The organism is Mycoplana sp. 10N416 (assembly GCF_056394765.1).
Window position 1 is genome coordinate 1 of sequence record NZ_JBFTIM010000014.1, and the last position, 54,483, is coordinate 54,483.

47 protein-coding genes are annotated in these 54,483 nt (G+C 64.3%); 28 read left to right on the forward strand and 19 right to left on the reverse strand.

Features of this window, described 5'->3' with window-relative positions; translation table 11 throughout:
* Positions 1 to 210: 210 nt before the first annotated feature.
* Positions 211 to 1,143 carry a LysR family transcriptional regulator gene (locus AC1DDS_RS22135; RefSeq protein WP_477480821.1) on the reverse strand — a complete coding sequence of 311 codons (933 nt, stop codon included), beginning with the start codon at positions 1,141 to 1,143 and terminating at the stop codon, positions 211 to 213.
* Positions 1,144 to 1,236: 93 nt separating this feature from the next.
* Here AC1DDS_RS22135 and speB point away from each other — a divergent pair, with 93 nt between their 5' ends.
* The 7 genes from speB to betA all read left to right on the forward strand — a co-directional run bounded on the left by speB (position 1,237) and on the right by betA (position 8,060).
* Positions 1,237 to 2,208 carry an agmatinase gene (gene speB, locus AC1DDS_RS22140; RefSeq protein WP_477480822.1) on the forward strand — a complete coding sequence of 324 codons (972 nt, stop codon included), beginning with the start codon at positions 1,237 to 1,239 and terminating at the stop codon, positions 2,206 to 2,208.
* Positions 2,209 to 2,211: 3 nt separating this feature from the next.
* Complete coding sequence (locus tag AC1DDS_RS22145) at positions 2,212 to 2,994, forward strand: SDR family NAD(P)-dependent oxidoreductase (protein WP_477480823.1); 783 nt, start codon at positions 2,212 to 2,214, stop codon at positions 2,992 to 2,994.
* On the forward strand, positions 2,991 to 3,728 hold the full coding sequence (locus AC1DDS_RS22150) for an SDR family NAD(P)-dependent oxidoreductase (protein WP_477480824.1): 738 nt from the start codon (positions 2,991 to 2,993) through the stop codon (positions 3,726 to 3,728). The genes AC1DDS_RS22145 and AC1DDS_RS22150 overlap by 4 nt, the downstream gene beginning before the upstream one ends.
* Positions 3,725 to 4,615 (forward strand): polysaccharide deacetylase family protein, encoded by an 891-nt coding sequence (locus tag AC1DDS_RS22155; RefSeq protein WP_477480825.1) that lies wholly within the window; start codon positions 3,725 to 3,727, stop codon positions 4,613 to 4,615. The genes AC1DDS_RS22150 and AC1DDS_RS22155 overlap by 4 nt, the downstream gene beginning before the upstream one ends.
* A 105-nt stretch (positions 4,616 to 4,720) precedes the next feature.
* A complete protein-coding gene (locus AC1DDS_RS22160; protein ID WP_477480826.1) occupies positions 4,721 to 4,891 on the forward strand; it encodes a hypothetical protein in 171 nt (56 codons plus the stop codon).
* A 1-nt stretch (position 4,892) separates the two neighbouring features.
* On the forward strand, positions 4,893 to 6,356 hold the full coding sequence (locus AC1DDS_RS22165; protein WP_477480827.1) for a cytosine permease: 1,464 nt from the start codon (positions 4,893 to 4,895) through the stop codon (positions 6,354 to 6,356).
* An 18-nt stretch (positions 6,357 to 6,374) separates the two neighbouring features.
* Positions 6,375 to 8,060, forward strand: coding sequence for a choline dehydrogenase (betA, locus tag AC1DDS_RS22170; RefSeq protein WP_477480828.1), 1,686 nt, complete (start codon positions 6,375 to 6,377; stop codon positions 8,058 to 8,060).
* Positions 8,061 to 8,231: 171 nt separating this feature from the next.
* Here betA and pdxR read toward each other — a convergent pair whose 3' ends face one another.
* On the reverse strand, positions 8,232 to 9,713 hold the full coding sequence (gene pdxR, locus AC1DDS_RS22175) for a MocR-like pyridoxine biosynthesis transcription factor PdxR (protein ID WP_477480829.1): 1,482 nt from the start codon (positions 9,711 to 9,713) through the stop codon (positions 8,232 to 8,234).
* A 223-nt stretch (positions 9,714 to 9,936) separates the two neighbouring features.
* On the opposite strand from pdxR, the gene AC1DDS_RS22180 reads away from it, so the two are divergent.
* The 6 genes from AC1DDS_RS22180 (at position 9,937) to AC1DDS_RS22205 (ending at position 15,728) form a co-directional block, all read left to right on the forward strand.
* Positions 9,937 to 11,043, forward strand: a complete 1,107-nt coding sequence (locus AC1DDS_RS22180) for an ABC transporter substrate-binding protein (protein ID WP_477480830.1) — start codon at positions 9,937 to 9,939, stop codon at positions 11,041 to 11,043.
* Positions 11,044 to 11,129: 86 nt separating this feature from the next.
* Complete coding sequence (locus AC1DDS_RS22185) at positions 11,130 to 12,014, forward strand: ABC transporter permease (RefSeq protein WP_477480831.1); 885 nt, start codon at positions 11,130 to 11,132, stop codon at positions 12,012 to 12,014.
* On the forward strand, positions 12,011 to 12,799 hold the full coding sequence (locus tag AC1DDS_RS22190; RefSeq protein WP_477480832.1) for an ABC transporter permease: 789 nt from the start codon (positions 12,011 to 12,013) through the stop codon (positions 12,797 to 12,799). The genes AC1DDS_RS22185 and AC1DDS_RS22190 overlap by 4 nt, the downstream gene beginning before the upstream one ends.
* Positions 12,800 to 12,802: 3 nt before the next feature.
* The gene (locus AC1DDS_RS22195) at positions 12,803 to 13,861 is read left to right on the forward strand and encodes an ABC transporter ATP-binding protein (protein ID WP_477480833.1); all 1,059 of its coding nucleotides are present in this window, start codon (positions 12,803 to 12,805) and stop codon (positions 13,859 to 13,861) included.
* A gap of 56 nt (positions 13,862 to 13,917) precedes the next feature.
* Positions 13,918 to 14,940: a sugar phosphate isomerase/epimerase family protein gene (locus AC1DDS_RS22200; protein WP_477480863.1), complete on the forward strand. Its 1,023-nt coding sequence runs from the start codon at positions 13,918 to 13,920 to the stop codon at positions 14,938 to 14,940.
* The gene (locus AC1DDS_RS22205) at positions 14,937 to 15,728 is read left to right on the forward strand and encodes an inositol monophosphatase family protein (RefSeq protein ID WP_477480834.1); all 792 of its coding nucleotides are present in this window, start codon (positions 14,937 to 14,939) and stop codon (positions 15,726 to 15,728) included. Before AC1DDS_RS22200 ends, AC1DDS_RS22205 begins: the two co-directional genes overlap by 4 nt.
* Positions 15,729 to 16,215: 487 nt before the next feature.
* Here AC1DDS_RS22205 and AC1DDS_RS22210 read toward each other — a convergent pair whose 3' ends face one another.
* From AC1DDS_RS22210 to AC1DDS_RS22260, 11 genes are all read right to left on the reverse strand, one after another.
* Positions 16,216 to 19,131: an aminotransferase gene (locus AC1DDS_RS22210; protein WP_477480835.1), complete on the reverse strand. Its 2,916-nt coding sequence runs from the start codon at positions 19,129 to 19,131 to the stop codon at positions 16,216 to 16,218.
* 29 nt (positions 19,132 to 19,160) lie between these two features.
* Positions 19,161 to 19,892, reverse strand: a complete 732-nt coding sequence (locus AC1DDS_RS22215) for a GntR family transcriptional regulator (RefSeq protein ID WP_477480836.1) — start codon at positions 19,890 to 19,892, stop codon at positions 19,161 to 19,163.
* A 195-nt stretch (positions 19,893 to 20,087) separates the two neighbouring features.
* Positions 20,088 to 20,966, reverse strand: a complete 879-nt coding sequence (locus tag AC1DDS_RS22220) for a DMT family transporter (RefSeq protein ID WP_477480837.1) — start codon at positions 20,964 to 20,966, stop codon at positions 20,088 to 20,090.
* Positions 20,956 to 21,927 (reverse strand): amino acid ABC transporter permease, encoded by a 972-nt coding sequence (locus AC1DDS_RS22225; RefSeq protein ID WP_477480838.1) that lies wholly within the window; start codon positions 21,925 to 21,927, stop codon positions 20,956 to 20,958. The genes AC1DDS_RS22220 and AC1DDS_RS22225 overlap by 11 nt, the downstream gene beginning before the upstream one ends.
* A 19-nt stretch (positions 21,928 to 21,946) precedes the next feature.
* Positions 21,947 to 23,227, reverse strand: a complete 1,281-nt coding sequence (locus AC1DDS_RS22230; protein WP_477480839.1) for an NAD(P)/FAD-dependent oxidoreductase — start codon at positions 23,225 to 23,227, stop codon at positions 21,947 to 21,949.
* A gap of 165 nt (positions 23,228 to 23,392) precedes the next feature.
* The gene (locus AC1DDS_RS22235; protein WP_310423944.1) at positions 23,393 to 24,220 is read right to left on the reverse strand and encodes a transporter substrate-binding domain-containing protein; all 828 of its coding nucleotides are present in this window, start codon (positions 24,218 to 24,220) and stop codon (positions 23,393 to 23,395) included.
* A 292-nt stretch (positions 24,221 to 24,512) separates the two neighbouring features.
* Entirely contained in the window at positions 24,513 to 25,307 is a 795-nt protein-coding gene (locus tag AC1DDS_RS22240; protein ID WP_477480840.1) for a crotonase/enoyl-CoA hydratase family protein, read from the reverse strand.
* Positions 25,304 to 26,179 (reverse strand): hydroxymethylglutaryl-CoA lyase, encoded by an 876-nt coding sequence (locus AC1DDS_RS22245; RefSeq protein WP_477480841.1) that lies wholly within the window; start codon positions 26,177 to 26,179, stop codon positions 25,304 to 25,306. Before AC1DDS_RS22245 ends, AC1DDS_RS22240 begins: the two co-directional genes overlap by 4 nt.
* Positions 26,180 to 26,528: 349 nt before the next feature.
* On the reverse strand, positions 26,529 to 27,026 hold the full coding sequence (locus AC1DDS_RS22250; RefSeq protein WP_477480842.1) for a BA14K family protein: 498 nt from the start codon (positions 27,024 to 27,026) through the stop codon (positions 26,529 to 26,531).
* Positions 27,027 to 27,116: 90 nt separating this feature from the next.
* A complete protein-coding gene (locus tag AC1DDS_RS22255; RefSeq protein WP_477480843.1) occupies positions 27,117 to 28,067 on the reverse strand; it encodes a lysylphosphatidylglycerol synthase transmembrane domain-containing protein in 951 nt (316 codons plus the stop codon).
* 392 nt (positions 28,068 to 28,459) lie between these two features.
* The gene (locus AC1DDS_RS22260; RefSeq protein WP_477480844.1) at positions 28,460 to 29,851 is read right to left on the reverse strand and encodes a dipeptidase; all 1,392 of its coding nucleotides are present in this window, start codon (positions 29,849 to 29,851) and stop codon (positions 28,460 to 28,462) included.
* Between the two features lie 488 nt (positions 29,852 to 30,339).
* Between AC1DDS_RS22260 and polA the strand changes: the two genes are divergently transcribed.
* The 9 genes from polA (at position 30,340) to AC1DDS_RS22305 (ending at position 42,043) form a co-directional block, all read left to right on the forward strand.
* On the forward strand, positions 30,340 to 33,318 hold the full coding sequence (gene polA / locus AC1DDS_RS22265) for a DNA polymerase I (RefSeq protein ID WP_477480845.1): 2,979 nt from the start codon (positions 30,340 to 30,342) through the stop codon (positions 33,316 to 33,318).
* A gap of 460 nt (positions 33,319 to 33,778) precedes the next feature.
* On the forward strand, positions 33,779 to 34,033 hold the full coding sequence (locus tag AC1DDS_RS22270) for an acyl carrier protein (RefSeq protein ID WP_477480846.1): 255 nt from the start codon (positions 33,779 to 33,781) through the stop codon (positions 34,031 to 34,033).
* A complete protein-coding gene (locus AC1DDS_RS22275; RefSeq protein ID WP_477480847.1) occupies positions 34,030 to 35,202 on the forward strand; it encodes an acyl-CoA dehydrogenase family protein in 1,173 nt (390 codons plus the stop codon). Before AC1DDS_RS22270 ends, AC1DDS_RS22275 begins: the two co-directional genes overlap by 4 nt.
* 6 nt (positions 35,203 to 35,208) lie before the next feature.
* On the forward strand, positions 35,209 to 36,120 hold the full coding sequence (locus AC1DDS_RS22280) for an amino acid--[acyl-carrier-protein] ligase (RefSeq protein ID WP_477480848.1): 912 nt from the start codon (positions 35,209 to 35,211) through the stop codon (positions 36,118 to 36,120).
* Between the two features lie 4 nt (positions 36,121 to 36,124).
* On the forward strand, positions 36,125 to 37,096 hold the full coding sequence (locus AC1DDS_RS22285; protein ID WP_477480849.1) for a DUF1839 family protein: 972 nt from the start codon (positions 36,125 to 36,127) through the stop codon (positions 37,094 to 37,096).
* A 13-nt stretch (positions 37,097 to 37,109) separates the two neighbouring features.
* Positions 37,110 to 39,575, forward strand: coding sequence for a glycosyl hydrolase 2 galactose-binding domain-containing protein (locus AC1DDS_RS22290; protein ID WP_477480850.1), 2,466 nt, complete (start codon positions 37,110 to 37,112; stop codon positions 39,573 to 39,575).
* Positions 39,576 to 39,668: 93 nt separating this feature from the next.
* A complete protein-coding gene (gene recF, locus AC1DDS_RS22295; RefSeq protein WP_477480851.1) occupies positions 39,669 to 40,796 on the forward strand; it encodes a DNA replication/repair protein RecF in 1,128 nt (375 codons plus the stop codon).
* A gap of 11 nt (positions 40,797 to 40,807) precedes the next feature.
* Positions 40,808 to 41,575 (forward strand): molybdopterin-synthase adenylyltransferase MoeB, encoded by a 768-nt coding sequence (locus AC1DDS_RS22300; RefSeq protein ID WP_477480852.1) that lies wholly within the window; start codon positions 40,808 to 40,810, stop codon positions 41,573 to 41,575.
* Positions 41,576 to 42,043: a GNAT family N-acetyltransferase gene (locus AC1DDS_RS22305; protein ID WP_477480853.1), complete on the forward strand. Its 468-nt coding sequence runs from the start codon at positions 41,576 to 41,578 to the stop codon at positions 42,041 to 42,043.
* Positions 42,044 to 42,086: 43 nt separating this feature from the next.
* Here AC1DDS_RS22305 and AC1DDS_RS22310 read toward each other — a convergent pair whose 3' ends face one another.
* Positions 42,087 to 43,091, reverse strand: a complete 1,005-nt coding sequence (locus AC1DDS_RS22310) for a 2-hydroxyacid dehydrogenase (RefSeq protein ID WP_310423899.1) — start codon at positions 43,089 to 43,091, stop codon at positions 42,087 to 42,089.
* Positions 43,092 to 43,269: 178 nt separating this feature from the next.
* On the opposite strand from AC1DDS_RS22310, the gene AC1DDS_RS22315 reads away from it, so the two are divergent.
* Positions 43,270 to 43,812 (forward strand): SH3 domain-containing protein, encoded by a 543-nt coding sequence (locus AC1DDS_RS22315; RefSeq protein ID WP_310423896.1) that lies wholly within the window; start codon positions 43,270 to 43,272, stop codon positions 43,810 to 43,812.
* A gap of 10 nt (positions 43,813 to 43,822) precedes the next feature.
* Here AC1DDS_RS22315 and AC1DDS_RS22320 read toward each other — a convergent pair whose 3' ends face one another.
* Entirely contained in the window at positions 43,823 to 44,815 is a 993-nt protein-coding gene (locus tag AC1DDS_RS22320; RefSeq protein ID WP_477480854.1) for an adenosine kinase, read from the reverse strand.
* A 108-nt stretch (positions 44,816 to 44,923) separates the two neighbouring features.
* The gene (efp, locus tag AC1DDS_RS22325) at positions 44,924 to 45,493 is read right to left on the reverse strand and encodes an elongation factor P (protein WP_310423890.1); all 570 of its coding nucleotides are present in this window, start codon (positions 45,491 to 45,493) and stop codon (positions 44,924 to 44,926) included.
* A gap of 146 nt (positions 45,494 to 45,639) precedes the next feature.
* Here efp and epmA point away from each other — a divergent pair, with 146 nt between their 5' ends.
* Positions 45,640 to 46,704 carry an EF-P lysine aminoacylase EpmA gene (gene epmA, locus AC1DDS_RS22330; protein ID WP_477480855.1) on the forward strand — a complete coding sequence of 355 codons (1,065 nt, stop codon included), beginning with the start codon at positions 45,640 to 45,642 and terminating at the stop codon, positions 46,702 to 46,704.
* The gene (locus tag AC1DDS_RS22335) at positions 46,701 to 47,762 is read left to right on the forward strand and encodes a lysine-2,3-aminomutase-like protein (RefSeq protein WP_477480856.1); all 1,062 of its coding nucleotides are present in this window, start codon (positions 46,701 to 46,703) and stop codon (positions 47,760 to 47,762) included. Before epmA ends, AC1DDS_RS22335 begins: the two co-directional genes overlap by 4 nt.
* A 42-nt stretch (positions 47,763 to 47,804) precedes the next feature.
* Here AC1DDS_RS22335 and AC1DDS_RS22340 read toward each other — a convergent pair whose 3' ends face one another.
* Positions 47,805 to 49,874, reverse strand: a complete 2,070-nt coding sequence (locus AC1DDS_RS22340; RefSeq protein ID WP_477480857.1) for a HAMP domain-containing methyl-accepting chemotaxis protein — start codon at positions 49,872 to 49,874, stop codon at positions 47,805 to 47,807.
* A gap of 156 nt (positions 49,875 to 50,030) precedes the next feature.
* Between AC1DDS_RS22340 and AC1DDS_RS22345 the strand changes: the two genes are divergently transcribed.
* Positions 50,031 to 50,744 (forward strand): sulfate transporter family protein, encoded by a 714-nt coding sequence (locus AC1DDS_RS22345; RefSeq protein ID WP_477480858.1) that lies wholly within the window; start codon positions 50,031 to 50,033, stop codon positions 50,742 to 50,744.
* Positions 50,745 to 50,779: 35 nt separating this feature from the next.
* On the opposite strand, the gene nth is transcribed toward AC1DDS_RS22345, so the two are convergent.
* Entirely contained in the window at positions 50,780 to 51,574 is a 795-nt protein-coding gene (gene nth, locus AC1DDS_RS22350) for an endonuclease III (RefSeq protein ID WP_477480859.1), read from the reverse strand.
* Between nth and AC1DDS_RS22355 the strand changes: the two genes are divergently transcribed.
* Together AC1DDS_RS22355 and AC1DDS_RS22360 are read left to right on the forward strand one after the other, a co-directional pair.
* On the forward strand, positions 51,573 to 52,073 hold the full coding sequence (locus tag AC1DDS_RS22355; RefSeq protein ID WP_477480860.1) for a DUF2244 domain-containing protein: 501 nt from the start codon (positions 51,573 to 51,575) through the stop codon (positions 52,071 to 52,073). The genes nth and AC1DDS_RS22355 overlap by 2 nt on opposite strands.
* A gap of 68 nt (positions 52,074 to 52,141) precedes the next feature.
* Positions 52,142 to 53,014: a methylated-DNA--[protein]-cysteine S-methyltransferase gene (locus AC1DDS_RS22360; protein WP_477480861.1), complete on the forward strand. Its 873-nt coding sequence runs from the start codon at positions 52,142 to 52,144 to the stop codon at positions 53,012 to 53,014.
* 122 nt (positions 53,015 to 53,136) lie between these two features.
* Here the strand turns inward: AC1DDS_RS22360 and AC1DDS_RS22365 are convergent.
* Positions 53,137 to 54,483 (reverse strand): calcium-binding protein (locus tag AC1DDS_RS22365; RefSeq protein WP_477480862.1); only part of this gene is annotated, 1,347 nt, incomplete at its 5' end.

Sequence of the window (54,483 nt, forward strand, 5' to 3'; positions counted from 1 at the left end):
TATATGGGCAAGGGTGTGGTTCTTAGAAGGTTCAACGTCGGCGTGCCCTATACGCTTGCCGTGTGGCGTCCGGCCCGAAAGGCTGGTTCAACGGTTGCGGAAAAATTCACAACGGTTCTAAAGGAAGTCGCCAACGAGATGCGGGCAACMTTGCTGTCTGCGATGGACAAAATCTAACTGGAACGGCCTTCGATATATGGTCGCCAAGCCTCAACCTAGTTTGCGCACGCTGTTGACTATGGCCTGCGCGAGTGTTTCGGCGGCGCGGGATGGTTTGGTGCGTGGATAGGCGATGTGGAACATATCCTCGAAAGTCATGCGGTCCGGGGAGAGTAGCCGCAGGCGGCCGTTGCGCACCCATTCGTCGGCATAGTGATCGGGCAGGAAGCCGATATAGGCGCCGGAGAGAAGCAGCAGTAGCGTCCCTTCCATATGCGGCGTCGCCGCCGCCCAATTGAACTTCACGCCGCAGATCGTTTCGTTCAGCATATAGGTGCGGCCGGCGAAGGATTGCGCCTCCAGGAGTTCGACGGTTAGCGCAGCGTCGGGCGTGTCGAATAGCGGATGCCCGACGGCGCAATAGAGCTTTTGCACCTCGGAAAAGGCTGGCTGGGTGCGGAAGTGCGGGCTCGTGCCGCTGACCGATGGCATGAGAACGATCTGGTAGGTCCCGTTCAGTAGGCCCTGGTGCAGAACCTGAGGCGCGGCGACGTCGATCTCAAGATGCACGCGTGGCGCCTGTCGGTGGAAGACGGCGAGTGCACCTTGAAGGTCCAGATCCCGATTGGTGATCATGGCGTCCACTGTCCCGAAGCTGAGGCTACCGGAAAGCTCGCCCTGTGCCTCGCCGATGCGGCTTTGGAATTTCTCCAGTGACCCAAAGAGTTCCAGTGTCGCCTCGTAGACGAGCCGTCCCTCATCCGAAAGCTGGAAGCCGCTGCGCCCTCGGCTGCACAGCCGCAGACCCAGGCGCTCTTCCAAGTGGCGCATATGGGTGGAGATCGTCGCTTGCGTCATCCCCAGTGCGGATTGCGCGGCGGAAAAGCCGCCATGCTGAACGACGGAGGCAAAGACACGCAGGAGCCTCAGTTCAGCGTCGCCGAGCGACAGATTCAGGATGCGGTGGCGAACCTTGTTGATCATGCATTGATTAAGGCACAACTAAACATGCGATCATAGATACTTTTAAACGTATTTGCCCTTCGCCACACTTCTCTCACCTGTGGAGGAGGTAATATGGCCAGCAATTCGTATGATTCCGGGCGTCTGAACCTGCCGTTCGTCGGCATCTGCACCTTCGGCAAATATCCCTACCAGCCGGATTGGGATGCGATCGACGCCGATGTGGCCATCCTCGGCGCGCCCTTCGACTGCGGCACGCAATGGCGGGCCGGCACCCGCTTCGGGCCGCGGGCCATCCGCGAGGCTTCGACGTTGTTCTCCTTCGGTCACGGCGGTGCCTATGACCACGAGGACGATGTCACCTATCTGCCGAGCGGCGCCGTTTCCATCGTCGATATTGGCGACGCCGACATCGTCCACACCGACACGGTGAAGAGCCATGCCAACATCGAGTTCGGCGTGCGCAAGATTTTGCAGGCCGGCGCGCTGCCCGTGGTGCTCGGCGGCGATCATTCCGTCAACATCCCCTGCGTCAATGCCTTTGCCGACGACTGCGCCAAGAATGGCCCGATCCACATCGTCCAGATCGACGCGCATCTCGATTTCGTCGACGAGCGCCATGGCGTGCGCTGCGGCCACGGCAACCCGATGCGTCGCGCCGCAGAAAAGCCCTATGTGAGCGGCCTGTCGCAACTCGGCATCCGCAACGTCTCCTCCACCGCCAGGGAAGGCTACGAGGATGCCCGCAGGATGGGCTCCGACATCCTGTCGGTGCGCCAGATCCGCGCGCTCGGCACGGAGGCGGTGGTCGGACGCGTGCCGGCCGGCGCGCGCTACTACGTCACCATCGACATCGACGGCTTCGACCCGTCGATCGCGCCGGGCACCGGCACGCCCTCGCACGGCGGCTTCATCTACTACGAGGTGCTGGAGATCCTGGCGGCTCTCGTCAAGCGCGGCAATATCGTCGGCATCGACCTTGTCGAGGTGGCGCCGGACTACGACCACACCGGCGGCACATCGATCCTCGCCGCGCAGGTGTTGATGAACCTCATCGGCCGCGTCATGCACGCCAGGAAGGGCTGAGCCATGGGGCGCATCCGCTACGATTTTTCCGGCGAGCAGGTGCTGGTCACGGGCGCGAGCCGCGGCATCGGCCGGGCGGTGGCAGAGGGTTTTGCCGCCGCCGGGGCCGAGGTGACGATCCTTTCATCCGGCCCGGGCATCCACGCGGCAGCGCGCGAGATGTCGGAGCGCTTCGGCCGCCCCATCCGGGCGATCGAATGCGACATCACCGACAGCACTGCGGTGAAGGCGGCGCTCGCGCCGCTCGGCCGCATCGACGTGCTCGTCAACAATGCCGGGCTGGAGCGCATCACGCCGCTGCTCTCCGAGGACGAGGCGGTCGAGGACACCTTCCGCCGCATCACCGACATCAACACGAACGGCACCTTCTACGTCACCCGCCATGCCGTGCCGCATATGGCCGAGGGCGGGCGCATCGTCGTCACCGCCTCGATCTGGAGCCGGGTCGCGGTGCCGGAATTTGCCGCCTACATCGCCTCCAAGCACGCCAATCTCGGCTTCACCCGCGTGATGGCGAAGGAACTGGGACCGAAGGGTATCCGCGTCAACGCCGTCTGCCCGGGCTGGGTGCACACCGAGGCGGCGATGCTGTCGCTGAAGAACATGTCGCTGCGCACTGGCCGTAGCGAAGAAGACCTGCTGGCCGAGATCGTCGGTGCGCAGGTTCTGCCCGGCCTGCTGGAGCCGGAGGATCTTGCCGCCCCATATCTCTTCCTCGCATCCGACGGGGCGAAGGATATGACGGGCCAAGCCTTGATGCTCGATCGCGGCGAGGTGATGGCATGAGCACGCGCGTCCTCATCACTGGCGCCTATCGCGGCATCGGCGCCGCATGCGCACTGGCTTTCGCGGCGACGGGTGCGCGCGTTGCGCTGGCCGACATCCGCAAGCCAGATGAAACGGCTGAGGCGGCCGCAAGGGCAGGGGCGTCGGAAACGCTGGCGCTTGCCTGCGATGTTTCCGACGAAAGCGCCGTCGCCGCCGTCGCCGCGGCGGTGCGCGAAAACTTCGGCGGGCTGGACGTGGTCGTGCATTGCGCGGGCGTCATTCACGAGGCGCCGCTGCTCGAAACGCCGGTTGCCGATTTCGACCGGGTGATCGCCATCAACCTGCGCGGCAGCTTCCTCGTCGGCAAGATGGCGCTGGAGTTGATGGAGGGCACGGCGGAGGCGCCCGCGCGGCTGATCATGATCGCCTCCGACATGGCCTATTACGGTCGCGAGACCTTTTCCCCCTATGTCGCCTCCAAGCACGGTGTGCTGGGGCTGGTGCGCTCTTGGGCAAAGGAATTCGCGCCGCGCGTGCTGGTCAACGCTATCTGCCCGGGCCCGATCGACACCGAGATGCTGGGCGCAGCCAACATGAGCGCCGAGTGGCGGGCGAAGGAACTCGCCATCCCGCTCGGCCGCTTCGGCAAGCCGGAAGAGATCGGCGAACTGGCGCTGTTCCTCGCCGGTCCGGGCGGACGCTACTTCACCGGCCAGGGTGTCGGCAGCAATGGCGGAAGCGTCATGCCATGATCAACAATCCCATTCCCTGGCCGAATGGCGCCAAATGCGCCGCCTGCATCACCTTCGACATGGATGCCGACAGCCTCATCCATATCGCCCATCCCGAGGACGGCCATAGCCGGGTTTCGGCAATCTCCATGCTGCAATACGGGCCGAAGGTGGCAATCCCGCGCATCGTCGAGAGCTATCGCCAGCTCGGCATCAAGCAGACCTTCTTCGTGCCGGCCTGGTGCATCGAGCGCTATCCGCAGGCCATCGAAGCCATCCTCGAAGGTGGCCACGAACTCGCCCATCACGGTTTCCTGCACGAGCACCCGCGCGAACTCTCCGACGAGGACGAGGCCTACTGGCTCGACCGCGGCATCGAGGTGATTTTCAAGGCAAGTGGCAGGAAGCCGCGCGGCTGGCGGGCGCCGCTCTATAACTTCTCCCATCGCTCGGCCGACCTGCTGGTGTCGCGTGGCTTCGACTACGACGCCTCGCTGATGGGCGACGACATTCCTTACCTGCTGCAATGCGAGGCCGGCAGCCTCGTCGAGCTCCCCTCGCACTGGGGCCTCGACGACTGGCCGCAATATGTCCAGTCGATGGACCTCGACTACATGATGCCGATCCGTGCGCCGGAGCAGGGTTTTGCCGCCTTCGTGCAGGAGTTCGAGGCCGCCTACCGCCACGGCGCGCTGTGGATTCCCGTCGTGCATCCCTTCGCCACCGGGCGGCTGGCGCGCTGGGAAGTGGTGCACCGCTTCCTCGAACAGGTCCTTGCACGCGGCGACGTCTGGTTCGCGCCGATGGAAGAAATCGCCGCCCATGTGCGGCGCGTCACCGACAACGGCAGCTGGTCGCCGAGGATCGACCAGCTGCCCTTCTATACCGAGCCCGTGCGGGTTCGGTGACGGCGAGGGGGCGGGTGCGCCCGCCTTCGAAGATCGGCGGCTGATGGAGCCGCATTTACTTCGCGGAAAGACGCCAAAAGGCGCGGCGCGAAAAGGGGAACGACCATGGAAAACAACGATATCGCCTGGCAGGACGAACTGAGGCGGCGTGCCCGCATCTATGAGGACATTGAAGCGGGCAACCGTTTCGAGGGCGTGTTGACCGCGCTCGACTACATGGGCATGGCCGTACTGACGCTTGCCCTCGTCACCACCTTCTGGATCTGGGGGGCCTGAGATGACCGATCATGTCGCCCATGGTGGTCTTCCGGCCGCCGAAATCGAACGCCAGGACGTCGCCCGCCATCGCGCCGCCGCCGAGCGCGGCGATGCGCCGCTCCTGCCCTCCGAGAGGCTTTGGGGCTTCTGGGAATTCACCTATGCCAATTCGGCGCTTGCCATCGCTACCTGGGCCTTCCTGATCGGCGGCGCGGTCGGCCTGTTCGTCGGGCCGAAGGAAGGCATTGCCGCCATCATCATCGGCAACATCATCGGCGTCGTGCTGACGGCGCTCGCCACCACCTGCATGTCGGGGCGCTACGGCATCGAGCAGTTCATCGGGCTGCGCAGCCAGTTCGGCTACAACGGCAGCCGTGTCGTCTATGTGCTGGCGGTGGTGCTCCTCACCATGGGCTGGCTTGCGGTGCTTGCCATGATGTTCGGCCGCTCGATCGACGGGCTGATGGCGCTCAGCTCCGGCGAGGCTGCGAACCCGACCGGCGTCAAAATGATCATAGCGGCTGTCGGTGCCATCCTGCTCACCTGGTTCATCGTCGCCAAGGGGCCGACGTCGATCAAGTTCTTCAACATGGTCGTGTCGCCGGCTCTGGTGATCCTGATGGTGGTGATGCTCTATCTCATCCTCAACCAGCGGTCCTTCAGCGAGCTTCTGACGCTGCCTGCGCTCGATCCGCCTTTCGAGGACAAGACGCTGAACTTCATCGTCGCGGTGGAGGTCAACCTTGCCGCGGGCTTCTCTTGGTGGCCCTATATCGGCAATCTGGCGCGCCTCACGAAAAACGAGCGCACCGCCTTCTGGCCGAACATCCTCGGCATCTTCGGCGCGGCCGCGCTTGGCGAGATCGTCGGGCTCCTGGCGGCCGTGGCGCTCGGCGAAAGCGATCCGACGATCTGGATGACCAAGATCGCCGGCCCGATCATCGGCATCGTCGCGCTGCTCTTCGTCGCCTTCGCCAACATGACCTCGATGGCGAACATCCTCTACACCTCCATCGTCGGTCTCCGGCAGGTGGGAACGACATCGGTACGGCGCATTCCCTGGGGCACGCTGCTCTTCCTGTTCTGCCTCATCCCGTTCGGCCTCGTGGTCTTCTATCCGCAGATGTATGACGGGTTCTTCATCTTCCTCGTCTGGACCTCGGCGCTCAATTCCGCGCTCGCCGGCATCGGCATCGTCGACTACTTCTTCCTGCGCGGCCAGAAGCTCGACATGCGCAGCCTGCACGGCCCGCAGGAAAACGGCCCCTACCGCTTCTGGGCCGGGTTCAACCCGATCGGTCTTCTCGCGCTCGCCGTCGGCTTCATCGTCTACGTCGCCATCTTCAATCCGCAGACGCTCGCCAGCCTGCCGGCCTTCAAATACCTCACCGCGTCCATCCCCGCATGTCTTGCGGCGGGTGCGGTCCACTACGTCCTGACCCGGTTGTTCGCCCGCGGGCGCGGCTGGGGCCTCTATCCGTAACCAACGGGGCATACCGTCATGACCAACACCTACGACTACATCATCATCGGCGCCGGATCGGCCGGCTGCGTGCTCGCCAATCGTCTTTCGGAAGACCCGGCCACGAAGGTCCTGGTGCTGGAATATGGCGGCAGCGACAAGTCGATCTTCATCCAGATGCCGACAGCGCTGTCCATTCCGATGAACGGCACGAAGTACAACTGGAAGTACATGACCCTGCCGGAACCGGGCCTCGACGGCCGGCAGGTCCACTGCCCGCGTGGAAAAGTCCTCGGCGGCTCGTCCTCGATCAACGGGCTCGTCTACATGCGCGGCCATGCCCGCGACTTCGACGAGTGGGAGGAGCTGGGGGCGCGCGGATGGCGCTATGCCAATTGCCTGCCCTATTTCCAGCGCGCCGAAAGCTGGCAGGACGGGGGCGACGCCTATCGCGGCGCCTCCGGTCCGCTCGCCACCAATGCCGGCAACAAGATGAAGAATCCGCTCTACCAGGCCTTCGTCGATGCCGGCCACGAAGCGGGTTACATCACCACGGAAGACCCGAACGGCCATATGCAGGAGGGCTTCGGCCCCATGCACATGACGGTGAAGGACGGCGTGCGCTGGTCGACGGCCAACGCCTACCTGAAGCCGGCAATGAGCCGGCCGAACCTCACTGTCGTCACCCATGCGATGACGCGACGCGTGCTGCTGGAGGGCAAGCGCGCCGTCGGCGTCGAATACGAGCTGGGCGGCGAACGCTTCGTGGCGATGGCCACCCGCGAGGTGCTGATCGCTTCCGGCCCGATCGGCTCGCCGCATCTGCTGCAGCGCTCCGGCATCGGCCCGGCGGCGGTGCTACGTCAGGCGGGCGTCGAGGTGCTGCATGACTTGCCGGGCGTCGGCGAGAACCTGCAGGACCATTCCGAGGTCTATATCCAGTATGCCTGCAAGGAGCCGATCACGCTGAACGGCAAGATGGGGCTCTTCAGCCGCGCCCTGATCGGCGCGGAATGGCTACTGTTCAAGAAGGGGCTTTCGGTTACCAATCATTTCGAGAGCGGCGGCTTCATCCGCTCCGACGTGTTGCTCGAATGGCCGGACATCCAGTTCCACTTCCTGCCCGCCGCCATGCGCTATGACGGCAAGAAGCCGCTCGACGGCCATGGCTTCATGGTGCTGACCGGGCCGAACAAGCCGAAGAGCCGCGGCTACGTGCGCCTGCGCTCGCCGGAGGCGCACGAGCAGCCGGACATCCTTTTCAACTATCTCGACCGCGAGGAGGACCGCGAGGGTTTCCGCCGCTGCCTGCGGCTGACTCGCGAGATCATCGCCCAGCCGGCCTTCGACCGGTTCCGCGGCGAGGAGATAGCGCCTGGCACGGATGTGCGCAGCAATGACGAGATAGACGCCTGGGTGCGCGAGACGATGGAAAGCACCTATCACCCCTGCGGCTCGTGCCGCATGGGTGAGGATGCCATGGCCGTGGTCAACAGCGACCTCAAAGTGCGCGGTCTCGCGGGGCTTCGGGTTATCGACAGTTCCGTCTTCCCCGCCGAGCCGAACGCCAACCTCAACGCGCCGACCATTATGCTGGCCGAGCGCGCCTCCGACATTGTGCGCGGCAAGCCACTGCTCGCCGCCTCCAATGCGGAAGTGGGCGTTGCGCCCGGCGTTGGCGTAACACAGCGCAGCGGTACGCCGGTGCGCCCCGTACCGTACTGAGGGGCGGGGGATGTTGCGGGGCATTGGTTACGTCATTGCGCGCCGGGATCACGACGATCCGGAGGAGCCGCGTGAATGGGCGCTCTTCATCGAGGCCTTTTTTCGCGGGCTGGTGGCCCGCTTCGACAACCGCGCCGGCCCGCGCCGGCCGCCCGCAACTCGGGAGCGGCCTCAGGGCCGGGAAAGTGCTTCGGCGAGACGGTCAAGATAGGGCTTCATCCGTTCGGCCGGAACACCGGCATAGCCGAGGATAAGCGCGCCCGGCCGGGGCGTGGCAATCGTATAGTCGGAGAGCGGATAGCATTGTAGCCCAGCCTCGAGCACGGCGCGATGGGCTGTCCGGTCCTCCCGGCCGCCGTTCAGCCAGGCGAGCGCGTTGAGCCCGCTTTCGGAACAGTCGATGCGGGCAAGGCCGGCTAGTGTCGCCCGTCCCGCTTCCATAAACGCCTCGCGGCGCTCTGCGTAAAGGCCGCGCATGCGGCGCAAATGGCTGGCGAAATGGCCGCCGCCGATGAATTCGGCAAGCGCAAGCTGGGCTTCCACCGGTACGCTGCGGTGGATCAGGCCCGAAAGGTTGCGGAAGGCGCCGACGAGTTGTGGCGACAGCACGAGATAGCCGACGCGGATGCCCGGATAGAGCGCCTTGCTGAAACTGCCCGCATAGATCACCCGGTCATGGCTGTCGATGGAACGCATGGAAGGCAGCGGCGCGCCGTCGTAGCGAAACTCGCTGTCGTAGTCGTCCTCGATGATCCAGGCATCGTTGGCCCGCGCCCATTCCAGCAGCGCCAGTCGGCGCGGCAGCGACAGCGTCACCCCGAGCGGATGATGGCGCGACGGCATGACGAAGGCGAACCGGGCGTCGGGATGGCGCGCCATGGCGCCCGCGACATCCATGCCGTCGTTATCCACGTGGGTCGGGCACAGGCGTAGCCCGAGTGTGCGGAACAGGTTGCTTGTGGTCACCGGGCCGGGATCCTCGAACCAGATCCCGTCGCCGGGATTGGCGAGCGCCAGCGCGGCGAGCGTGAAGGCGGCATGTCCGCCGGGCGTGATGACGATCTGTTCCGGGTCGCAGGGATCGCGCCGGTGCAGGGCGAGGTATTCGGCAATCCTTTGGCGCAGCACCAGCTCTCCGGCAACGTCGCCATAACCCATGGCGGCCTTGCCGCCGCGTGTTACCGCATTCCAACACTTGCGCCAGACAGCGAAGGGAAAGTGATCGAGCGCCGGCTGGTTGGGCAGGAAGGGCTTTTGCTCCATCTGGCCGATTGCGGCCGATACGTCGCGCGACAGGTCGCCGATACGCGACAGACGGGGCAACGCGCTGTCCGGCGCATCACCGCGCGCGGGTGTCAATCGCGGTTTCGCCGACGGGCGCGGCAGGGCCGCCGAGACGAAGGTGCCGGCGCCCTGCCGTGCCTCGAGGTAACCTTCCGCCTTCAGGTTCTCCAGCACCCGCACCAGGGTCTGGCGCGACAGACCAAGCTCCCCGGCAAGGATGCGGCTTGCCGGCAGGCGCGTGCCGGCGCGCAAGTGCCCGTGCAGGATCGCCGTGCGCAACTGGTCCTGCACCTGGCGGAACTTCGGCAGAGCTGCCGCCGCGTCGAGGCGAAGGAAGGGCAGGATCGGGCCTTCGAACTGTTTGGCCATCGGCGTACTCTGAAAATTGGTACAGTTGAATGCACAATAATGGACGTTTGATTGTTGTCCACTTGTTACATCCTGCCCCTACACGAAAACGCACCGATGCAGCCCCCGAGGACGCAGACAGGTGCAAGGGGAACCGGGACGGGCGGCGCGGCCGACGACCGGATGCAAGGACCAACGCAGCCATCGCCCACGAACCGTCGCTGACGGTCAACAGGAGGACTCCATGAACCGTATTGTATCGCGCGCATTCGTTTCCACGCTGGCCCTCGCGGCCGCCTTGCCGGGCCTTGCCCGCGCCGAGGCCCCGCAGGCGCTTGTGGACGCCGCCACGAAGGAAGGCATGCTGACGGTCATCGCGCTGCCGCATGACTGGTGTAACTACGGCGAGGTCATCGAAGGCTTCAAGGCCAAGTACCCCGGCATCACCGTCAACGAGTTGAACCCCGATGCGGGCACTGCCGACGAACTGGAGGCGATCCGCGCCAACAAGGGCAATACGGGACCGCAGGCGCCCGACGTCGTCGACCTCGGCCTCGCCTTTGCACCTACGGCCGCCGAAGAAGGGCTGCTGCAGCCCTACAAGGTGGCGACCTGGGACGAAATTCCGGCCAACATCAAGGACGCGAACGGCCATTGGTATGGCGACTACTACGGCGTCATGGCCTTCGGCGTAAACAGGGACTTGCTCGATACCATGCCGTCCGACTGGGCGGATCTGCTCAAGCCCGAATATTCCGGCGCCGTCGCGCTGACGGGTGATCCACGTTCCTCGGCGCAGGCGATCCTCGCGCTGATGTCGGCGGGTATTTCGCGCGGTGCAAAGCCGGGTGCTGAGTCCGGCGCCAAGGGGCTCGAACTCTTTGCAGAACTCAATAAGGCCGGCAATTTCGTGCCGGTGCTCGGTAAGGCCGGTACCATCGCCCAGGGTCAGACGCCGATCATCGCTGCCTGGGACTATAACCTGCTCGCCTGGCGCGACGGCCTGAATGGCAACCCGCCGATGGACGTGGTTGTGCCGGCAAGCGGCGTTGTAGCCGGCGTCTATGTTCAGGCGATTTCGGCCTATGCACCGCATCCGAACTCCGCCAAGCTGTGGATGGAATATCTCTATTCCGATGAAGGCCAGACCGGCTGGCTGAAGGGGTACTGCCACCCGGCGCGCTTCAACGCCATGCTGAAGGCCGGCAAGTTCCCGCAGGAGCTGCTCGATAAGCTGCCACCGGCGGAGGCTTATGAAAAGGCGGTCTTTCCGACGGTGGACGAACAGGCGGCCAACAAGACTGCCGTCGTCGAAGGCTGGGACGAGGTCGTCGGCGCCAACGTGAAATAAGACTTGCCGTTCGGTTGGGAGGCTTCATCTGCGGCGAAGCCTCCTGCCCGGTCGCCCCTTGTCGGGAGTACTTTAGGAAAAATCCGATGACGACAATCGCCGCATCCCTACCGGCCGCCCTCAGGCGGCGCCAGGTTTTCAACTGGTTCGGGGTCGCCCCCTTCTTCCTCTTCGCCCTCCTGTTCCTCATCCTGCCGACGCTCAACATCGTGCTCGGCGCCTTCCGCAATGCGGAGGGGCAGGCGACGCTGGAAAACCTCGGCAAGCTCTTCTCACCGTCCATCCGGTCGGCGTTCTGGATCTCCATCGAACTCAGCCTGCTGACCGCGGCACTCGGTTGCGTCTTCGGCTTTCTTATCGCCGCCGCGATCACGCGCGGCGACCTGCCGCGCTCCTTGCGCAACGCCATTCTCACCTTCTCCGGCGTGGCATCGAATTTCGCTGGCGTGCCGCTCGCCTTCGCCTTCATCGCCACGCTTGGCCGCCTCGGCTTCGTGACGATGCTGCTGCGCCACTGGTTTGGCATCAATCTCTACGGCTCCGGATTCAACATCGTCTCCTTCCTCGGCCTGGCGCTCACCTATCTCTATTTCCAGATCCCGCTGATGGTGTTGATCATCACGCCGGCGCTGGACGGGTTGCGGCGCGAATGGCGTGAGGCGGCTGAAAGCCTCGGTGCCAGCGGCTTCCAGTACTGGCGCATTGTGGCGCTACCGGTTCTATGGCCCTCGCTTCTCGGCACGCTGGCGCTGCTCTTCGCCAACGCCTTCGGCGCCGTCGCCACGGCCATCGCGCTCACCGGCTCGTCGCTTTCCATCGCGCCAATCGTGCTCTTTGCGCAGATCCGCGGCGACGTGCTCAACGATCCGCATCTGGGTTACGCCATCGCGTTTGCCATGATCGCGCTCACCGGCATCGCCAACGGCATCTACATCCTCCTGCGCATGCGCGCCGAAAGGTGGGTCAAATGACGGGTAGACGCTTCTGGTCCTGGCTCGCCGTCGCCCTGGGTGGGTTCTATTTTCTGCTTCCGCTGATCGGCATGTTTGATTTCTCGCTGCGCATGCAACGCGACGGCTACAGTTTCGAGGCCTATCGTATCGTGCTGGCCGACCCGCAATTCCAGCAGACCTTCGGTTACTCGGTGGCTTTGGCCTTGCTGACTATCGTGCTCGGCATTCTGATTGTGGTGCCGACGGCCTATTTCGTGCGGCTGCGCTTTCCCGGCCTGCGCCCGATCGTGGAATTCATCACGCTGCTACCGCTGGTCATTCCGCCGATCGTCATCGTCTTCGGCTATATCCGCATCTACAACACCTCTTCCATCCTGCCGCTGACGGGCAGCTGGTGGGGCACCAATGTCCTGCTGCTGTTCGGCTATGCGACACTGGCGCTGCCCTACATGTACCGTTCGGTGGACACGGGCCTGCGCGCCATCGACATTGCCAGCCTCACCGAAGCCGCACAGAGTCTCGGGGGAGGGTGGACGCGCATCCTCGCCATCGTCATCCTGCCGAACGTCTTCGTCTCGGTGCTGTCGGGCGCCTTCCTGACCTTTGCCATCGTCATCGGCGAGTACGTCTTCGCAGCCCTGCTGAACGTCAATTCCTTCGGTCCCTACATGGTCTGGATGGGTGGCAACCGCGCCTACGAGCCTTCGGCGCTGGCGGTGGTCTCCTTCGCGATCACCTGGGCCTGCATGGGGTTGATCCAGCTTTTCACTCGCTTTTCCAAATTCTCCACCGTGAGGCACTGAACCATGGCCTTCCTCGACATCCATCACCTGGAAAAGTCCTTCGGCACGCTGCGCGTCGTCAAGGACTTCAACCTCGGCATCGAGAAGGGCGAATTCGTCTCCTTCCTCGGCCCGTCCGGCTGCGGCAAGACGACGGTGCTGCGCATGGTGGGGGGCTTCGAGACGCCAACCGCCGGCGAAATCCGCATCGACGGGCGGAATATCACCGACGTGCCAGCCAACCGACGAAAGATCGGCATGGTGTTTCAGGCCTATGCGCTGTTTCCGAACCTGACCGTCGCGCAGAACATCGGCTTCGGCCTGCGTGTCGCGGGCGAGAGCAAGGCCAAGACGCGCGCGCGGGTCGACGAAATGCTGGATCTGATCGGCCTGCCGCAACTCGGCGAGCGCTATCCCTTCCAGCTGTCAGGCGGCCAGCAACAGCGCGTGGCGCTGGCTCGCGCGCTTGCGGTCCGCCCGCAGGTGCTGCTTCTTGATGAGCCGTTGTCGGCGCTCGATGCGAAGATCCGCGTCAGCCTGCGCGAGGAAATTCGCCGCATCCAGCGCGAGCTCGGCATTACTACCATTTTCGTGACGCACGATCAGGAGGAAGCACTCTCCATGTCGGATCGCGTCGTGGTGATGCATCAAGGCGTTGCCGACCAGGTCGGCACGCCGTTCGAAATCTACAACCGGCCGGCGACGCGCTTCGTGGCGCAGTTCGTCGGCACGCTGAACCTGCTGGACGCCGATTTGTTGGATGCCGCCGCTGGTCGGATCCGGCTGGGCGACGTGCCGGTAGCGTTGAACCGGACATTGCCCGGCCGCACCGGCGACCGCATCAGCCTGGCACTTCGGCCGGAATCGGTGGCACTGGGCCGCAAGGAGGAGGGCAACGTCGTCCTCTCGGGCCACATCGCGGAGGTGCATTTCCTCGGCTCGGTGATCCGCATCCGCGTCGCGTTGGCCGGCCAGATCGTCTCGCTCGACACCTTCAACCAACCCGACCGGCCGCCGCCCTCGGTCGGCACCGCGGTCGAGGTCAGCGTGGCCGATCGCGACCTACTGGTGCTTGCCGCCTGACGGACAGACCCGGAGCCAATCTGACAACTTGCGAAGGAGCCGGTGTGGTGACCGACATGCCATGGAACGCCCTGCCACGCCTGGATTGGCGGGCGACAATTGCAGGCCTCAGCGCGGCAAACCGTGCCCGGCTTGCTGCGCGGGCGCGTAGCGCGCCGCTGTTTGCCCATGCCTATGCCTTTCATCTCAACATGCGCTTCGGCGGGATGACGCCGCTGCATCTTGCCGAGTTCGCCCATGCGCAGCGTCTTTCCGGACTGAAGATCCATGTCGAGGACGGCGAACAGGCCAGCCTCGCCGGGATGTCGGACGATGCGCTACGCGCCTATGGAGAGGCGATGGAGTCGTTCGGGCTGGAACTTCATGTCGAGACCAGCAAGACGGAGGCGGCCGGGCTTTCGGATGCGGTGCGCATCGCGCTTGCCGCCGGCGCCACCTCGCTTCGCTGCTATCCGCGTTATGAGGGGCACATTTCTCAGATCATCGACTGGACGATCGCGGATCTGCGGCGCCTGAACGAATTCGACCCGCAGGGAAGGCTTCGTTTCACGCTTGAACAGCACGAGGATCTGAAATCCAACGAACTGATCCACATCCTCCAGGCCGTCGCCAATCCACGCCTCAGTCTGCTGTTCGATTTCGGCAATATGATCAACGCCTACGAACTACCGCTGCCGGCGCTGGCGGCTCAGGCGCCCCATATCACCGAGGTGCATGTGAAGGACTGTCTCATCCAATCGGACCGTGGCGGCGGGGCGCATCTCGCCTGCTTAACGGGAGAGGGGCATCTGCCGATGCAGGCGATGCTCGTGGAACTGCTGCTTCTTGGCGAGGATCGACCACAGGTCCTGGCCTTCGGGCTGGAGGAGGAGGAGGGCTATTTCGCCCCCGCCCTGCGCTTTCCGTCGGAAGGGCCGGATCCCTTCATCGCCGCCCGGACTGCCAGCTTCACGGAAATCGGGACCGGTGACCTGGATGCGCGGTTGCGGCAGGAGACCGCCGCAGCCCACCGGCAGGTCGAAACCGTTAGAAGCATGCTCGGCGATATCGCGACCGAGGCCGAAAGGACCGAAAAATGAACCCTCGAGAGGCCTGCCCGCCAGCATTTCTGGCACTCGCGACCGCCATGGCCGATGCGGCCGCCGACGTGATCCGCCCGCATTTCCGCAAGCGCGTCACGATCGATGCCAAGCCGGACGCCAGCCCCGTCACCATCGCCGACCGTGATGCGGAAGCGGCGATGCGCCGGATGATCGAAGCCCATTTCCCCGAACACGGCATCCGGGGCGAGGAATTCGGTTCCTGCCGGACCGATGCGCAATGGGTCTGGGTGCTCGACCCGATTGACGGTACGAAGTCCTTTATCTCCGGCTCACTGGCCTTCGGCACGCAGATCGCACTGGTGCATCAGGGCGTGCCAGTCCTCGGCATCATCGACCAGCCTATAACCAAAGAGCGCTGGGTTGGCCGTCGCGGATCGCCGACTCTCTTCAATGGCGCACTGGTGCGTACGAGCGACACCACCCGCCTCGATGAGGCGATCGTCTACACCTCCGCCCTGGAGCAATTCGATCACCTGGCCAGGGAACGCTTTTCAGACCTGGCGATGGAAGCCCGTTTCACGCGCATGTCGCATGACTGCTATGCCGCCGGCTTGCTCGCGCTTGGCACTGTCGACCTCTTGGTCGAGAGCAAGGTGTTCGACTACGACATCCTGCCGCAGATACCGATCATCGAGGGCGCCGGAGGGATCGTTTCGGACTGGAACGGGCGTCCGCTGGACGATTCGAGCCAATACGAAACCGTCCTGATGGCCGCGAACGAGACGCTGCACGCGGCAGCGCTCGAGCGCCTGCGGCACAAATGACCTTCGCAGGGGCGCCGGCAGATGTGGCGAGCACATCGCGGCAAAAAAGCACAAATTGTCGGCGCAGCCTGACCGGGTATCTTGAGGAGATCTTCGTTTGCGGTCACCATTGTGCAACCTGAAGCTCCAAAATCTACAAGTCTCAGTGCAATCAGGCCCCCGCAACCAACCACACCGGCAAAGCCGCCCACTCGGGACATTCGACCAAAAGCGCCTCCGCACCAGCGGCAAGGCGCCTTTTTGCGTTTCTGCTCCGTGAGCAACTCGCCGCTCAGCAAAAACTGTATCCAGCCTCGCCGGAATGTTCCGCTTCATACATGCGGCTAAATTGCATCTCGATCCTTCGGGTTCGCTTGCCACCCTTTAAGCCCATATTCCTTTGTAAGCAAACGCGTCCCACTTTCGGGAGACCCGCTTCTTGAGCGACGGGCTGTCCGTGGCAGTTACGCATCTCGATCCTTGCGATAGGGCTGAGAGGTTTGCCCGCCTACCAGCCCTCCGCCAGCACCCTTGCCAGCATGTCGGCAAAGAAATCGGCGCTTTGCCGTGACAGGCAGAGTGGTGGCTTGATCTTCAGCACGTTCAGGTGATCGCCGGTCGGCTGCATGATGACGCCGAGGTCGAGAAGCCGGTTGCAGATGGCCGCGGTTTCCGGCGTGGCCGGCTCCAGCGTTTCGCGGTCGCGAACGAACTCGAGGCCGAGATAAAGGCCCATCCCGTGCACCGCGCCGACGATCGCGAAGCGCTGGCCGAGCGCTTCCAGCCTGCTCCTGAGGTAATCGCCGACGGTGCGGGCGTTCTCCTGCAGCTTCTCGTCACGCATCGCGTCGAGCACGGCCATGCCGACGGTGCAGGATACCGGGCTGCCGCCGGCGGAGGAGAAGAAATAGCCTTCCTTCTCCAGCGAATCGGCGATCGCGCGCGAGGTGATGACCGCGCCGAGCGGATGGCCGTTGCCCATGCCCTTGGCGATGGTGATGATATCGGGCACCACGCCCTGCTCTTCGAAGCCCCAGAAATAATGGCCGAGCCGGCCATAACCGACCTGAACCTCGTCGGCGATCGTCACGCCGCCGCGTTCACGCACCAACCGGTACACCTCCTGCAGATAGCCCTTTGGCAGCGGGATGCCGCCGGCATTGCCGTAGACGCTCTCGGCGATGAAGCCGCCGAGCCTTTCGCCCCTGGCCTCGATCTTGGCGAGCGCCGCTTCGACATCGCCGATATAGCCGGCCGCCGAATCCGGGCCGCGATGCGCCCCGCGATAGGTGTTGGGCGACGTGACGGCGTGCACCCAGTCCGGCCGCGTCGTCAGGGCCTGCGGATTGTCGGCGATCGAGGTCGAGACGGCGTCGCTCGCCACCGTCCAGCCATGATAGGCCTCGAGCAGGCTGATGATGTTGCGGGCACCGGCACGCGCCCAGGCGAGTCGCAGCGCCAGGTCGTTGGCCTCGGAGCCGGAATTGACCAAGAACACCGTATCCAGCCCTTCGGGAGCGAGATCGGCGAGGCGCTTTGAGAACTCTGCGATCCCGGCGTAGTGGAAGCGCGAATTGGTGTTCAGGAGCGACCACTGTCGCCCGACGGCCGCGGAAAGCTTCTCGTGGCCGTGGCCGAGGATCGCGACGTTGTTGACCATGTCGAGATAGGCGCGGCCATTCATCGCGTACATCTGCTCGCGGTAGCCGCGCTCGATCTGCGGCGGCCGCTGGTAATAGTTCTTCTGCGGTCTGGCGAAATGCGCCTCGCGCACTTCGAGCAATGCTTCGCTTTCCAAGCCGGGAGCGTCGAAATCACCGCCGAAGAGGACCGATGGCGACGGGCAGAGGAGGGACCAGGCGCTTGCCTGATGCGGTATGACGAATGGCGGCGGAGTCAGACTCTTGTCGCGGCAGAACTGCACCTGCAGCTGGCCGGAAGCGACGACCTTGCCGATCGCGTCGCCGGCGCCGACCAACTGGCCGTCGACGATTGCGCTCTCGACGCCTTCTATCAGCAGAGAGACGTGGTCGCCGTCGATGCGCAGCCGGCCGGTTTCGCACGTGATGACGCCGGCGAACGGGGCGACCAGTCGGGAGCCGGCCGGAACCTGTGCCTCCATGCGGAGCGCATGGGTCGCGGGTGCGGTCGCCGCATGGTGCCGGGTGCGTGACAGGCGGTGTTCGCCGTAGCGGGTGACAGCCGCGCCGGTTTGCGCCGCCGCCCCCTGCAGCAATTTCTGCTCGATGCCCTCGTCGGCCCAATTGCCGCTTTCGAAGAGCGGGCTCAGCGAGTCCAGGCGTACCGTCCGGAAGGCGGGGGGCGGGACATCCGGCAGAAGCGGCTGCATCGCCGGCAACGACCGGGCAGCTTCTGCCATGCCGACCGCTTCCAGCACCGCCGCTTGCATGACCGCGATCGGCAGACCGGTCGCGACCTCGAAGATCGTCCGTTCATGCGCGATATTGCCCGCGGCGTATGCGTTGTCCGGCTCAAGCGCCAGCTGATTTTCGCCACTTGCCACCAGGACGCAGGCCCGTTGCACGACGAGCGGCCAGAGCGCCTTTAGTTCCGCCTCGTTGAGCGGATGCTCGGCATGGAAGGCGCGAACGGCGGGCAAGATAACGAAAGCATCGTCTGCGGCGTGGTGCAGCAACGCCGAACAGCAGACGGCCAGATCTGCCACCAACCAGCCGCGCGTCAGGTCGCCGAAATCGATCACCCCGCGCGGAATCGGGTTGCCGTCGGCATCGGGCGTGGCAACGACGTTGTCATCGGTAATGTCGTGATGGATCGCCTGGTTGCGCAGCCCGGAACGGAGCGGAGCGATATGGCGTTCGGCTTCTTCCAGCGCGGCAGCAATGCGCGTCACCACCCGTTTGTCGGGCACGGCGGCCAGAAGCGCGGCGGCGACAGGTCCCGCCTGCTGAAGGTCCCACTGGATCTGCCGGTCGAGGCCCTGATGATTGAAACTTTCAAGTCCTTTTGCCACCCGTCCGCACACCTGGCCAAGTGCTGCGACGGTGGCGGCAGGCAGGAATTTGCGCCTCGTCAGCGGTTCACCATCGAGGTAGTCGAGCAGGCGCACCTGGCAGGGTTGGCCGTTGATGTCGATCGACAGGATGTCGTCACCCGAGCGGGCGACGATCGTGCGCGGCACGAGGGGCATGAAGGCAGAGGCGGCAAGGTGCTGCATCGCCGCATTTTGCGCCTCGAGTTCGACGCGCCGATACTCGGCGTGGCAGATCTTCAGGACATAGCGCTCGCCGCCGGCATCAATGCGGAAATTCCGGTCCTGCTGGCTGCCGAGTTCGACGATATCGCCGGCAAGACCATAGTGCTCGCGAAAGATCACTTGCGCGTCGACGGCGGACACATTCGGCCTCGGCAGCTCTGCGCGCGCCACAGCGCCCTTTTGCAACATATCGTTTCTCCGGTGGTTTTCTCTTTCGGTCACTTGCGTGCCAGGCTGAATGCGAAGTGGCTGCCGCGGTGATAGTCGAGGGCGTGCACCACGGGTATTCCTGCGGCATTGAAGCACGTCTCACGGATCAGCAGCGCCGGTCCGAAGTCGCGCAGATCGTTGCGCTGCACCACCTCCTCCGGAAGCAGGACCGCGGAAACGGTTGCAGCCGACATGCGCGGCCTGTTTTTGTAGTCGTCGAGCAGGTCGAGGAGAGATCCGCTCCAGTCGATGTCATGGAGGCGCGCCGGGATGATGCTGCGGGGAATGTAGTTGATGCAGTAGAGTATGGGCTGATCCTCGTGTAGCCGCAACCGTTCCAGCCGGATGACCCGTTCACCTTGCTGAAGCCGCAACCGTTCGGCCGTGGTCGGGTCGGGTATTTCCTCGGCAACCGATAGCATCCTATTGACCGTGGCATAACCGTAGTGCCGGGCCATGTCGGTGACGCTCTCGAACACCGTGATCGGCCTGTCCACCTGGATGGCTGACATGGCGGAGACGAAGCGACCGCGCCCATGTTCAACATAAATGACGCCATCCTGCTCCAGAAGCTTGAGCGCCTCGCGCAATGCCGGACGGGAAATCTTGAACCGCTGCGTAAGTTGTGGCTCGCTTGGCAGCTTGTCGCCCGGTTGGAGTTTATCCTCGCGAATCAGGTCCGTGATGCAGTCGCGAACCTGGATGACCAGGGTGCGTGTATCGCGAAGGGGCTCGTCCAAATTACTCTAACCCCCGCTTGACAAAAGATGCGATGCTCTTGCCTGGCAATTTTGCCAGTGACAGGGGCAATTCATAGGCTGCAAGCAAATTATTGGACAATTTTAACACCTTGCCCCGATCGCGCAAAAGATCTCAACTAATCAAACCTATATAGTTGTCAGTCGTCCCACGACATTCCGCTCTCCCCCCTGGGATTATTTCAGGACCAACCAACCGGAGAGAATGACGACGAGTGCGCCCGCAACCATGTGAAGCTCGATGGGGGCCGCAAAGAACAAGGCACCGTACAGGCAGCCCCAGATGATCTGGGTGTATTGGAAGGGTGCGACCACCGAGGCGTCACCAGTGCGGAAGGCGCGCACGAGCAGCAGGTGTCCGCCAAGGAGAAAAAGGCCGGCAGCGGCGGCGGACACGAGATCGGACCCGCCGACTGGCCGAAAGCCGCCGGTCGACAGCAAGGCGCCCAGGGCAACCGCAGCCAGGACCACCAGAAGCGTCGAAACGAGCGCCATATCTGTTTCCAATTGTTTCGTGCGCCGGAGGAGGAGGAGCGACAGCGCGAACACCAGGGCTGAGCCTGCCGCCGCCGCATGGCCGAGATTGAGGGATACCATGGTCGGTTGCAGCGCGATGGTGATGCCGACAAAGCCGACGATCACCCCGAGCCAGGCAAGCGGCGACAGCCGTTCTCCCAGCAGCAGGAAAGCCAGCACGGCAACCAGGACCGGCGTGAGGAATGCGAGCAGATACGCTTCGGACAGCGGCAACATCGAAAATGCGTAGTGGATCAGGATGGTGTCGATGGCGAGCAGGAATGCACGCATCAGGGCAACGCCCGGATAGCGTGGCAGGAGCGAAGCAAGTGTGCCGGTCGCCCCGGCCTGGACCAGAAGCAGCACCAGTGCCGCGGTCGTCACCATGAACGTCACCTGTGGCACGGCCATACGTTCGGCCAGCAGCTTCACCAGCACGTCTGTTCCGGAAAACACAGCGAAGGCGAGCAGGCAGAAAACCGCGGCGTGCAGGTTCGGGCGCGCCGCCGGCTTCGGAACAGCCTCGGCATCAACGGACATTGAAACGCCCGAACCGGGCCTCGATCAGCGACTGCGCATATTCGAGCACGATCGACAGCATCCAGTAGATCATTGAGGCGGTGATCAACATCTCGATGTGGCGGAACTCGGTCTGCCCCATGGTGCGCGCCAGGTACATCAGCTCCCAGACGCCGACGACGGAGACGAGCGAGGAATCCTTGAGCATGGCGATGAACTGGTTGCCCGTCGGCGGGATGATGACCCGCATCGCCTGTGGCAGGATGACGAGCGCCATCGTCTGGCTCGGACTGAGGCCGAGCGCCGTCGCCCCCTCGGTCTGGCCGCGGTTGATGCTCTCGATGCCGGCGCGGAAGATCTCCGTCATGTAGGCGCCATAGCAGAGCGACAGCGCCAGGATGCCGGCCGGCACCGCGCCGATGACGTAACCGACCTGCGGCAGGCCAAGATAGATGATGTAGATCTGCATCAAGAGCGGCAGGCCGCGGAACAGCGAGGTGTAGAAGGTGGCGAGCCCGTAGATGACGCCGTTCTTCGACAGCTTGGCGATCGCACCGGCCAGCGCGATCACGGTGGCGATGATGATCGAGATCGCCGAAATATAGAGGGTCGTCACCACGCCCTGCGAGACCAGGAAGCCGACCTTCTTGGCGATGAACGCGAAGGACAGGTCGAAGGAGTAGAAGAACAGCATCAGGAGCGCGAAAAGCTCCAGCCAGACGCTGATGATCTGCTGCCGGCGCGACAGCTGACGCAGCGCCTTCCAGTTCGCCGCGGCGATCAGCGCGATCATCACCGCACCCGCCAGCCGGCCGAGCGCCGGGTTGTCGGTCAGCCACGCTTCCGTCGCCGGCACGAGATGGCCGATCCAGGCCGGGCTGACGCCGAGCTGGTAGACCACAAGCGTTATGAGCGCGAGCACGAGGAAGATTCCGGCGCGCTGCGCAGCGTCCGGATAGGAGAGTATCAGTCGGCCGATCATTCGGTGTCCCCCCGCCCGTTTAGGCAGCGCGCTCGCGCCACCAGTCCTGCGCCTGCAGTTTCCAATAGGTGAGCTGGGCGACCGCCAGTCCGGCGTAGCCGCCGGCCCAGACGAGCCCGAACGGCTTGAACAGCTTGTAACGGTCGCTTTCGCCGAGAATGGCCTCGGCAATCAGCTTGCCGCCCATCGCCGTGGTGTTGAGGCCGTGCCCGCCGAAGGCGGTGCAGTGCCAGACGCCCGGCTGCATCTGGCCGATCTGGGGCATCAGGTGGCGGGCGTAGGACATCAGGCCGGACCAGGCCAGTTCCGTCTTCAACCCCGCAAGCTGCGGGTAGGTGCCGGTCATCTCGCTGCGGAGTTCAGCGACCAGCGCGGCCGTCGAGGCGGCGCGCGTGGTGATGCGGCCGCCCCACAGCAGCCGCTTGCCGCCGTCGATGACGCGGTAGTAGTCGCCGGCGCGGCGGTTGTCGCCGATCGCGTCGGTCGTCTCGATCGCCGAGCGGATCAGATCCGGCGCCTCCTCGCTGACCATCACGTAGGTTGCGATCGGCAGGAAGGCGCGCTTCAGCCGTCCGTTCAGCCCGCCGGTGTAGCCGCCGGTGGTGAACACCACCTGCCGTGCCTTGACCCGCCCGCCGGCCGTGGCGACGATCTTTTCCGCGCCGTCGAGTTCGCAGCGTTCCGCCGCCGTCTGTTCGTAGATGCGCCCGCCGAGCCGCTCGATTTCGGCTGCGACGCCGCGCAGATAGTTGAGCGGGTGCATGTGGAAGGCGCGACCGTCGCGCAGGCCCTGGAAGTAGCGCTTCGATTTCAGCACCGAGCGGGCGCGCGCGGTGTCGAGATATTCGAGTTCGTAGCCGTAGGTCTTCGCCATCGCGTCGGCGTGCTGCTTCAGCGTGTCGCCGCCGTCATAGCGCAACATGCTGGAAATGCCCGGCTGCGGACGCGCATCCTCGATGGCAAGTTGTTGGATCGTGTCGCGGACGAAGTCGACGCCCTCGATCGACAGCCGGTGGATGCTGCGCGCCGCCTCGACGCCGGCCATGCGGGCGATGTCGTCGCCGCCGGTGGCAAAGCCGGGGCTGACGAAGCCGCCGTTGCGCCCCGAGGCGCCGAAGCCGACGCTTTCGGCCTCCAGCAGCACGACGGACCGGCCGGCGCGGCAAAGCTGCAGCGCCGTCGTCAGGCCCGCAAGTCCGCCGCCGACGATGACGGTGTCGCATTCGATCGTGCCAGCGAGCGCGGGCCGCGTCCGGGCGTCGCTCATGGTTCGCTTGTAGTAGGTGTCGGGATAGGCCATGGGGTCCGCATCACTGGTTGACGGGTGGGAGGAGGCGGTCGACGCCGCCGGTCGTCAGGTCTGATGCCAGTCCCCCGGCAGCCGCGCAGCGGCTTCGGGAGACTGGCATAGGAACAGAAAAGCAGGTCGGATGAAACCTGGTGTCACGCGACCTGCCTTGGCGCGTCAGTCGGCGGCGTAGTCCTTGCCGTACCACTTGGTGGTAAGCGCAGCCAGCGTGCCGTCCGTCTTCATCTCGGTGATGATCTCGCCGACCTTCTTCGTCCAGTCCGGATCGACCTTCTCGGCGATCACCACCAGCGGCTCGCGGAAGGCGTACTCGCCCTCGAGCGTGCGCAGCGGATAGCCATTCTTGATGGCGTTCAGCGCCGTCTGCTCCGGTGCGATGACCGCATCGAGGCGGACGCCGTTGCCGAGCCGCAGGTCGTCGAAGGGCAGCATCGAATCGGCGAAGGTGCGCACCTCGCCGGGCTCGAGCTTGTACTCGATCGGCGGCAGGCCGGGCGCGTCGATTTCGAGCCGGCGGTTGATGAAGTCTTCCGAGGTGGTGGCGGTCTCGACGCCGATCACCTTGCCGTTCAGGTCGGTGACCGACTTGGCCTCGCTGTCCTTGTGCACAACGTAGACATAGGGGCTGTAATAATAGATGCCGGCGAAGTCGATCACCTGGGCGCGCGCCTTGGTGGGCGTCACCGAGCCGACGCCGAGGTCGTAGCGGCCCTGCCAGCGGCCGCCGGTCAGCGTCGCCCAGTCGGGGGTCTCGAAGCTGACTTCGACGCCGAGGCGCTTGGCAATTTCCCTGGAGACGTCAATGTCGAAGCCGACCAGCTGGTTGCTGTCGTCGAGATAGCTCTGCGGCGGCCAGCCGCTGTTGGTGGCGACAACCAGCGCCTTCTTCTCCATGACCCGGTCGAGCGTTTCCCCGGCCTGGGCGGCGGTCACGAACGCCAGGGCGGCAACGCCGATGGCAAGCTGTGCGAGCAATTTCCTCACGAGATCCTCCTGGTTAGACCGTCAGCAAGTTCCCAATTATGTAAGATGTCTGACAACATAATTTAGAGAAGGCGGGCGATTGGGTGTCAAGCGCAGGAAGCAATACTTCCCCCATGAAACAATTTGATAAAGTCATGCGAGTTTGTGATGGCAGTCTATGCTGGGGGTGTCAGGTTAACTTGGCGAAGGACATTTTCGGCAAACGCGGAAAACGCTTCCGCGATGCGTCAAGGTGACCCGGTCCGCGCGATGGGAACCCCTCAGCCTTGGGGAAATGCAAGAGTCAGAGGACTTAACTCGCCTGCACTTTCCAGGACGGTGGCCGCTTTTCGATGAAGGACGCCAAGCCCTCGCGGGCCTCGACCGTTTCCCAGGTATCGGCAAGCCGCATCAGGGTCATTTCAATTAGCTGCTCGTCAATCGGCCGGCCGACAGCCTGGACCAGTGCCTTCGCGGCGGCGACGGCATCCGGTGCCGTGGCGAAATAGGGTTCGATCTCGGCCTCGATGGCTGCATCCAGCCCATCCGGTTCGACGACGGCGCTCACAAGACCCACCGACCGCGCTTCATCCGCGGCGAAGATCCGTGCGGAGGTAAAGTAGCGAAGCGCAGCAGCGGAGCCGATCCGGTCAATCACGTAGGGGCTGATCGTCGCCGGGATGAGGCCGAGGCGGGTCTCCGTAAGGCCGAAGCGTGCCCCGGTTGCGGCAATCGCGGCATCGCAGACGCTGATCAGGCCGACGCCTCCGCCGTAGGCCTGACCGTTCACGCGGGCGATCAGGGGCTTCGGCAGTTCGCGCAGCGCCTTCAGCATCAGCGCCAGCTTGCGCGCCTCGGCGGTCCGCTGTTCCCTGGTGGCGTCAACCTGGTCTTTCATCCATTTGAGATCGCCGCCCGCGCAGAAACTCGTGCCCGCGCCGGTGACGACGACCACCCGCACCTGCCGATCGGCCCCGAGCAGTGCGGCAGCACCCGTCAGGTCGGCAATCATCTGGCCCGAAAGAGCATTGTGCTGATCCGGCCGGGCAAGCGTCAGCACCGCCACGCCCCGTTGATCGACAGCAATCGAAATCGTCTCGAAATTCATGGTCGAAGGTCCCTTTCCGGCACTCTCACCAGATCGCGTGCATAGGCCGCGGCATCTGCCAGCATGTTCAGGTCCAGCCCGGTCGGATGCTCCATCGCCTCCAGCATCCGCGCGACGGCCAGCGTATCGACATTGCCCCGCGCCCCCGGCGCGTAGGGACATCCGCCAAGACCGCCAACCGAGGCGTCGAAGACCCGCAGCCCCATGTCGAGACTGATGCGGATGTTGTCGAGCGCGTGCCCGCCCGTGTCGTGAAAATGTCCGGCCAGTTTCTCTGCAGGGGCTCGTGCCAGAACGGCGTGCAGCATGGCGGCGATTTCTTCAGGTGTTCCGCGCCCGATCGTGTCGCCGAGGCTCACCTCGTGACAGCCGAGACCAAACAGCTTGTCGGCGACATCTGCGACGGCCGCAGGTGGGGTCGGCCCATCATAGGGGCAGGCAACGACGCAGCTGACATAGCCCCGCAACGGAATGCCGTCGGCCCGCGCCGCATCCGCGACGGGCTGCAGGCGATGCAGGCTTTCCGCAACCGAGCAGTTGATGTTCGCGCGGGAAAAGCCCTCGGAGGCAGAAACGAAGACTGCCACCTCGTCGGCGCGTGCGGCCTGCGCCGCTTCGTAGCCCTTCATGTTCGGCACCAGCACCGAAAAGCGTACACCCGGGCGGCGAATGATCCCGGCCATCACGTCGGCGCCATCGGCGAGTTGCGGCACCCATTTCGGGCTGACGAAGCTGGTCGCCTCAACCCGGCGAAAACCGCAAGCCGACAGCCGGTCGATCAGCGCGATTTTCCCGGCCGCCGGAATGATCCGTTTTTCGTTCTGCAGGCCATCGCGCGCGGCCATTTCAACGATCTCGACGAAATCGCCCATCAGCCTTCCTCTTCGCAAGGTTCAGCAACACCGTACCCTCGCTCACTTGGCCGGCGGCGGCAATGGTCATCGATGCGATCACATCCGGTTACATGGTGCGGCGACTTCGACGCAGACACAGCACCGACTGTAGCCTGAACTCTTGCATGGGTGATCGAGACGACCAAAGCATGATGACTTTCTCTCATGCTTTGGTCGGTTCAGGCATATCGATGGCATTGCCGCGGGAAGGTAGATGGTCCATCAGGTCCACGCCGACCGCCCCGGCGCCCGTCCAAGCGGGCTGTGACGATCTCTGTGCTTTCGCGCAGTCGCGGAAAGAGCGGCTCGCGGCCGCTCTTTTGTTGGATCAATAGTACGGCGACTGGCACTGCTGGCGTGGCCCGTAATACGGCTGGAACGTATTGTCGTAGGCCCGGTACGAGCGATAGCGTCCGGCGCACCAATCGAAATGCCTCGGATTGACGCCACCGTCGTAGTAGCGGGGCTGGCTGGCGATCGCGCCCCCGATCAGGGCGCCGGCCGTAAAGGCGGCGAGCGGATACCAGTAGCCGTCGTCGTAGCGGCGATAGCCCTCGCGATAGTAGGGATAGCCGCGATAGCCGCGATAATATCCGCCACCGCCGCGATAGTAGCGGTCGCCGCCGCCGCGATAGTAGCGACCGCCGCCGCTGTAGCGCGGGCCATCGCGATAACCGCGCCGGACATAGTAGTCGACGTTCTCTACGTCGGTCGGAACGGAAGCGCCGGCGCGGGGCATGGCACTTGCCTGAACCGGAACGAAAGCGGTTGCAAGCGTGGCCGCGGACAAGACAGCCGCCATCAGGCCTGTGACGATCTTTCCCATATCTTCAACTCCAAAAAGACTGACTTCTCAGCACAGCGATTAAGCAACTTATGGATTAATTGGGCTGAACGGGGGATGAACCGGCTCTGCTCACACCTGATCCTCCTCGTCGGCTCTGATCTGGCTATAGCGTGCGTGCTCGAAGACGAACACGGCACCCAGCCCCAAGACGAAGGGGATGATAAGGTAGAACACGCGGAAGACTGCGAGCGCTGCCAGCACATCTACGGCCTCTATTTCGGGGAGTGCGGCGATGAAGATAAGCTCCAGAACGCCGATGCCGCCCGGCGCGTGCGACAGCAGCGCGGCGGAGAAGGACGCGAGGAAGACGCCGAGCACGACCAGGTAGCCGGGGTTGCCGGCCGTTGGCAGCACGAAATAGATGATCGCCGCAGCAGCCAATAGCTCGACCGGAGCAATCAGCAATTGCCGAAGGGCAACGGAGGGGCGGGGATACTCCAGGTGCAGCCAGCGCGTACGGATCGGCCGAAACCCGACGAGGCTGCCGATGATGTAGAGGGCAACCAGGAAGAGGATCAGCACGCCGGTCGAGAACGCCGCTTCGATCGGCAGGAAGGTTGCGAAGCGTTCGATGATTTCCGGCTCGATGATCAGGACAAGTCCGAACAGCACCGCGGTTCCAAGCGCGAAGGTGAACGAGCAGAAGGCGACGAGCACGCCGACCTCGCTGGCCGTCAGGCCCTTCGAGGAATAGGCGCGGTAACGCACGACGGCACCGGAAAGCACGGACGCGCCGATGTTGTGCGCCAGGGCATAGGCCGTGAACGACGCAACGGTGATGAACCACAGCGAGATGCGGTGGCCCAGATGTTCCAGCGCCAAATGGTCGTAGGCGGCCAGTGCGGCATAGGCCGCGATGGTTGCCGCGGCGGCGAGCAGCCAGCCGGAGAGCGGGATCGCCAGAAGGCTGTCCCGGAAATCGTGGTACGAAAGCCCCTTGAGGTCGTGATAGAGGATCCAGACGGAGAAGACGATGGCCACCGCTCCCACGGCGGGCCAAAAGAGCTTGCCGAGTTTCATGTGACCGAAGACCGCGCGTACGTGCTGTGGCTTGCTAAAATCAGGGCTGTCTGCCGCCGCTTGTCCGTACTGCTATTGCTCATGCGGTATGTTTCCTCCCTCTCTTCTCCGCCCCCGCGGAGCCGTCCCTCACACTGATTTGTCGGCAGCGAAATTAAACCATTGTCGGCAAGCACGACAATGACGCGATTGAAAACCCGCGCAGGTTTGATCGATCGTGATCAGTCCGAGGCGAGCTTCGGCTATTGTCTTTGTGGGAACGTCTTACGCCCACCCTTCGGTGCAAGACGGCGATTTCCGGAGGCGCATCGCACGGAAGGGATGGCGCGATGCGCTTTCCGGGCGGTTGTTGCCCGGAAAGCCTTGCGTGCCGTCAGGCGGCGGGGACGGCGTTAGCGGGCGCCGAGAGCCGCCAGGATCCGGATCCAGGAGCGGATGCCCTTTTCGAACGAGCGCAGTTCGTATTTTTCGTTCGGCGAGTGGATGCGGTCGTCGGACAGTCCGAAGCCGACGAGAAGCGACTCCATGCCCAGCATCCGCTGGAAATCGCCGACGATCGGGATGGATCCGCCCATGCCGATCATGACCGCGGGCTTCGGCCATTCCTCCGACAACGCGTCCTTGGCCTTGTTGAGCAGCGGCGAATCGTAGGGGAGGTGGATCGCGGGCGAGCCGCCATGGGCGTGGAAGGTCACCGAGCAGTCGGCCGGGATCTTGGAGCGGACGTAGGCACGGAAGGTGTCGCGAATCTTGGCCGGATCCTGGTTGCCGACCAGACGGAAGGAGACCTTCGCGGTGGCTTCTGCTGCGATCACCGTCTTGAACCCCTCGCCGGTATAGCCCCCGACGATGCCGTTCACTTCGGCTGTCGGCCGCGCCCAGGTCAGTTCGAGAACCGAGCGGTCCTTTTCGCCTGACGGGATGGAGAGACCGATTTCGCCGAGGAACTTGTCGGCCGTCTGGCCGAGCTTGTCCCAGGTCGCCTTGATCTCCGCTGGCGTTTCCTCGACGCCCTCGTAGAAACCGTCGAGCGTCACGCGACCGGATGTGTCGTGCAGACCTGCAAGAACATCGCTCAGGATATGGATCGGATTTGCGGCGGCGCCCCCGAAATAACCGGAGTGCAGGTCGCGGTCGGCCGCCTTGACGACGATTTCCTCGCCGACGAGGCCGCGAAGCCCGGCCGAGATTGCCGGCGTATCGGCGTCCCACATGTTGGTGTCACAGACCAGGGCGTAGTCAGCCTTGAGCTCGGCGGCATTGGCCTCGAGGAATGGCTTCAGCGAAGGCGAGCCGGATTCCTCCTCGCCCTCGAAAAGGATCGTCACCTTGCAGGGCAGCGACCCGGCGGTCTCCTTGTAGGCGCGGCAGGCCTCGACGAAGGTCATCAACTGCCCCTTGTCGTCGGAGGTGCCGCGGCCGGTGATGATCCGGCGCCCTCCGGCAATGTCGCGCACCGCCGGCTCGAACGGATCGTTCTCCCAAAGGCTCAGCGGGTCGACCGGCTGGACGTCATAATGGCCGTAGAACAGCACATGCGGCGCGTCGGGCGTTGCCCCGTCATGGTGGGCGACCACCATCGGATGACCGGAGGTCTCGCGCACGGTCGCGTCGAAACCGAGTGAGCGAAGCTCCGCCACCAACCACTCCGCGCCCCGCATCACCTCGGTCGAGTAGGCCGGATCCGTCGATATGGATTTGATGCGCACGAGCTCGAACAGTCGCTCGAGGCTGGCGGGAACATTCGCGGCGGCGTGGTCGAGTACGGGTAGCAGATTGGTCATGGTCGAATCCTTCTTTTCGGCCGGACCTTAGCGCATGCAGATGCGGATCGGAATCGATTTCCGAGCGACTTTGCCCGGCCGAAGCGCAGAATTCGAAAAGCAATTGTGGCGCGATCAGGGGCGATCAGCGGCTCGGAAACTTGCACCGCAGGCGAGAATAGCAGTTGGACGCAAAGAAAAAGCCGCTGCGGACGGGAGGCGCGTCCGCAGCGGCTTTTGCGAATTGTGGACAAAGGCCCGGAGAGGGGGATAAGGCCTTTGTCCTATAGTCTGGCGCGGCGGGGGACAGGCCGGGATGCCAGACCACGGCTTGATCAGGTGCCGATGACCATCATTTGGGTCCCGGAATATGGCTTTTCAAGGGACTTGCGCCGTCAGGAAAATTACAAATTGGTAACGTTTGTGTGAGGCTTTCAAAGTGGTTTTGGGGAAGTTCTCGGAGGCAAACGATGATGGACGTGCGCAGCGTCGCACGCTATCCATGAGCCATGAAAAATGGTGATCATCTCTTCCTCGTCGACGGCTCGGGCTTCATCTTTCGCGCCTTCCATGCGATCCCGCCACTGAGCCGCAAGTCGGACGGCCTGCCGGTCAACGCGGTCTCCGGTTTCTGCAACATGCTGTGGAAGCTGCTCAAGGATGCGCGCAACACCGATGTCGGCGTCGCGCCCACCCATTTTGCAGTCATCTTCGACTACTCCTCGAAGACCTTTCGCAACGAACTCTATGATCAGTACAAGGCGAACCGCAGTGCGCCGCCGGAAGACCTGATCCCGCAGTTCGGGCTGATCCGCCACGCGACGAGGGCCTTCAATCTCCCCTGCATCGAAAAGGAAGGCTACGAGGCCGACGACCTGATCGCCACCTATGCGCGCCTGGCCGAGGCGGCCGGCGCCGACGTCACCATCGTCTCCTCCGACAAGGACCTCATGCAACTCGTGACACCGAAGGTGTCGATGTATGACGGCATGAAGGACAAGCAGATCTCCGTTCCGGAAGTTGTCGAGAAGTGGGGCGTCACCCCGGACAAGATGATCGATCTGCAGGCGATGACGGGCGATTCGACCGACAACATTCCCGGCATTCCCGGAATCGGGCCGAAGACGGCGGCTCAGCTCCTGGACGAATACGGGGATCTGGACACGCTCTTGGCCCGCGCCGAGGAGATCAAGCAGCAAAAGCGGCGCGAGAACATCATCGCCAACCGCGCCCAGGCGCTGCTGTCGCGCGAACTGGTGACTTTGAAGACGGACACGCCGCTCGACGTGCCGCTCGACCATCTCGTGCTTGAGCCGCAGGACGGTCCGAGGCTGATCGCCTTCCTCAAGGCGATGGAGTTCAACTCCCTCACCCGGCGTGTCGCCGAAGTCTGCGGCTGCGATGCATCCGCGATCGAGGCGGCTTTCGTTCCGGTCGAATGGGGTACGAACGCCCATGGCCCGGACCTCGACATCGTCGCCGGGCGACCGGTGACCGACGACGCGACGAGCGCGGCGCAGGCGGCTAGTACGTTGCTGCCGGACGCCTCTCCGGACGCACCGACGCCGGCGGCACTGGCAAAGGCGCGCGCCGCGCTGTTCGCGGTCCGGTCGTTCGATCGCTCAGCCTATGTGGCGATCCGCGACCTTGCGGCCCTCGACAGTTGGATCGCCGATGCGCGCGAGGGGGGCCTCGTCGGCTTTGCCACGGCGACGTCGACGCAGGATGCGATGCAGGCGGAGCTTTGCGGCTTTTCGCTGGCGATCGCCGACAACGCCAAGGGCCTGGCCGGCGCTTCCATCCGCGCCGCTTACGTTCCGCTGCAGCACAGGACTGGCGCCGGCGACCTGCTCGGTGCCGGGCTTGCGGACGGACAGGTGCCGGTCGGCGATGCGCTGGAGCGGCTGCGGACGCTGGTCGAGGATCCGTCGATCCTGAAGGTGGCGCAGAATCTCAAGTTCGACTACCTGGTCCTGAAGCGGCACGGCATCACCATGCAGAGTTTCGACGACACCATGCTGATGTCCTATGCGCTGGACGCCGGCGCCGGTGCGCACGGCAGGGATTCGCTGTCGGAGCGCTGGCTCGGCCACAAGCCGACCGCGCTGAAGGACGTGACCGGCAGCGGCAAGGGCGCGCAAAGCTTCGACCTCGTCGACATCGACCGGGCGAGCGCCTACGTGGCCGAAAATGCCGACGTGTCGCTGCGCCTGTGGCATGTGCTTAAGCCACGGCTTGCAGCAGAGGGACTGACGACGGTCTACGAGCGGCTGGAGCGGCCGCTCGTGCCTGTGCTTGCCCGCATGGAGGAGCGCGGCATCACGATCGACCGGCAGGTGCTGTCACGCCTTTCAGGTGACCTTGGTCAGGGCGCGGCCGCGCTCGAAGACGAGATCTACCAGCTTGCCGGGGAGCGCTTCACCATCGGCTCGCCCAAGCAGCTCGGCGACATCCTGTTCGGCAAGATGGGCCTGCCCGGCGGCGCCAAAACGAAGACTGGACAGTGGTCGACGTCGGCGCAGGTGCTGGAAGACCTCGCGGCCGAAGGCGTGCCGCTGCCTCGCAAGATCGTCGACTGGCGGCAGCTGACGAAGCTGAAATCCACCTATACGGACGCGCTGCCCGGCTACGTCCATCCGCAAACCCGGCGCGTGCACACCTCCTACTCGCTCGCCTCGACGACGACCGGCCGACTGTCCTCAGTCGATCCGAACCTTCAGAACATCCCGATCCGTACGAGTGAAGGGCGCAAGATCCGCGCCGCCTTCATCGCTTCGCCCGGACACAAGCTCGTCTCTGCCGACTACAGCCAGATCGAGCTGCGCGTGCTTGCCCATGTCGCCGACATCCCGCAGTTGAAGCAGGCGTTCGCCGACGGGATCGACATCCACGCGATGACGGCGTCGGAAATGTTCGGCGTGCCGGTCGAGGGCATGCCCGCGGACGTGCGCCGCCGCGCCAAGGCAATCAACTTCGGCATCATCTACGGCATCTCCGCCTTTGGCCTCGCCAACCAGCTCTCCATCGAACGCTCCGAAGCCGGGGACTACATCAAGCGCTACTTCGAGCGTTTCCCCGGCATCAAGGACTATATGGACAACACCAAGGCCTTCGCGCGCGAGCACGGCTATGTGGAAACCATCTTCGGGCGCCGCGCACACTATCCGGAGATCAAGTCGTCCAATCCTTCCGTCCGTGCCTTCAACGAGCGGGCGGCCATCAACGCGCCGATCCAGGGGTCGGCGGCCGACATCATCCGCCGCGCCATGGTGAAAATGGAGCCGGCGCTTGCCGCGGGCGGGCTCTCCGCCCGCATGCTGCTGCAGGTGCACGACGAACTGATCTTCGAGGTCGAGGATGCGGAGGCCGAACGCACGATGCCGATCATCGTCGACGTGATGGAAAACGCCGCCATGCCGGCGGTAGCAATGAAGGTGCCGCTGAAGGTCGAAGCCAGGGCGGCGCACAATTGGGATGAGGCGCACTAAACCCGGCCCGGGGGCCGTCCAGGCTACTGCGTTTCCGCGCGCCCGATTGGATGCGGCTTGCCCCATAGCAGCCGGCGGCAGACGCACGGGCTACGACGCCGATCGGTCCGTTGTTCCTGCGTGCCGGATCTCCTCGCGGCACATTAGGACGCCTTGCGAATAGGTCGGCGAAGCTTCGATTCGAGTCATGGTTAGCAACCGTTAAACCGGGCGGGCAAGCGCCTGCGAAAGGCGCGCGGTATCCAAAAGCGCTCTGAAAAAACGGCGAATTTTCGAGCGCCTGTGCTCCTGTGGGTCGGTGGCTACGGACTGACAGACGTGCGCGCACGTGCATTTCACGAAATCTTATCCATGTCTTTTCAACCGTTGTTACATCCACCCCTGTATGCCTCTGGTTGAACTTAGCCGTGGCGGGCGAACTCAATGCACCGCGCCACGAAGAACATAGGAGAAGATTGCCATGACAGAGAAAATCCGTGAACTGCTAGCTAAGCATGGTGGTCTTCCGGTGGCTGTGGACCAGATCACCGACGATGCCGATCTCTATGCGGCCGGCATGTCCTCCTTTGCATCCGTCCAGATCATGCTGGCGATCGAGGAAGCCTTCGACCTCGAATTCCCCGATACGTTGCTCAACCGCAAGTCGTTCCAGAGCATTGCCGCGATCACGCGCGCCGTCGAGGGGCTGGTCGGAAATGCGGAGGCTGCCGCATGAACATGTTCAGAGGGGCGAGTTTGGCGGCGCGTGCCGCCCGTGTCGCCGCCGTGGCCAGCAGCCACGCTGATGATGTCGACGTGAAGGGCCGCTTTCCGCGCGAGGCGGTCGCGGCCATGGCGGCCGAGCGCCTTCTGTCGATCCAGATCTCGACCGAGTTCGGTGGCGAAGGTACCAGCCTTGCCGAGATCGCCGAGGTCTGCTCGGTGCTCGGGCAGTCCTGTGCGTCGGCTGCGATGGTCTTCGCCATGCACCAGATCAAGGTGTCCAGCCTTGTGTCGCATGGAGAAGACAGCCCCTGGCACCGGGCTTTCATGGGCCGGATAGCGGTAGAGCAACTGCTGCTCGGTTCGGCGACCACCGAGGGGGGCATCGGCGGCAACCTGCGCAACAGCATCTGCGCCATCGAGGTCGAGGGCGATCGCTGCCGGCTGGAGAAGGACGCCACCGTCATCTCCTATGGCGCGGATTCCGATGCGATCCTGATCACCTCGCGCAGCCATGCGAATGCCGCGTCGACCGACCAGGTGATGACGGTCTTCACCAAGGACCAGTACACGCTGGAGCGCACCCAGGTCTGGGACACGCTCGGCATGCGCGGCACCTGCTCGGACGGCTATCTGTTCAAGGGCGAGGCGCCCGCGGAGCAGATGCTGCCGAAACCGTTTGCCGAGATCGCCGCGCAGTCGATGCTGGCGACGTCGCATCTGCTGTGGAGTGCGGTCTGGTACGGCATTGCCGTCGACGCGATGGCGCGCGCGCAGGCGTTTGTCCGGGCTGCCGCCCGCAAGTCGCCCGGCCAGACGCCGCCGGGCGCGCTACGTCTGGCGGAGGCATCGAACCTCCTGCAGCTCTTGAAATCGAATGTGGTCGCCGGCCTGAAGGAATTCGAGACGGCGAATGCCGATCCTGACCGGCTGTCGTCGATGGGCTTTGCGGTATCGATGAACAACCTGAAGATCGGCTCGTCCGAGACGATCCTGACAATCATCAACCATGCCATGCTGATCTGCGGCATCCTGGGCTACAAGAACGGTACGCCCTACAGCCTCGGCCGGCATCTGCGCGATGCGCATTCGGCACAGCTGATGATCTCCAACGACCGCATCCTCGGCAATACGTCCAATCTCCTGCTCGTTCACAAGCAGGACACCAGTCTCCTGGGGTGAAGAACCATGGATATGCAGACCTCGTTTCTCGACCGGCTGTTTGACGCCGGCCTGCTCATCGACACCGGCGTTGATGGCCTCTACGGCCGCAGCGGCCAGTTCGAGGACGTGATCATCGCCTTCGAGCGCATGATCGATCGCTTCGGCGGCGCCGACGGCGCGGAGGCCATGCGCTTTCCGCCCGGCATGAACCGCGCCTTCTTCGAACAAAGCGGTTACATGAAAAGCTTCCCGCAGCTTGCCGGCACCGTGCATTCCTTCTGCGGCAACGAGCTCGATCACATGAGCCTGTTGAAGTGCATGGAGGTTGGCGAAGAGGACTGGACGAAGGACCAGAAGGCGACCGACATCGTGCTGACGCCGGCGGCGTGCTATCCGCTCTATCCGACCGTCGCCAGGCGCGGCCGCATTTCGATGCGGGGAGCACTGTTCGACCTGCAGTCCTACTGCTTCCGCCACGAACCCTCGCAGGACCCCGCGCGCCAGCAGCTTTTCCGCATGCGCGAATATGTCTGCATGGGCACGGAACAGCACGTCACCGACTTCCGCCAGTCCTGGATGGATCGCGGCGTGCAGATGATGAAGGAAGTCGGCCTCGACGTGACAATCGATGTTGCCAACGACCCCTTCTTCGGCCGCGCGGGCAAGATGCTCGCCAACAACCAGCGCGACCAGAACCTGAAGTTCGAACTGCTGATACCGATCACCTCGGTCTCCAAGCCGACGGCCTGCATGAGCTTCAACTATCACCAGGACGCGTTCGGCGCGAAATGGGAGCTCTATCTGGAAGACGGCAGCGTTGCCCATACGGCGTGCGTCGGCTTTGGCCTTGAGCGCATCGCGCTTGCCCTGTTCCACACCCACGGGCTCGATTTCGCCGAGTGGCCAGCGAGCGTTCGCAAGGCCCTTTGGGGTTGAGATTGTGACGCAGTCGGTCTTTCCCGGGCTTGATCCCGCCACCTACCGCTCCCATGCGCTCCACGACCAGGAGCGCATGTGGCCGGAAACCAACTGCTACGTCGATCTGTGGATCGAGGTACTGAACGCGCTGGCCCTTGCACCGGAGGCCATGCTCGGCTTTACGCTGATGCAGGACTTCGAAGGCGACCAGTTCACCTTCTTCAAGGTCCCACTCGAAGACCTCGAAGCCCTGTATGGGATCCGCTGCACCGAGCTTGCTATCTACGACCGGATCGAGAGCCATGTCGCCGAGCAGATTGGCCGAGGGCGGCTGTGCCTCGTCGAGATGGACAGCTATTACATGCCGGACACCCGTGGCGTGGCTTACCGCCTGGAACACGGCAAGACGACGGTGGCGATCAACCGGATCGACCTTGAGAACCGCACGCTGGATTATTTCCACAATGCCGGGTTCTTCCGCCTGGAAGGCGAAGACTTCGACGGGCTCTTCCAGCTGGGCGAGGCAGGCGGCGCGCTGCCGTTTCTGCCCTACACGGAATTCGCCAAGTTTCCGAAGTCCTATCCGTCGGAGCCGCACCGGCGCCGTGAAGCTAGGCGCCTGTTGCGTTTCCATCTGGATCGCCGGCCGCAGGACAATCCCGTCGCGGCCTTCGCCAGCGTCTTCCCCCAGCAGGTCGAGGCGGTGGCGCAGCGTCCCTTCGGCTTCTTCCACAAATACGCGTTCAACACCTTGCGGCAACTCGGGGCCAATTTCGAGCTCGCCGCCAGTCATCTCGACTGGATTGCGCCGGACGGCACGCTGGCCGACGCAGCCATGGCTGCCCGCCGGATTTCGGAAGTCGCCAAATCGGTCCAGTTCCAGCTCGCCCGCGCGGTGACCCGCAAGCGTTTCGATGCGCTTGCGACCGTGCTCGCTCCCGCCGTCGAATCTTGGGAGGATTTGATGCGGGTGCTTGCGGATCGGGTCGATTGAAGGGGGCAAGCCCATGGGTCGTCACGGAACAGACACGCTGCCGCAGCAAGTGGACCTCCGCGAAGGTTGGCACCTGTGCCTGACGGAGGCCGGAGCCTGGTCCGATCCTTCGATGTATTCCGACGACGTCGAGGCGGTGGAAGCAACGGTGCCCGGGACTGTCGCGGGCGCCCTGGAACGGGCCGATCGCTTCGACCGCACTGATCCCCACCCTTTGAATGACCTTGATGCCTGGTACTTCCTTGACATCGCAGGCGAGAAGCCTGGGCCGGCCGCGCTTGTTTTCGAGGGGCTGGCGACGATTGCGGAAGTCTATTGGAACGGAGAGAAGCGGGCAGACGTCACTTCGATGTTCGTCGCCCACGAACTTGCGGTAACGCTGACGGGTGACGATCGGCTCGCCATCTGTTTCCGGGCGCTTGCGCCGCACCTGGACAAGCGCGGGCCACGCGCCCGCTGGCGGCCGCAGATGATCGTTCCGCAAGGCTTGCGGCTCGTGCGCACGACGCTTCTTGGCCACATGCCGGGCTGGTGTCCGCCTGTGCAGGCCGTTGGCCCCTATCGCCCCGTCCGTCTGGTTCGGCCGCGATTCGCCACGCCGCAGGATGTGCGGCTGCGAGCCACGCTCGATTCCGATGGCGTCGGACACCTCACCGTCTCATTCATGGGCGATGGCTTTGACGGCACGCCCGAACTTCGGTGCGCCGGTTTCGGTGTTGAAATGGCGTTGGCGGAGGACGGCCGGTGGAGCGCGGAGCTTTCCATCGCCAATGTCGAAGCCTGGTGGCCACACACCCACGGGCGACCGGCCTTGCACGTGGTGGAAATCCACGTCGACGGACAGAGCCATGCGATCGGCCGCACCGGCTTCAGGCGCTTGGATATCGACCGCGGCCCGGACGGCAGCGACTTCTCTCTCCGCGTGAACGGCGTGCCGGTGTTTTGTCGCGGCGCGGTCTGGACGACGGCGGACATCGTCGATCTGCCGGGCGAACGGGAGCGTTACGAACCACTGCTGCGGACCGCGGCCGAAGCCGGGATGAACATGCTGCGCATCGGCGGCACGATGACCTACGAGACGCAAGCCTTCTTCGACCTGTGCGATGAGCTCGGTATTCTCGTCTGGCAGGATTTCATGCTGGCGAATTTCGATTACCCGGCGTCCGACCCGGATTTCGCTGCCCTCGTCCACACCGAAGCCGAGCAATTTCTCCGGCGCACCGCCGCCTCGCCGTCGCTCGCTGTACTTTGCGGCGGCAGTGAAATGTTCCAGCAGGCGGCAATGCTCGGCCTGCCGCGTCCGGCCTGGAGCGGTGCGCTGACCGACAGCATCCTGCCGCAAGCGGTCGAAGCGTTGCGGCCGGACGTGCCTTTCGTGGCGAATTCGCCTTCCGGCGGCGCCATGCCGTTCTCGCCGAATGTCGGAGTGACGCACTATTACGGCGTCGGCGCCTATTGCCGCCCGCTGGAAGACGCCCGCCGCGCCCATGTGCGCTTTGCAGCCGAATCGCTTGCCTTCGCCAACGTGCCCGAACAGTCGACGCTCGACGCGCATCTGCCGGTTCCTGCCGTGCACGATCCGCGCTGGAAGGCGCGCGTGCCGCGCGACCGCAGCGCCTCGTGGGACTTCGAGGACATCCGCGACCACTATCTGGGGATGCTCTACGACTGCGACCCGGTACGGCTGCGCCGCGAGGACCCGCCCGGCTATCTCGACCTCTCCCGCGCCGTCAGCGGCGAGGTGATGGAGGCAGCCTTTTCCGAATGGCGCCGGCCGCAGTCGAGCTGCAACGGCGCGCTCGTCTGGACCTTCCAGGATCTCCTGCCGGGCGCCGGCTGGGGTATCGTCGATTCCACCGGTCTGCCGAAGCCCGCCTGGCATGCGCTACGGCGTGCCTTCCGTCCGGTGCAGGTTCTCCTGTCCGACGAGGGAACCAACGGCCTTGATGTCCACGTGCTCAACGAGAGCGATCGGCAGCGGGCGATGACCGTCGAGATCGTCTGCCTGCGTGATGGTCGCCAGCCCGTCGTCTCCGGTCGGCGTGACCTTGTTCTGGAGGCACGCGAGGCCATCACGATTGCGGCGACCGACCTCTTTGGCGCCTTCTTCGATGTGACCTACGCCTTCCGCTTCGGACCTCCGTCGCACAACGTGACGGTCGCGACGTTGCGCGAGGGAGAAATCGCCGCGCCTGTCGCGCAGGCCTTTCATTTCCCCCGCGGCCGGGCAAAGGCGCTGCAGGTGGGTAATGCCACAGCCGCTCTCGTGCAGGCGGATGGGGATTGGGTGCTTCGGATCGAGGCCGACCGGCTGTTGCAATCGGTGCACATTGATTGCCCGGGCTTCCTTCCGTCGTACAACTGGTTCCATCTCGCCCCCGGCGAGGCACGAGACATCCGTCTGACGCGAACGGATGGCGGGGAATGGCCGTCCGGAGAGGTCAATGCGCTGAACCTCGCCTCGCCGGTTTCGTTCTGAGCCCGGCCGTGCGTGGACCACCAACGGTACCCATGCGGCCTTGCTATTGCAGTCGCTTCGGCATAGCTCTCTGGCGAACGATCCGGACGCCTGATGCCCCACAAGGTCACCATATCCCGCCTGAAGCTGCACGATTTTCGCAATTATGCGTCGATCGCGTTGGGTCTTGACGGCCGCCATGTCGTGTTGACCGGAGCGAACGGCGCCGGCAAGACGAATCTGATGGAGGCCATCTCCTTTCTGTCGCCCGGCCGTGGGCTGCGGCGAGCGGCCTATGCGGATGTTGCGCGTGAAGGCGCCGAAGGCGGGTTCAGCGTCTTTGCCGCCGTCGACGGGATGCAGGGTGAAGTCGAGATCGGGACCGGCACCGAGAGAGGCGACGAGGGGCAGTCGCGCCGCCTTCGCCTGAACGGAACGCCCGTCCGCTCGGTCGACGAACTGCTGGATCACCTGCGCGTCATTTGGCTGACCCCCTCGATGGATGGGCTGTTCACCGGACCGTCCGCAGACCGGCGCCGCTTCCTCGACCGCCTTGTCCTTTCGCTCGATCCGGAACACGGCCGACGGGCAGCTGATTTCGAGAAGGCCATGCGTGGTCGCAACCGGCTTCTTGGCGAGCCGCGCCCGGATCCGCAATGGCTGAGCGCGCTCGAACGGCAGATGGCGGAGCTTGGCGTGGCGATGGCGCTGGCACGCCGCGAGCTGGTCGGACTTCTCGCCGGGATCGTCGAGGCGGCCCGTGACGAAGGGCCGTTCCCCTCGGCCGTCATGTCGCTGACCGGGTTTCTCGACCAGGATCTCGACCGACCGGCCTACGAGATCGAGGAGATATACGCCGCCCTGCTTGCCGATGGGCGCTATCGCGATGCCGCCGCCGGTCGCACGCTCGACGGCCCGCACCGCGTCGACCTCCTGATCCGCCACCGCGAGAAGGACATGGATGCGGCCCGTTGTTCCACCGGCGAACAGAAGGCACTGCTGGTCGGCCTCGTGCTGGCGCATGCCGGCCTCGTCGCCGGCATGACGGATCACGCTCCGATCCTGCTTCTTGACGAGATCTCCGCCCATCTCGACGAGAAACGCCGGGCCGCACTTTTCGATCGCGTCGATGCACTCGGCGGCCAGACCTTCATGACCGGCACGGATCGTGCCATGTTCGAGGCGTTCGGCGATCGGGCACGGTTTTTGACCGTGGCGAACGGAACGATTGCCGAGGATTGACGGAGGAGACCGTGGCAACCGCAGAACCGCTAGGCCCGGAAGAGATCGAGCGCTATCGCCGCCATATCGTGCTGGCCGAAATCGGTGGCGCCGGCCAGCAGAAGCTCAAGAACGCATCCGTGCTCGTCATCGGTGCGGGCGGCCTCGGCGCGCCCGTTCTTCAATATCTTGCCGCCGCCGGCGTCGGCCATATCGGCATCATCGATGACGACACGGTGTCGCTCTCCAACCTGCAGCGGCAGGTGATCCACGGCACCGCAACGATCGGCCATAGCAAGCTCGAAAGCGCCAGGGCAGCGATCGAAGCGCTCAACCCGCATGTGCGTGTGACATTGTTCGGCGCCCGGCTGACGCCGGACACCGCGCCACAGCTCCTGCAGGGCTTCGATCTCCTGCTGGACGGCTCGGACAATTTCGATACCCGCTATGCGGCCGCCGATGCAGCGGAGACGGCGCGGTTACCGCTTGTCACCGGCGCCGTCGGTCGCTTCGATGGTTCGCTGACGGTGTTGAAGCCTTGGGAAAGGGCCGCGGACGGCAAGCAGAATCCGGGCTACCGCGACCTCTTCCCGGAGCGGCCGCCGCCGGGCGTCGTGCCGTCCTGTGCCGAGGCTGGCATCGTCGGCGCGCTGACCGGCGTCATCGGCACCCTGATGGCCATGGAGGCGATCAAGGTGATCACCGGTGCCGGAGAGCCGCTGGTCGGGCGGCTGATGCTCTATGACGGGCTTGCCGCCCGCTTCGACGTCATGCGCTATCGCCGGCGCGAGGGTCCCTAGATGGACGTTCAGCGGCTGGGCGCGTCCTTCCGTCGGTATGACGAGTTGCTTGCGGTCATTCGATCCGCCTTTGCCTATATGGATGGCTGCATCGACCCGCCATCCTCCGCACTGCAGACGACTGCAGCCAGCCTCGAGCAAAAGGCCCTAACAGAGATTGTGTTCCTGGCTGTCGACCGCGCTGACATTGCCGGCTGCATCTTCTGCCGACCGGAGCCTGACTGCTTATACGTCGGCAAGCTCGCGGTGCTGCCCGAACACCAGGGAACTGACGTCGGCGGCGCGCTTCTTGCGGCGGCGGAGCGGGAAGCACGGACGCTCGGCCTTGCCGCCCTGCGCCTCGAAACCCGGATCGAACTCGTCGACAATCACACCCGCTTTCGCGCCTGGGGATTTGAGAAGTCGGCCGAAAAACGCCATGCAGGCTACGACCGGACGACCTCGATCGAGATGACGAAGCGCCTCTGATCCGGTTGAATCACCGCGTGCTGTCGGCGAATCGGCCGTCCGTTTAGGTTCGCCCCGGCAGGACGCGGTCGGGGGGACGGTGACCGTCGAAGAAGGTTCGGATATTGATCACCACCTTCTCGCCCATGTCGATCCGGCCTTCGAGCGTCGCCGAGCCCATGTGCGGCAGCAGCACGACCTTGCCCTCGGTTGCGAGCTTCACCAGCTTCGGATTGACGGCGGGCTCGTGCTCGAACACGTCGAGGCCGGCGCCGGCGATCTTGCCCTCGCGCAAGGATTTGATCAGTGCGGCCTCATCGATGATGCCACCGCGCGCCGTGTTGACGATGTAGCTCGACGGCTGCATCAGCGCCAGCCGCCGCGCTGACAGGAGATGGTAGGTCGCCGGCGTCGAGGGGCAATTGACCGAGACGATGTCCACGCGCGCCAGCATCTGGTCCAGGCTGTCCCAGTAGGTTGCCTCGAGCGCTTCCTCGGTCGCTGGATGGACACGGTGGCGGTTGTGGTAGTGGATCGACAAACCGAAGGCTTTCGCGCGACGCGCCACGGCGGTTCCGATCCGGCCCATGCCGACGATGCCGAGCCGCTTTCCCCAGATGCGGTGGCCGAGCATCCAGGTCGGCGACCAGCCGGCCCATTCGCCCTTGCGGTCCGTCAGGAGCTGGGCTCCTTCCGCGAGACGGCGCGGCACCGACAAAATTAGCGCCATCGTCATGTCGGCTGTGTCCTCGGTCAGGACGTTCGGCGTGTTCGTCACGGTGATTCCGCGCCGGGCGGCGGCATCCACGTCGATATGATCGACCCCGTTGGAGAAGCTGGCGATCAGCTTGAGCTGTGGCCCGGCCTGCTCGATCAGGGCGGTGTCGATTCGGTCCGTCACCGTGGGAACCAGGACATCGTAGGTCTTTACGGCGGCAACAAGCTCCGGTTGCGTCCGCGGCGCATCCTCGATGTTGAGTTCGGCGTCGAACAGTTCGCGCATGCGCGTTTCGACTACATCAGGCAGGCGACGGGTAATGTAGACCTTCGGCTTTTTCTTGTTCGTCATGGCCTGTCCGAGCGTCCTGTTGACGGGTCCTTAACCAAGATCGGTAAGACTTGGTTCATCAAGGGCATTTTCTACCAGACCCCGTCGCGAAGACAATCCGCTCCGAAGGCTAGTCCAGTGATTTGCGCGCCGGCAGGGTCCGGCTGGCAGGTGCCCAGTGGTTGAAGTGGATCCCGTCATGCGTCGCTCATATATCCGCACTTGCACCGTCGCGCTTGCCGCCCTGATTGCTTTGGCTTCCCATTCCGTTCCGGGCGCTTTCGCACAGGCCTCCAAGGGGCCGAGCGGCCTGCCTCTGCCGCGATTTGTCAGCCTGAAGGCCAAGAGTGTCAACCTGCGCGTCGGCCCGAGCGTCGACTACGCCGTCTCCTGGCGGTACATGAAGTCCGGCGTGCCGGTGGAGATCATCCAGGAGTACGACAATTGGCGCCGCATCCGTGACGCCGACGGCACCGAAGGCTGGGTCAACCAGGCGCTGCTTTCCGGCGAGCGCACGGCGATCACCGCGCCGTGGATGCGGGGCAAGGGAGCCGACGTCTACGTCAACATGCGCCGCGATCCGCAATCCGCCAGCACGGTCGTCGCCAAGCTGGAGCCCGGCGTCGTAATCAAGGTGGGCGAATGCAACGGCGATTGGTGCCATGCCGAGGTGGACCGCACGGAAGGCTGGGTGGCGCAGGGCGAAATCTGGGGTGCGTACCCCGGCGAGGCCTTCAAATAGTAAGTGCCCTTCAGGCGAGTCCTGCCTTGATGGCGGCCTCGACCAGCGAAGTCATCGGCCGCGGGCCGATCTGCTCGATCACAATTCCCGCCGCCAGGCTGCCGAGCTTGCCACAGTCCTCCAGTGTGCGCCCCTGGGTGTAGCCATGCAGGAATCCGGCCGCGTACAGATCGCCGGCGCCCGTCGTGTCCACCACCTGCTCGATCGACGAGGCGTGGACGCGGATGCGCTCGCCGCCCGTCTGGATGATCGATCCATGCTCGCTCATGGTAACGACCGCCAGGCGGCAGTCCTTGGCGATCATCGCCAGTGCGTGCTCGAAATCCTCGGTCTCATAGAGCGCCAACACCTCGGCGCGGTTGGCGAAAACGATGTCGACGGTGCCCGAACGCATCAACTCGAGAAACTCGTCGCGGTAGCGATGAACGCAGAAGCTGTCGGAGAGGGTCATCGACATTTCGCGGCCGTTGGCGTGGGCGATGCGCGCGCAGCTGCGGATCGCATCCTTGGCGCGCGGGGGGTCCCACAGATAGCCCTCGAAGTACGTAACCTTGGACGCCGCCACGACCGCTTCTTCCACGTCCTCGGGGCCGAGTTCGACGCATGCGCCGAGATAGGTGTTCATCGAGCGCTCGCCGTCTGCGGTGACGAAGATCATCGACCGCGCCGTGGGCGGAATGCGATCGAGCGGCTTGGTCGCGAAGTGGACGCCCTGGGCGTGGATGTCGTGGGTGAAGATCTCACCGAGCTGGTCCTTGGCGACCTTTCCGAAATAGGCCGCCCGCCCGCCAAAGCTCGCAATTCCTGCCGCAGTGTTGCCGGCGCTGCCGCCGGAGGCTTCGACCGCCGGCCCCATGCGCGAGTACAGCAATTCGGCCCGCTCCGCGTCGATGAGGTTCATCGCGCCCTTGATGATGCCATTGTCGGTGAGGAACTTGTCATCGCAGCGGGCGATGATGTCGACGATGGCATTGCCGACCGTCAGCACGTCGAATTGGGTCATGCGGAATTTCCGTCTCGAAGGGTGAGAGCCGGCTATCGGTCATAGCGGAATTTGGAGGGAATGTAAGGGGGCCGCCCGAGCCGGTGCCGGTCGGGCGGCGAAATGCCGTCAATCCTTGGCGCGCTCGACGTAGGAGCCGTCTTCGGTCGCAATCACGACGCGGGTGCCGGCCTGGATGTGCGGCGGTACGAGCGTGCGAAGGCCGTTGGACAGCATCGCCGGCTTGTAGGAGGACGACGCGGTCTGACCCTTGACGACCGGCTCGGTCTCGGTGATTTCGAGGATCACGTTGCGGGGCAGTTCGAGCGAGATCGCGACGCCCTCGTGCGTCTTCAGGATGACCACCATGCCTTCCTGCAGATAGGCCTTGTCATCGCCGACGTCCTCGGCCGACATGGTCAACTGGTCGTAGCTTTCCGGGTTCATGAAGTGGAAGCCATCGCCGTCTTCGTAGAGAAAGGTGTGCTCGCGGTCTTCCACGTGGGCGCGCTCGACCTGCTCGGTGGTGCGGTAGCGCTCGGACACCTTCACCCCGTCGGAGATGCGGCGCATGTCGACCTGCGTGACCGGCGTGCCCTTGCCCGGGTGAAAGTTCTGTGCCGTCAGAACCACGTAGAGCTTGCCGTCGACATCGAGCACATTGCCCTTGCGGACGGAAGAAGCGATGATCTTTGCCATAAGTCTTCCTTGTATCTGGTGCGGCCCCGTCGTAGAGGACGATTGAAGTTTCATCCCCGGACCGCGGAAAGCGGGATCGGGCCGCAACTATCCTAAATTCCGGCGAAACGCCAGTGTTTACGCCGGAATCTGATAGAAACCTTGACATGAAGCCAAGCAGTCCCGCCCCATCCCCCTGGTGGACGCCAGACGTCCACGCCGACCGCCGTCCGTTCCTGATTGCGCGAAACCGCATCCAGGCGGCGCTGCGCGCCTACTTCGCCGAGCGCGATTTCATCGAGGTCGACACCGCGACCTTGCAGGTCTCGCCCGGCAACGAGGCCCACCTCCACGCCTTCCGCACCGAGGCGATCGGCCACTCGGGCGCAATATCGCCGCTCTATCTCCACACCTCGCCCGAGTTTGCCTGCAAGAAGCTGTTGTCGGCCGGCGAGAGGCGCATCTCCTGCTTCGCCCATGTCTACCGCAACCGCGAGCGCGGGCCGCTGCATCATCCCGAGTTCACCATGCTCGAGTGGTACAGGGCCGGGCAAGGCTACGAAACGCTGATGGAGGATTGCGCCGCGCTTCTTGCGCTTGCTGCGCGAACGGTCGGCGTCGAAAAGCTGACCTACCGCGGCAAAGACTGTGATCCCTTCGCCGAACCTGAGCGTCTTACGGTCGCGGAGGCCTTTGTTCGACATGCCGACGTCGACCTGCTCGCGACGATCCACCCGGATGGCTCGACCGATCGCGACGGGTTGGCGAAGGCCATGGCGGCGAGCGGCTTGCGCGTCGCGGCCGACGACACCTGGGCCGACCTGTTCAGCCGCGTGCTGGTGGAATGCGTCGAGCCCCATCTCGGCTTCGGCAGCGCGACGATCCTTTGCGAGTATCCGGTGGCCGAGGCGGCACTCGCGCGTCCCTCGCCGCGCGACCGCCGGGTCGCCGAACGCTTCGAGCTCTATGCCTGTGGTGTCGAACTTGCCAACGCCTTTGGCGAACTGACCGACGCGGCCGAACAGCGGCGCCGCTTCGGCCTGGAGATGGCCGAGAAGCAACGTGTCTACGGCGAGACCTATCCGCTCGACGAAGATTTTCTTGCAGCGCTTAAGATCATGCCGGAGGCGAGCGGCATCGCGCTGGGCTTCGATCGGCTGGTGATGCTGGCGACCGGGGCGACTCGCATCGACCAGGTCATCTGGGCGCCGGTGGCGGAGACAGCGCCATGAGCGCCGCGCGCACGCTGCGTACGGTTTCCGAACTGGAGGAGGCCGGACTGGTGCCGGAGGGCTCCTCACAGGCCGAGGTCGCGCGCGTGGGCGAGCGATACGCCGTTGCCGTGACGCCCGCTGTCGCGGCGCTGATCGACAGCAGCGATCCGGGCGATCCCATCGCCCGGCAATTCATCCCCGATGCGGCCGAACTGACCGCGCTTGCGGAGGAGCGCGCCGATCCGATCGGCGATCTGGCGCACAGCCCGGTCGAGGGAATCGTCCATCGCTATCCGGACCGGGTCCTGTTGAAGGCCGTGCACGTCTGCCCGGTCTACTGCCGCTTCTGCTTCCGACGAGAAATGGTCGGCCCGACCGGACTCGGGACCCTGACCCCCGAGCAGTTGGATGCGGCGATCGACTATATCGCAACCCATCCGGAAATCTGGGAGGTGATCCTGACCGGCGGCGATCCGCTCGTGCTTTCGGCACGGCGGCTCGGCGAGATCATGCAGCGGCTGGCCGCGGTCGAGCATGTGAAGATCGTCCGGATCCACACCCGCGTGCCGGTGGTCGAGCCTGAACGGATCGATGCCGATCTCGTCGCGGCGCTGAAGGCATCGGGGAAGACGACCTATGTCGCCCTCCATGCCAATCACCCCCGTGAACTGACCGCGCTGGCGCGCGCGGCCTGCGCGCGGTTGGTCGATGCGGGCGTCGCGATGATCAGCCAGACGGTGCTGCTCAAGGGCGTCAACGACGATGCGGAGATACTGGCCGCGCTGATGCGCGCCTTCGTGGAGAACCGCATCCAGCCCTACTATCTGCACCATCCCGACCTTGCACCGGGAACGAGCCATTTTCGGCTGAGCCTCAGTGAGGGCCGGGCGATCGTGGAAAGGTTACGCGGGCACATCTCCGGCCTGTGCCAGCCGACCTACATCCTCGACCTTCCCGGCGGCTACGGAAAGGTGCCCGTGCTTTCGGCAGCAATGCGGGAGGAGGACGATGGTCGATTTCGGATCAGGGACTTCCGCGGCGTGGAGCATCTCTACCCGCCACAGCCGGAAGACTGATCGCAGCAACCCAGTCGAGCCCTGAGCCTGCGTCCGGGAGGGTCAGAATTCCTCCCAGTCGCCGTCCTTCTTGCCTGCGCCAAGGGCGCCGAGCAGCTTCTGCTTCAACAGGTTCGCCGGAGAGGCAACCGCCCGCGATTTCTCGCTGGCCGCCTTTACGTTCCATTGGCCAGGCGACTTGCGCGGCAGTTGGGTCACCGTGCCCTGTGATGGCGCTGCCGGTTTCGTCACCGACATCGTCCGCGGCGACGAAGCCGGGGAGGCCGGCGCAGCCTCGGATGCCTGCATCACCTGAAGGTGCGGTGCGCGCGCGGACTGGCTCTGGGCGGCGCCGACATTGAATCGGCCGATCAGCGTGTTCAGCGCCTGGACGTCGTCGGCGAGGCCGTGGCTTGCAGCCGTCGTCTCCTCGACCATCGCCGCATTCTGCTGCGTTCCCTGGTCCATGGTGCCGACCGCCGTGTTGATCTCCGAAAGCCCGCTTGCCTGTTCACGCGCCGCCACGACGATCGCCTGGACGTGGCCGTTGATCTCCTGAACCTCGGCAACGATCGTTTCGAGTGCCTTGCCGGTTTCGTCGACAAGCGCGACGCCGTCCTGGACCTGGGCACCCGAAGCCGTGATCAGCGCCTTGATTTCTCGCGCAGCCTTCGCCGAGCGTTGTGCCAGCTCGCGCACTTCCTGGGCGACGACTGCGAAGCCCTTGCCCGCTTCACCGGCACGCGCCGCCTCCACGCCGGCATTCAGCGCGAGAAGGTTCGTCTGGAAGGCAATATCGTCGATGACACCGATGATGTTGCCGATTTCTCCGGACGACTGCTCGATCTGCTGCATGGCCGAAATCGCGCGGCGGACAATCTCGCCCGACTTTTCCGCACCGCCGCGCGTGCGGGCCACCAGCGTGCCGGCTTCCTCGGCGCGGCGGGTCGAATCCTTCACCGTCGTCGTGATCTGCTCCAGCGCTGCGGCCGTCTCCTCGACGGAAGCCGCCTGATGCTCGGTACGGCGGGCCAGCGCGTCGGCGGCAGAGCGGATCTGGCGCGCACCGGCATCGATCGCCCGCGCATTGTCGCCAACTTCGCAAAGTGCCTCCTTCAGCCGCGCGACGGATGTGTTGAAATCCTGCCGCAGCCGGTCGAGCTCGCCGTCGAACGGCGTATGGATATCGCAGGTCATGTCGCCGGAGGCCAGCCGGCCCAATGCGTCGGCGAGCGAGGCGACGGCGGCCTGCACCTTGCCGCTCTCGCGATTACGCTCCGCCTCGCGCGCCATGCGCTCGCCCTCGGCAATAGCCCGGTCGGACGTTGCCTGGCGCTCGAGCCGCATGCGTTCGCCGGCATTGTCCCGGAACACGGCAACCGCACCAGCCATCTCTCCGATCTCGTCGAGACGTTCGGAGTAGGGAATTTCCTGGCCGATGTTGCCCTGCGCAACCTGCTTCATTGCGCCAGAAATGCCGTTCAGCGGCCGGACCACGCGGCGGTTGACGATGAAGATTGCCGCAATGGCGAGTCCGACGGACAGCATCAGTGCGGCGACCGTCAGCCGGTAGGCGAGCTTCTGTTCGGCCAAGGCGGCCTCGATGCCGCTCCTGGTCGTGCTCTCAGTGCTGGCGATCAGGCTGGCGAGTGCCGCCTCGATCCTGTCGGCATCCTGCTTCATGGGGCCTTGAAAGATTTCCGCGGCAACGCCCTTGGCGGCCATGGCGGAGGCCTGCTTCAGCTTTTCCGATTCCGCGAGATAGGTGGCGAGGCTGCTTTTGACGCTGTCGACCACATTTGCCGCGTCCGGATCGCCAGAGATCGCGGCCGCGTAGGTGTCGATCTGCTTGGTCAGTGCTTCGGCGTGTTCGGCGATGTTGGCCTCGATCACGGGTATTGCGTCCGGATCCCTCGTCAGCATGTGCTCGGCGTAGGCGCCTTGCAGCTTCGCGAAGTCGTGGCTGATCTGCAGGATCGCGCTCATCTGCGGCATGCGCTCGCGGCCGATACGCTCGAACTGGCCGGTAATCGTCGACAGGGACCGGAACGCGACAGCGCCCTGCAAAGCGCCGAGCGCCACCATCAAGATGAAAAGAGCGGGAAGGAGTCGACTAATCCTGATCGTGCGCATTGAGAGTCCCAGATTCTGTTGTCGCCGTTGGCGAGCCTTTTGGCGGAGAGTCTAGTTTCGGCGACTTAACGCGGACTTAATCCGCAACCGCGCGATGCTGGCTTGCGCCGCGGTTGCCCACACCCTACATCGGCCGGCGCAACAGGGAGAAAGCGGATGATCCTCGACGCGGTACGCCTGGCCCTCGCCAATCTTTTCGCGCCGGAAACACGCCGCGTGTTCTGGAAGGTGCTCGGGCTGACGATCTTCTTTCTGATCGCGCTGTGGTTCGCCCTTCGGGAGAGCTTCATCGCCTACGCGCTTCCCTATTTCGACGGCTACCTGACCGGCGTTCCGGACTGGGCTGGCTGGTTGGCCGTCTTTGCCGGCATCTTCGCGAGCGTTGGCCTGGCGCTATCGCTGGCGCTTCTGCTCGCGCCGGTCACGGCGGTGGTCGCCGGCTTCTTCCTCGATGACGTGGCCGAGGTGGTCGAGCAGCGCCACTATCCTGGCGATCCGGGCGGCAAACCGTTGCCGCTCGGCACGGCAATCGCCAGTTCCATCAAATTCTTCGGCGTGATTCTTGTCGGCAACCTGGTGGCGCTGCTGCTGCTGTTCATCCCGGGCGTCAATCTGATCGCCTTCTTTCTCGTCAACGGCTATCTGCTCGGGCGCGAGTTCTTCGAGTTCGCGGCGATGCGCTTCCGTCCGCCCGAGGAGGCGCGGCTTTTTCGCTCCAAGCACGCCACAACCGTCTTGCTGGGCGGTCTCGCCATTGCCGCCTTTCTCGCGATACCGGTCGTCAACCTGCTGACCCCGCTCTTCGCCGCCGGCCTGATGGTACATCTGCACAAGCTGCTCTCGCGTTCCGATCCGGCCTTTCGCGGCTGAGTTCTTGCGGACGGGTCGCGCGAAAGGCTCGCGAGCTAGCCCGCCGCCGCGATAGCCTGCGGCGGCAACTCCACCAGCGGAGCCGGGATGTCGCAGGTCTTCTCGGGCGATCGACAGATGTCGGCGATCACGCAGCGTTCGCATTCTGGCTTGCGCGCCTTGCAGACGTAGCGCCCGTGCAGGATCAGCCAGTGATGGGCACGGTAGAGGTATTCGTCCGGGATGATCCGCATCAACCGGTCCTCAACCTCGTCCGGCGTCTTGCCGGGGGCGAGCAGGATGCGGTTGGCAATGCGCAAGATATGGGTGTCCACGGCGATCGTCGCCTGGCCGAACGCCATCGATAGCACCACGTTCGCGGTCTTCCGGCCGACACCCGGAAGCGTCACCAGTTCCTCGCGGGTCTGCGGCACCTCGCCGCCGAATTCGTCGACGAGCTTCCGGCTCAGCGCGATCACGTTCTTCGCCTTGTTGCGGTAAAGCCCGATCGTCTTGATGTGGTCGCGCACCTTGTCTTCGCCCAGCGCCAGCATCTTTTCCGGCGTGTCAGCTGCGGCAAAGAGCGCGCGCGTCGCCTTGTTGACGCCGGCATCGGTGGCCTGCGCGGAGAGTGCAACCGCGACGACGAGGGTGAATGGATTGACGTGTTCCAGCTCGCCCTTCGGCTCCGGGCGCTGGATCGAGAAGCGGCGGAAGATCTCGTGGATCTCGTCCGGCGAATAGGCGGTCTTCTGCTTGGTGGCGCGGCGCTTCGGTGCCGCCCGGGAGCCGACGGCAACGCCTGATTTCGGTTTCGCGTTCTTCATGTTCCCTCTATAGTCGTCGGTCATGAACGATGGCAACGACGATATCAGCCTGAACGACCGGCCTGTGTTCGTCGCCGAGCTCAGGCCGCACCGGTCGCTGGGCCGAAAAGGGCACCTGATCTTCTTCCTCATCGCCGGCGCATTGACCTTCGCCCATATGGCGGTTTTTCTCCTTTCCGGGGCCTGGCCGATCGTGATGTTCTTCGGTGTCGACTTCCTCATCCTGCTCGCGGCCTTCTGGTTGAACAACCGTGCCGCCCGCGCCCGAGAATTGGTCGCCCTGTCACGCACCAACATCTCGATCCGCAAGCTTGCACCTTCGGGCCGCGAGGCCAAGCACGACTTCAACCCGTTCTGGGCGCGTTTCCATGTGTCGCGGCGCGATGAGATCGGCATCACGGACATGGCGGTCAGCGGCCAGGGACGCCGGACCGACGTCGGCAGCTTCCTGCACCTCAATGACCGCGAGCGCTTTGCGACGGCGTTCGCTGGCGCCCTTGCCCAGGTTAAGCGCGGATACTGAGCCTGGAGCAAGTTTCGGGTGGCGGGACCGCGCATGGCGTGGTTTCCTGTAGCCACAGGAGAAAAACGATGACCATTGCCGCCACGCTGAAATCCGACATCACCCCTGATGGCGCCGACTATGAAACCGTCCGACGCGTCATCGAGATGATCACCGACGACTACCGCGACCAGCCCTCGCTGGACGAAATCGCCGCCCGCCTGAAGCAGTCGCCGACGCAATTGCAGAAAACCTTCACCCATTGGGCCGGTCTTTCGCCCAAGGCCTTCCTGCAGGCCGTGACGCTGGATCACGCCAAGCGCCTGCTGCGCCAGGAATCGCTGCCCCTGCTCGAGACGAGCATCGAGGTCGGCCTGTCCGGCCCAAGCCGTCTGCATGACCTGTTCGTGACCCACGAGGCAATGTCACCGGGAGAGTGGAAGGCGCGCGGCGAAGGACTGACGCTCCGCTGGGGCTTCCATCCCTCGCCGTTCGGGCGGGCGCTGGTCATGATCACCGAGCGCGGCCTCGCAGGCCTTGCCTTCAGTGACGATGAGGACGGCAGCGCCTGCTTCGAAGACATGGCCTGCCGGTGGCCGAACGCAAAATATGTGGAGGATCGCCAGGCGACCGCCCCCTATGCCGCGCGGGTCTTCGATCCGGCCCGCTGGAACGTGGAGGAGCCGCTTCGCATCGTCCTGATCGGGTCGGATTTCCAGGTCCGCGTGTGGCAGGCGCTTCTGCGCATCCCGATGGGAAAGGCGGTGACCTATTCCGATATCGCCGGGCAACTCGGCCAGCCGAAGGCCTCGCGGGCGGTCGGCGCAGCCGTCGGCCGCAACCCGATTTCCTTCGTGGTGCCCTGTCATCGCGCGCTTGGCAAGAGCGGCGCGCTCACCGGTTATCACTGGGGGCTTACCCGCAAGCGGGCGATGCTCGGCTGGGAAGCCGGCAGGGCGTAAACGAAAGAGGGGCCCGCACGATTGCGAACCCCATCGATGTTTCATCAGCAAGCCCGCCGAGCGATCGGCGGGCTTGTCAGTGCAGTATCCCATGGGCGGTTGTGCCGCCCACGGGATCGATCTCAGAACAGCCAGATATCGTTGGCCGACAGCGTGTAGCCATTGTCGAGCTCAGCAACCTTGATCTGGCCGGCGGAACCGTTGCCATCCTTGTCGAAGTAGAGCGTATGGCTCGCCTTGTCGAAGATGAACCGGTCGTTGCTGTCGAGCGCCTTCGTGCCGAGCCGGAACGCGCTCGCGTTCAGCGCGCCCGTCGCACCGGATGTCACGTCGAAGTAGATCAGATCGCTCGAGCCGAAGTCGGTGATATGATCCGCCGTAAGACTGGCCTGCTGGAATACAAACTTGTCCGCACCACTGCCGCCGGTCAGTTTGTCGAAGCCGGAGCCTCCGGTCAGCGTGTCATTGCCGGCGCCGCCGGTCAGCGTGTCGTTTCCGGCACCACCGGTAACCGTGTCGCTTCCGGCATCGCCGGTCAGCGTGTCGTTTCCGGCGCCACCGCTCAGCGTGTCATTGCCGATGCCACCGCTGATCGTGTCGTTGCCAGCGCCGCCGGTGAGCTTGTTGTTGCCGGCATTGCCAATGAGGGAGTTTGCCTGCCCGTTTCCGGTGCCGGACAGGTTGGATGTGCCTGTCAGTTCCAGCTTCTCCACATATGCACCGAGCTTGAAATCGACCGAGGCCTTGACGTGATCGTACCCGCCATTGACCTGTTCGGTCACCACGTCACCCGCGTTGTCGACACTGTAGACGTCGTTTCCGCCCAAACCGACGAGCTTGTCACTGCCCTTGCCGCCAACCAGAACATTGCGCGCATCATTGCCGGTAAGCGTATCGTTGTAGCTCGAACCTGTCAGGTTCTCGATACCGATGAGCTTGTCTCCGGTGGCATGGCCGCCGCTCGCCTTGCCGGTCTTCAGGTTGACGTTGACCGCGGACGAACCGGCATAGGTCGCCGTATCGGTCCCAGCGCCACCGTCAAGAACGTCGGCGCCTGCGCCACCCTTCAGCACGTCATTGCCGCCGAGGCCCTTGAAGGTCTCGTTGCCACCATTGGACTGACCGGAGAGCGGCATGTTGTCGTTGCCTGCGGTGCCGGTGTAGACCGTGGCGGCCGGGGCATCGGTGCCCGGATTCACGCCACCCATATCCGGCATCGTGCCCGGATCGGTGTTGCCGGAAACGACGGGGTTGTCGTCATAGAAGGCGAATTTGCCCCACTGGCCGGTGCCGATCTGGTTGTTGACGATCTTGATCGAGCCGTCGTCGACGGTGCCGCCACCCTTGCGGCCGTCGAGGTAGACGGTGTAGCCGCCGCCGATCAGGCGGTTGCCCTCGATGGTGATGTTCGACAGGCCGCCAAACTCGTTGTTCATCATCACCGCCGAGGTCTGCTCGTGGTCGTTGAT

What these genes read in the sequence shown, in the direction of transcription:
- AC1DDS_RS22135 (WP_477480821.1), bottom strand. Translation starts at nt 1,143, where the DNA reads ATGATCAACAAGGTTCGCCACCGCATCCTGAATCTGTCGCTCGGCGAC.
- speB (WP_477480822.1), top strand. Translation starts at nt 1,237, where the DNA reads ATGGCCAGCAATTCGTATGATTCCGGGCGTCTGAACCTGCCGTTCGTC.
- AC1DDS_RS22145 (WP_477480823.1), top strand. Translation starts at nt 2,212, where the DNA reads ATGGGGCGCATCCGCTACGATTTTTCCGGCGAGCAGGTGCTGGTCACG.
- AC1DDS_RS22150 (WP_477480824.1), top strand. Translation starts at nt 2,991, where the DNA reads ATGAGCACGCGCGTCCTCATCACTGGCGCCTATCGCGGCATCGGCGCC.
- AC1DDS_RS22155 (WP_477480825.1), top strand. Translation starts at nt 3,725, where the DNA reads ATGATCAACAATCCCATTCCCTGGCCGAATGGCGCCAAATGCGCCGCC.
- AC1DDS_RS22160 (WP_477480826.1), top strand. Translation starts at nt 4,721, where the DNA reads ATGGAAAACAACGATATCGCCTGGCAGGACGAACTGAGGCGGCGTGCC.
- AC1DDS_RS22165 (WP_477480827.1), top strand. Translation starts at nt 4,893, where the DNA reads ATGACCGATCATGTCGCCCATGGTGGTCTTCCGGCCGCCGAAATCGAA.
- betA (WP_477480828.1), top strand. Translation starts at nt 6,375, where the DNA reads ATGACCAACACCTACGACTACATCATCATCGGCGCCGGATCGGCCGGC.
- pdxR (WP_477480829.1), bottom strand. Translation starts at nt 9,713, where the DNA reads ATGGCCAAACAGTTCGAAGGCCCGATCCTGCCCTTCCTTCGCCTCGAC.
- AC1DDS_RS22180 (WP_477480830.1), top strand. Translation starts at nt 9,937, where the DNA reads ATGAACCGTATTGTATCGCGCGCATTCGTTTCCACGCTGGCCCTCGCG.
- AC1DDS_RS22185 (WP_477480831.1), top strand. Translation starts at nt 11,130, where the DNA reads ATGACGACAATCGCCGCATCCCTACCGGCCGCCCTCAGGCGGCGCCAG.
- AC1DDS_RS22190 (WP_477480832.1), top strand. Translation starts at nt 12,011, where the DNA reads ATGACGGGTAGACGCTTCTGGTCCTGGCTCGCCGTCGCCCTGGGTGGG.
- AC1DDS_RS22195 (WP_477480833.1), top strand. Translation starts at nt 12,803, where the DNA reads ATGGCCTTCCTCGACATCCATCACCTGGAAAAGTCCTTCGGCACGCTG.
- AC1DDS_RS22200 (WP_477480863.1), top strand. Translation starts at nt 13,918, where the DNA reads ATGCCATGGAACGCCCTGCCACGCCTGGATTGGCGGGCGACAATTGCA.
- AC1DDS_RS22205 (WP_477480834.1), top strand. Translation starts at nt 14,937, where the DNA reads ATGAACCCTCGAGAGGCCTGCCCGCCAGCATTTCTGGCACTCGCGACC.
- AC1DDS_RS22210 (WP_477480835.1), bottom strand. Translation starts at nt 19,131, where the DNA reads ATGTTGCAAAAGGGCGCTGTGGCGCGCGCAGAGCTGCCGAGGCCGAAT.
- AC1DDS_RS22220 (WP_477480837.1), bottom strand. Translation starts at nt 20,966, where the DNA reads ATGTCCGTTGATGCCGAGGCTGTTCCGAAGCCGGCGGCGCGCCCGAAC.
- AC1DDS_RS22225 (WP_477480838.1), bottom strand. Translation starts at nt 21,927, where the DNA reads ATGATCGGCCGACTGATACTCTCCTATCCGGACGCTGCGCAGCGCGCC.
- AC1DDS_RS22230 (WP_477480839.1), bottom strand. Translation starts at nt 23,227, where the DNA reads ATGGCCTATCCCGACACCTACTACAAGCGAACCATGAGCGACGCCCGG.
- AC1DDS_RS22240 (WP_477480840.1), bottom strand. Translation starts at nt 25,307, where the DNA reads ATGAATTTCGAGACGATTTCGATTGCTGTCGATCAACGGGGCGTGGCG.
- AC1DDS_RS22245 (WP_477480841.1), bottom strand. Translation starts at nt 26,179, where the DNA reads ATGGGCGATTTCGTCGAGATCGTTGAAATGGCCGCGCGCGATGGCCTG.
- AC1DDS_RS22250 (WP_477480842.1), bottom strand. Translation starts at nt 27,026, where the DNA reads ATGGGAAAGATCGTCACAGGCCTGATGGCGGCTGTCTTGTCCGCGGCC.
- AC1DDS_RS22255 (WP_477480843.1), bottom strand. Translation starts at nt 28,067, where the DNA reads ATGAAACTCGGCAAGCTCTTTTGGCCCGCCGTGGGAGCGGTGGCCATC.
- AC1DDS_RS22260 (WP_477480844.1), bottom strand. Translation starts at nt 29,851, where the DNA reads ATGACCAATCTGCTACCCGTACTCGACCACGCCGCCGCGAATGTTCCC.
- polA (WP_477480845.1), top strand. Translation starts at nt 30,340, where the DNA reads ATGAAAAATGGTGATCATCTCTTCCTCGTCGACGGCTCGGGCTTCATC.
- AC1DDS_RS22270 (WP_477480846.1), top strand. Translation starts at nt 33,779, where the DNA reads ATGACAGAGAAAATCCGTGAACTGCTAGCTAAGCATGGTGGTCTTCCG.
- AC1DDS_RS22275 (WP_477480847.1), top strand. Translation starts at nt 34,030, where the DNA reads ATGAACATGTTCAGAGGGGCGAGTTTGGCGGCGCGTGCCGCCCGTGTC.
- AC1DDS_RS22280 (WP_477480848.1), top strand. Translation starts at nt 35,209, where the DNA reads ATGGATATGCAGACCTCGTTTCTCGACCGGCTGTTTGACGCCGGCCTG.
- AC1DDS_RS22290 (WP_477480850.1), top strand. Translation starts at nt 37,110, where the DNA reads ATGGGTCGTCACGGAACAGACACGCTGCCGCAGCAAGTGGACCTCCGC.
- recF (WP_477480851.1), top strand. Translation starts at nt 39,669, where the DNA reads ATGCCCCACAAGGTCACCATATCCCGCCTGAAGCTGCACGATTTTCGC.
- AC1DDS_RS22305 (WP_477480853.1), top strand. Translation starts at nt 41,576, where the DNA reads ATGGACGTTCAGCGGCTGGGCGCGTCCTTCCGTCGGTATGACGAGTTG.
- AC1DDS_RS22310 (WP_310423899.1), bottom strand. Translation starts at nt 43,091, where the DNA reads ATGACGAACAAGAAAAAGCCGAAGGTCTACATTACCCGTCGCCTGCCT.
- AC1DDS_RS22315 (WP_310423896.1), top strand. Translation starts at nt 43,270, where the DNA reads ATGCGTCGCTCATATATCCGCACTTGCACCGTCGCGCTTGCCGCCCTG.
- AC1DDS_RS22320 (WP_477480854.1), bottom strand. Translation starts at nt 44,815, where the DNA reads ATGACCCAATTCGACGTGCTGACGGTCGGCAATGCCATCGTCGACATC.
- efp (WP_310423890.1), bottom strand. Translation starts at nt 45,493, where the DNA reads ATGGCAAAGATCATCGCTTCTTCCGTCCGCAAGGGCAATGTGCTCGAT.
- epmA (WP_477480855.1), top strand. Translation starts at nt 45,640, where the DNA reads ATGAAGCCAAGCAGTCCCGCCCCATCCCCCTGGTGGACGCCAGACGTC.
- AC1DDS_RS22335 (WP_477480856.1), top strand. Translation starts at nt 46,701, where the DNA reads ATGAGCGCCGCGCGCACGCTGCGTACGGTTTCCGAACTGGAGGAGGCC.
- AC1DDS_RS22340 (WP_477480857.1), bottom strand. Translation starts at nt 49,874, where the DNA reads ATGCGCACGATCAGGATTAGTCGACTCCTTCCCGCTCTTTTCATCTTG.
- AC1DDS_RS22345 (WP_477480858.1), top strand. Translation starts at nt 50,031, where the DNA reads ATGATCCTCGACGCGGTACGCCTGGCCCTCGCCAATCTTTTCGCGCCG.
- AC1DDS_RS22355 (WP_477480860.1), top strand. Translation starts at nt 51,573, where the DNA reads ATGAACGATGGCAACGACGATATCAGCCTGAACGACCGGCCTGTGTTC.
- nth (WP_477480859.1), bottom strand. Translation starts at nt 51,574, where the DNA reads ATGACCGACGACTATAGAGGGAACATGAAGAACGCGAAACCGAAATCA.
- AC1DDS_RS22360 (WP_477480861.1), top strand. Translation starts at nt 52,142, where the DNA reads ATGACCATTGCCGCCACGCTGAAATCCGACATCACCCCTGATGGCGCC.